At 62.9% G+C, this 57,671-nt stretch carries 42 protein-coding genes and 2 tRNA genes (2 of these 44 running past the window's edge); 21 read left to right on the top strand and 23 right to left on the bottom strand.

The window, feature by feature from the left end:
* The 5 genes from ACIQWO_RS12895 to ACIQWO_RS12875 all read left to right on the top strand — a co-directional run.
* Positions 1–266, top strand: the end of a protein-coding gene (locus ACIQWO_RS12895) for a YoaK family protein (protein ID WP_402824215.1). Its footprint begins 469 nt before the window's first position; only the last 266 of its 735 coding nucleotides appear in the window; the start codon falls outside the window, past its left edge; its stop codon occupies positions 264–266.
* Positions 267–343: 77 nt separating this feature from the next.
* Positions 344–1,105: a 3-oxoacyl-ACP reductase gene (locus ACIQWO_RS12890; protein WP_402824212.1), complete on the top strand. Its 762-nt coding sequence runs from the start codon at positions 344–346 to the stop codon at positions 1,103–1,105.
* Positions 1,106–1,505: 400 nt separating this feature from the next.
* Positions 1,506–2,021, top strand: a complete 516-nt coding sequence (locus ACIQWO_RS12885; RefSeq protein ID WP_402824209.1) for a hypothetical protein — start codon at positions 1,506–1,508, stop codon at positions 2,019–2,021.
* 209 nt (positions 2,022–2,230) lie between these two features.
* Positions 2,231–2,548: a hypothetical protein gene (locus tag ACIQWO_RS12880; RefSeq protein WP_402825340.1), complete on the top strand. Its 318-nt coding sequence runs from the start codon at positions 2,231–2,233 to the stop codon at positions 2,546–2,548.
* Between the two features lie 125 nt (positions 2,549–2,673).
* Positions 2,674–4,050, top strand: coding sequence for a HipA domain-containing protein (locus ACIQWO_RS12875; RefSeq protein WP_402824206.1), 1,377 nt, complete (start codon positions 2,674–2,676; stop codon positions 4,048–4,050).
* 65 nt (positions 4,051–4,115) lie between these two features.
* Here ACIQWO_RS12875 and ACIQWO_RS12870 read toward each other — a convergent pair whose 3' ends face one another.
* Positions 4,116–5,033 (bottom strand): DMT family transporter, encoded by a 918-nt coding sequence (locus ACIQWO_RS12870; protein WP_402825337.1) that lies wholly within the window; start codon positions 5,031–5,033, stop codon positions 4,116–4,118.
* Between the two features lie 72 nt (positions 5,034–5,105).
* Between ACIQWO_RS12870 and ACIQWO_RS12865 the strand changes: the two genes are divergently transcribed.
* On the top strand, positions 5,106–5,933 hold the full coding sequence (locus tag ACIQWO_RS12865; protein ID WP_402825334.1) for an AraC family transcriptional regulator: 828 nt from the start codon (positions 5,106–5,108) through the stop codon (positions 5,931–5,933).
* Positions 5,934–6,012: 79 nt separating this feature from the next.
* On the top strand, positions 6,013–6,309 hold the full coding sequence (locus ACIQWO_RS12860; RefSeq protein WP_402824203.1) for a YciI-like protein: 297 nt from the start codon (positions 6,013–6,015) through the stop codon (positions 6,307–6,309).
* 127 nt (positions 6,310–6,436) lie between these two features.
* Here ACIQWO_RS12860 and ACIQWO_RS12855 read toward each other — a convergent pair.
* The 6 genes from ACIQWO_RS12855 to ACIQWO_RS12830 all read right to left on the bottom strand — a co-directional run bounded on the left by ACIQWO_RS12855 (position 6,437) and on the right by ACIQWO_RS12830 (position 13,965).
* Positions 6,437–6,512 (bottom strand) — tRNA-Glu (locus ACIQWO_RS12855).
* Between the two features lie 16 nt (positions 6,513–6,528).
* Positions 6,529–6,604 (bottom strand) — tRNA-Ala (locus ACIQWO_RS12850).
* A gap of 128 nt (positions 6,605–6,732) precedes the next feature.
* A complete protein-coding gene (locus tag ACIQWO_RS12845; RefSeq protein ID WP_402825331.1) occupies positions 6,733–7,878 on the bottom strand; it encodes a DSD1 family PLP-dependent enzyme in 1,146 nt (381 codons plus the stop codon).
* A gap of 107 nt (positions 7,879–7,985) precedes the next feature.
* The gene (locus ACIQWO_RS12840; protein ID WP_402824200.1) at positions 7,986–11,078 is read right to left on the bottom strand and encodes an FAD-binding and (Fe-S)-binding domain-containing protein; all 3,093 of its coding nucleotides are present in this window, start codon (positions 11,076–11,078) and stop codon (positions 7,986–7,988) included.
* 187 nt (positions 11,079–11,265) lie between these two features.
* Positions 11,266–12,543 carry an MFS transporter gene (locus ACIQWO_RS12835; protein ID WP_402824197.1) on the bottom strand — a complete coding sequence of 426 codons (1,278 nt, stop codon included), beginning with the start codon at positions 12,541–12,543 and terminating at the stop codon, positions 11,266–11,268.
* 201 nt (positions 12,544–12,744) lie between these two features.
* Entirely contained in the window at positions 12,745–13,965 is a 1,221-nt protein-coding gene (locus ACIQWO_RS12830) for a pyridoxal-phosphate-dependent aminotransferase family protein (protein ID WP_402824194.1), read from the bottom strand.
* Between the two features lie 457 nt (positions 13,966–14,422).
* On the opposite strand from ACIQWO_RS12830, the gene ACIQWO_RS12825 reads away from it, so the two are divergent.
* Positions 14,423–15,139, top strand: coding sequence for a GntR family transcriptional regulator (locus ACIQWO_RS12825; protein ID WP_039396830.1), 717 nt, complete (start codon positions 14,423–14,425; stop codon positions 15,137–15,139).
* A gap of 172 nt (positions 15,140–15,311) precedes the next feature.
* Here the strand turns inward: ACIQWO_RS12825 and ACIQWO_RS12820 are convergent, their stop codons facing one another.
* Both ACIQWO_RS12820 and ACIQWO_RS12815 read right to left on the bottom strand, forming a co-directional pair.
* Positions 15,312–15,968, bottom strand: coding sequence for a flavodoxin family protein (locus ACIQWO_RS12820; protein WP_402824191.1), 657 nt, complete (start codon positions 15,966–15,968; stop codon positions 15,312–15,314).
* 492 nt (positions 15,969–16,460) lie between these two features.
* The gene (locus ACIQWO_RS12815) at positions 16,461–17,312 is read right to left on the bottom strand and encodes an IclR family transcriptional regulator (RefSeq protein WP_402824188.1); all 852 of its coding nucleotides are present in this window, start codon (positions 17,310–17,312) and stop codon (positions 16,461–16,463) included.
* A gap of 266 nt (positions 17,313–17,578) precedes the next feature.
* On the opposite strand from ACIQWO_RS12815, the gene ACIQWO_RS12810 reads away from it, so the two are divergent.
* The 9 genes from ACIQWO_RS12810 (at position 17,579) to ACIQWO_RS12770 (ending at position 26,992) form a co-directional block, all read left to right on the top strand.
* Positions 17,579–19,027, top strand: coding sequence for an NAD-dependent succinate-semialdehyde dehydrogenase (locus ACIQWO_RS12810; protein WP_402824185.1), 1,449 nt, complete (start codon positions 17,579–17,581; stop codon positions 19,025–19,027).
* Positions 19,028–19,171: 144 nt separating this feature from the next.
* Positions 19,172–20,464, top strand: a complete 1,293-nt coding sequence (locus ACIQWO_RS12805) for an ABC transporter substrate-binding protein (protein WP_402824182.1) — start codon at positions 19,172–19,174, stop codon at positions 20,462–20,464.
* Between the two features lie 160 nt (positions 20,465–20,624).
* The gene (locus tag ACIQWO_RS12800) at positions 20,625–21,521 is read left to right on the top strand and encodes a branched-chain amino acid ABC transporter permease (RefSeq protein ID WP_402824179.1); all 897 of its coding nucleotides are present in this window, start codon (positions 20,625–20,627) and stop codon (positions 21,519–21,521) included.
* Positions 21,518–22,525 carry a branched-chain amino acid ABC transporter permease gene (locus tag ACIQWO_RS12795; protein WP_402824176.1) on the top strand — a complete coding sequence of 336 codons (1,008 nt, stop codon included), beginning with the start codon at positions 21,518–21,520 and terminating at the stop codon, positions 22,523–22,525. The genes ACIQWO_RS12800 and ACIQWO_RS12795 overlap by 4 nt, the downstream gene beginning before the upstream one ends.
* A gap of 10 nt (positions 22,526–22,535) precedes the next feature.
* Complete coding sequence (locus ACIQWO_RS12790; protein ID WP_039396821.1) at positions 22,536–23,300, top strand: ABC transporter ATP-binding protein; 765 nt, start codon at positions 22,536–22,538, stop codon at positions 23,298–23,300.
* Positions 23,293–23,934: an ATP-binding cassette domain-containing protein gene (locus ACIQWO_RS12785; RefSeq protein ID WP_402824172.1), complete on the top strand. Its 642-nt coding sequence runs from the start codon at positions 23,293–23,295 to the stop codon at positions 23,932–23,934. The genes ACIQWO_RS12790 and ACIQWO_RS12785 overlap by 8 nt, the downstream gene beginning before the upstream one ends.
* A gap of 30 nt (positions 23,935–23,964) precedes the next feature.
* Positions 23,965–25,125, top strand: a complete 1,161-nt coding sequence (locus ACIQWO_RS12780; RefSeq protein ID WP_402824170.1) for an iron-containing alcohol dehydrogenase — start codon at positions 23,965–23,967, stop codon at positions 25,123–25,125.
* Positions 25,126–25,346: 221 nt separating this feature from the next.
* Positions 25,347–25,727 (top strand): DUF1801 domain-containing protein, encoded by a 381-nt coding sequence (locus tag ACIQWO_RS12775; RefSeq protein ID WP_402824167.1) that lies wholly within the window; start codon positions 25,347–25,349, stop codon positions 25,725–25,727.
* Positions 25,728–26,191: 464 nt separating this feature from the next.
* Positions 26,192–26,992 carry an autoinducer binding domain-containing protein gene (locus ACIQWO_RS12770; protein ID WP_402824164.1) on the top strand — a complete coding sequence of 267 codons (801 nt, stop codon included), beginning with the start codon at positions 26,192–26,194 and terminating at the stop codon, positions 26,990–26,992.
* Here the strand turns inward: ACIQWO_RS12770 and ACIQWO_RS12765 are convergent.
* The 8 genes from ACIQWO_RS12765 to ACIQWO_RS12730 all read right to left on the bottom strand — a co-directional run bounded on the left by ACIQWO_RS12765 (position 26,959) and on the right by ACIQWO_RS12730 (position 42,015).
* Complete coding sequence (locus tag ACIQWO_RS12765; RefSeq protein ID WP_402824161.1) at positions 26,959–27,756, bottom strand: acyl-homoserine-lactone synthase; 798 nt, start codon at positions 27,754–27,756, stop codon at positions 26,959–26,961. The genes ACIQWO_RS12770 and ACIQWO_RS12765 overlap by 34 nt on opposite strands.
* A 212-nt stretch (positions 27,757–27,968) precedes the next feature.
* Positions 27,969–29,348: a hypothetical protein gene (locus ACIQWO_RS12760; protein WP_402824158.1), complete on the bottom strand. Its 1,380-nt coding sequence runs from the start codon at positions 29,346–29,348 to the stop codon at positions 27,969–27,971.
* A gap of 32 nt (positions 29,349–29,380) precedes the next feature.
* Positions 29,381–30,760 (bottom strand): hypothetical protein, encoded by a 1,380-nt coding sequence (locus tag ACIQWO_RS12755; protein WP_402824155.1) that lies wholly within the window; start codon positions 30,758–30,760, stop codon positions 29,381–29,383.
* 215 nt (positions 30,761–30,975) lie between these two features.
* Positions 30,976–32,661, bottom strand: coding sequence for a hypothetical protein (locus tag ACIQWO_RS12750; RefSeq protein WP_402824152.1), 1,686 nt, complete (start codon positions 32,659–32,661; stop codon positions 30,976–30,978).
* Between the two features lie 25 nt (positions 32,662–32,686).
* On the bottom strand, positions 32,687–33,244 hold the full coding sequence (locus ACIQWO_RS12745) for a hypothetical protein (RefSeq protein ID WP_402824149.1): 558 nt from the start codon (positions 33,242–33,244) through the stop codon (positions 32,687–32,689).
* An 18-nt stretch (positions 33,245–33,262) separates the two neighbouring features.
* Complete coding sequence (locus ACIQWO_RS12740; protein ID WP_402824146.1) at positions 33,263–36,409, bottom strand: RCC1 domain-containing protein; 3,147 nt, start codon at positions 36,407–36,409, stop codon at positions 33,263–33,265.
* Positions 36,410–36,456: 47 nt separating this feature from the next.
* On the bottom strand, positions 36,457–36,957 hold the full coding sequence (locus ACIQWO_RS12735; protein WP_402824143.1) for a hypothetical protein: 501 nt from the start codon (positions 36,955–36,957) through the stop codon (positions 36,457–36,459).
* 78 nt (positions 36,958–37,035) lie between these two features.
* Positions 37,036–42,015, bottom strand: a complete 4,980-nt coding sequence (locus ACIQWO_RS12730; protein WP_402824140.1) for an RCC1 domain-containing protein — start codon at positions 42,013–42,015, stop codon at positions 37,036–37,038.
* 274 nt (positions 42,016–42,289) lie between these two features.
* Between ACIQWO_RS12730 and ACIQWO_RS12725 the strand changes: the two genes are divergently transcribed.
* From ACIQWO_RS12725 to ACIQWO_RS12715, 3 genes are all read left to right on the top strand, one after another.
* Entirely contained in the window at positions 42,290–44,371 is a 2,082-nt protein-coding gene (locus ACIQWO_RS12725) for a hypothetical protein (RefSeq protein WP_402824137.1), read from the top strand.
* 259 nt (positions 44,372–44,630) lie between these two features.
* Positions 44,631–45,650: a transcriptional regulator gene (locus ACIQWO_RS12720; RefSeq protein WP_402824134.1), complete on the top strand. Its 1,020-nt coding sequence runs from the start codon at positions 44,631–44,633 to the stop codon at positions 45,648–45,650.
* A complete protein-coding gene (locus ACIQWO_RS12715) occupies positions 45,647–46,141 on the top strand; it encodes a hypothetical protein (RefSeq protein WP_402824131.1) in 495 nt (164 codons plus the stop codon). The genes ACIQWO_RS12720 and ACIQWO_RS12715 overlap by 4 nt, the downstream gene beginning before the upstream one ends.
* A 97-nt stretch (positions 46,142–46,238) precedes the next feature.
* On the opposite strand, the gene ACIQWO_RS12710 is transcribed toward ACIQWO_RS12715, so the two are convergent.
* The 6 genes from ACIQWO_RS12710 to ACIQWO_RS12685 all read right to left on the bottom strand — a co-directional run bounded on the left by ACIQWO_RS12710 (position 46,239) and on the right by ACIQWO_RS12685 (position 56,838).
* Positions 46,239–48,482: an autotransporter outer membrane beta-barrel domain-containing protein gene (locus ACIQWO_RS12710; protein ID WP_402824128.1), complete on the bottom strand. Its 2,244-nt coding sequence runs from the start codon at positions 48,480–48,482 to the stop codon at positions 46,239–46,241.
* Positions 48,483–48,727: 245 nt separating this feature from the next.
* A complete protein-coding gene (locus ACIQWO_RS12705) occupies positions 48,728–51,103 on the bottom strand; it encodes an autotransporter outer membrane beta-barrel domain-containing protein (RefSeq protein ID WP_402824125.1) in 2,376 nt (791 codons plus the stop codon).
* Positions 51,104–51,943: 840 nt separating this feature from the next.
* Positions 51,944–53,074 (bottom strand): glycosyltransferase family 9 protein, encoded by a 1,131-nt coding sequence (locus tag ACIQWO_RS12700; RefSeq protein WP_402824122.1) that lies wholly within the window; start codon positions 53,072–53,074, stop codon positions 51,944–51,946.
* A gap of 111 nt (positions 53,075–53,185) precedes the next feature.
* Positions 53,186–54,835, bottom strand: coding sequence for a rhodanese-related sulfurtransferase (locus tag ACIQWO_RS12695; protein ID WP_402824119.1), 1,650 nt, complete (start codon positions 54,833–54,835; stop codon positions 53,186–53,188).
* A gap of 60 nt (positions 54,836–54,895) precedes the next feature.
* Positions 54,896–55,561, bottom strand: coding sequence for a cysteine dioxygenase (locus ACIQWO_RS12690; protein WP_084103487.1), 666 nt, complete (start codon positions 55,559–55,561; stop codon positions 54,896–54,898).
* Positions 55,558–56,838 carry an acyl-CoA dehydrogenase family protein gene (locus tag ACIQWO_RS12685; RefSeq protein WP_402824114.1) on the bottom strand — a complete coding sequence of 427 codons (1,281 nt, stop codon included), beginning with the start codon at positions 56,836–56,838 and terminating at the stop codon, positions 55,558–55,560. Before ACIQWO_RS12685 ends, ACIQWO_RS12690 begins: the two co-directional genes overlap by 4 nt.
* A 252-nt stretch (positions 56,839–57,090) precedes the next feature.
* Between ACIQWO_RS12685 and ACIQWO_RS12680 the strand changes: the two genes are divergently transcribed.
* Positions 57,091–57,671, top strand: partial view of an LLM class flavin-dependent oxidoreductase gene (locus ACIQWO_RS12680; RefSeq protein WP_402824111.1) — the 5' portion only. 517 nt of this gene lie beyond the right edge of the window; only the first 581 of its 1,098 coding nucleotides appear in the window; the start codon lies at positions 57,091–57,093; its stop codon lies beyond the right edge, outside the window.

Genomic DNA, 57,671 nt, shown 5'->3' with positions numbered 1-57,671 from the left:
TCGGACGGCTGTTGCTCGCCGACCTCGCCCCGACCACCATCATGACCGGCAACACCACGCAGATCGTGATCGACATGGTGGAACTCGCCAGCGGCAAATCTGGCGATGACAAGGCTGCCAGAACGCGGCTGCGCAAGATGCTGCCTGCGCTGGCCGCCTTCGCCGTCGGCGCCATCCTCGGCGGCTTCGCGTATCACGGCGCAGGCTTCTGGAGCGTGCTGTTGCCGGTCGTGCTGCTCGCCGCGCTCGCCACCGCCAACGAGTGAGCCACCACCGTCCCCGAAGAACAATCCCGCGGAACGCGCGATAATGACGGCCTTTTGCGGGATTAGGGGATATCGGAATGAAGCTGGATTCGCAGTGGGTACTCGTCACAGGTGGGGCGCGCGGGCTGGGCGCGGCCATTACGCGCGCGGTGGCGCGTGAAGGCGCAGGCGTCGTCATCAACTATCTGCGCAGCGACGTGGCCGCTCGCGAACTGGCCGAATCGCTCGGCGATCGCGCCATCGCCTTGCAGGCCGACGTCACCGACGAGAAGGCCGTCGCCCGCCTCTTCGCCGAAGCCCGCGAGCGCATCGGCAGCCCCATCGTCTCCGTCGTCAACAACGCGCTGGCTGACTTCCGCTTCGACGGCGATGCACGTCCCAAGCTGGCCGACATCTCCTGGTCGCGCTTCTCGCAGCAGCTCGAAGGGGCTGTCAAAGGCGCGCTCAACACGATGCAGGCCGCACTGCCGGGCATGCGCGAAGCCGGGTTCGGACGCATCGTGAACGTGGGCACTAACTTGTTCCAGAACCCGGTCGTGCCGTATCACGATTACACGACCGCCAAGGCCGCTCTGCTTGCGCTCACGCGCACGGCGTCCAACGATCTCGGCCCCGACGGCATCACCGTCAACATGGTCTCGGGCGGTCTTCTGCGTGTGACCGATGCCAGCGCCGCCACACCCGAAGCCGTGTTCGATCTGATCGCGAGCCTCACGCCGTTGCGCCGGGTCACGACGCCGGAAGAATTCGCCGACGCCGTGCTGTACTTCCTCTCTCCGTGGGCGCGTGCCGTGACGGGGCAGAACCTCATCGTCGACGGCGGGCTGGTGAAGGGCTGAGCCCTCTAGGGCCTGTTCACACTAATTCCGGGCTCGTGTTGCCCGGCCAAAGGGGCGAGCGCAAGGAATGAGCCGAAGCGAATATCGGGAATATTCGAGAGGATCATGACGCCGCGATCGCCCCTTTGGGTGGGCAACCCGAAGGGAACGTGCCCTACCGGCCGTCTGGCCGCGTTACCGCCAGCTTGCTTGGGGCCACCAAGCGGCGCTGTCGGTGTCTTGCCAGCCAGCCGGTAGAACACGTTCACGAGCCCGGAATTAGTGTGAACAGGCCCTAGGTCCAACCTATGTAGTACGCAAGACGGGGAACGCGTCCGTGCTGTCGCCGGACGCGGTAAAATTGCCGTCTTTGTGAGCGCGTGCTCACACCCACCTCACTTCCAAACCCCGAATTCAGACAGTGACCGCAACTTCCGCCACACCCGCAGACATCCCGACTGACGACGCCAGCAGCACCGATGCCATCCACGAAGACCGCCTGTGGCGCGACGACGGGTGGACGGCGAAGGTCGTCAAGAACGAAGAGGACGACGGCTGGGCGGTGGCGATGTTCAAGGACGGCGAGTCGGAACCCGCCCTCGTGGGGCCGTGGAAGATGGGGCGCGACAAGAAGAATCCGAAGCCGCTGGACGTCGGAGCGTTCCATACGCTGGTGAAGACGGCGACTGAGGTGTTGCGGCGTCACGAACAGCAACTGCGCGCGCAGTTGCACAAGCGCATCAGTGTGGACGGGCCGGACGGCGAAATCGACGTCACGCTCGATATCGTGCCGGACGATTACGATCCCTACGCCATGCTGAGCGCCATCGACCGCTTCGGCGAAACGATCGCGACGGTCAAAGTGCCGCCGTCGTTCAAGCTTTCACGTAACAGTGCGCGCGCCTGGGTCGAGAACGACTTTCAACGCCCCCAGTAAGCACCCGCTAACGCTGCCGCCGCCTCTCCCATAACATCCCATCACTGCGGATACCGGGATAACTGCCCGTCTGGTTAGCGTGCCTGACGACGCCTAAGATGGATTTCGCCGACATACCGCGCACACCGCGCTATCCGCCGCAACATGCGAGCGGGCGCTCACACAGTGCAGCGGCGGCGTTCCCATCGAATCCGGCGTCAGGAGACCCCATGAAACGCTTTCATATCGCGCTCGCCGTGCGCGATCTCGACGAATCCATCACCGATTATTCTGCGCGTCTCGGGCAGCCGCCCGCCGCCGTGGTGCCGGGCGCCTACGCCATGTGGCGCACCGACCTGCTGAACTTCTCGATCAATCAATCGCCGTCGCGCGCGGGAGAGCTTCGCCACGTTGGCTTCGAAGACGACGATGCCCCCGAGTATTCCAGCAACACCGATTGCAACGGCCTGCTGTGGGAAGCCTTTTCCGCAGCAGAACAAGACCGTCGCATAGTGAGTACTTACGGGGTCGCGGTGCGGAACACCTGAGCGCCCTGCCCCTCGCCCCCTTTGCTTGGGATCGAAACCCGTGGGGGCGACTTGCGATGAAAACCCGGGCAAAAGGAACCTCGAACTTGCACATATGCTATTCTTGAACTATTCATGAAGTATTCATGAATGCGTTCAAACCGGGGGTTCAGATGGCCGATCAATCGCTTCGAATTGAGGAAATGCGCCGCCTGCTAAGGCTCGGGCCGCGTACTGCACAAGAGATCATGGCTGATTTGTCAATCAGCCAGCCAACCCTTTCACGGATCATCCGGGACGCTCCCGAACTATTCACAAACTTTCGAATCTCCGGGGATCGCACCCCAAAATACGGGACGTTGCGCCCGCTGCCCGGCGGGCTGTCTCCCCGTCAAGCCGTCTATCGTGTTTCAGCTGAAGGCGCGATTGCACCGTTCGTCCGCGTCGAATTTCTGACCGGCGGAGCGACGCTCGAACTCGGTGATTCGCGGAATGCGCTGTACGAAGGCCTGCCCCCGTATATGGCGTTCGCCACACCATCGGGGTTCTTGGGGCGACAAGTCGCCCGAGCGGTCGCCTTGGAAATGAAGCTTCCGGAGAGCCTTCGGGATTGGAGCGACGAACATCGTGTCGCCTATCTTTTCAGCAGAGGGCTAAATCTTCCCGGCAACTTGATTTACGGCGACACCTCCCTGCAAAGGGAGATGGAATTCCGTCAGTTACTGCCAGTGTCGGCCACGCAAAAGCTGGACTCGTACGAGGCAATGGCCAACCAGCTCAAGGACGCCTCCTATGGCTCCAGCGCGGGCGGCGAGCAACCCAAGTTTCTCTCTCTGACCGAAGACGTCGGCCATGTGATCGTGAAGTTCGCAAAGCGTGGTAGTCGCATGGCGGATCTGCTTTCGCTTGAGCATCTTGCCCTCCAATCACTGCATATCGCGGACATCCCGTCGGCTTCGACGCACCTCCTCGCGACCGATAGCTATACCTTTCTTGAGGTGCAACGGTTCGACCGGATCGGACGCTTTGGCCGCATCGGAATGCTCTCTGCGGGGGCGATTGACGACGAATACTTCGGGAAGCGAGACAATTGGTCCGCATTCGCGACACGATGCGAGCAGGCACGACTCCTTCCGGCAAGCGAAGCCACGAAGATTCACGTGATGGCCGCGTTCAGCGAGCTTATCGGCAACGGAGACCGACATTTCGAGAACATCTCGCTTCTCTTTAATGAGGGTGGCCGGATTGATCGAGTGGCCCCCGCGTATGACATTCTTCCCATGAATTACGCGCCGTTGGGCGCAGGCGTCGATCCCGATCTTTTGCCGATCACCCCCAAGATTGGGGCCATTGGCGCGAGGCCGAACGTTTGGGGCAAGGCCTATTCCGCCGCCAGAGCATTCTGGGAGGGTGTGCAGCAAGGGACTTGTTCGTTGCCGATCCCGGATGAGTACAAGGATCTTGCGACGGCAAACCTCGCGGTAGCGAAAGACTTCGTGGCGCCGCTCGTGCCCAGCGACTGAATGTCGAAGGTCCAGTCAGATGCAATCTGACTGGACCTTACGCTGAACGAACGACCCGCAAAAAATCACGCAGGCACTTCGTCCGAATCCTCCACACCACCGAAGCCGGGCAACGGACGTTGCCAGCGCTGCGCGATGAATACGCCGACGAGCGCCACGCCACCACCGATCACGTGGAACGTGTGCAGTTGCTCACCCAGCAGCACAACAGCAATCGCTGCCGTCATGACCGGCAGCACGTTGATAAACATGCTGCAACGGTTCGGCCCAAGATGCCGGATGCCCTGAATCCACAGAATCGGCAACACAATCGATGCGCCCAATCCGGCGTACAGCACCAGCGGCACCGTCGCCGCATTCAACTGCGCCTGACCGGCCGGTACCAGCGCGAGCATCGGAATCATCGTGATCAGCGCCGCCCACGCCTGCACGTAGGTCGACTGCGCGGGCGGCACCGCCACGTGCCAGCGTCGCAGCAACACGCTGTACAACCCGTACGATGCCGAGGCGATCAGCATCAGGATGTCCCCCAGATGCATGCCGCCGTCGAGCAAGCGCGACGGATGCCCCTGCCCGATCAGATACACCAGCCCCGCGAGCGACAGCAGACCGCCCACGAGCATGCCGAGGGTCGGCGGCTCGCGCAGCAGCACCACGCTCCACAGCAGGGTCAGCAGCGGGGCCAGCGCTGTCACGATCGCCATATTGGTCGCCGTGGTGCTGTGCGCCGCGAGATACGACAGGCTCTGATAGAACGACATGCTCAGAAAGCCGAGAAAACCGAGCTTGGCGAGCTGCGGGCGCACATGATGCCAGTTGCGCAGTAGCGGACGAATGACGAAGGGCGTCATGACGGCTAGCGCCAGCACCAGACGATAGAAAGTGATGGCCGACGGCGCGATGGTCGTAGCCGAGAGCTTCGAAACGATGACATTGCCGGCCCACAACAACATGGCGCCGAGCGGATACAGGAAGTACCCCATGACGATTTCCCACAGGTTTGACAAAGGAAGCGCCATCGTCAGGGATGTCACACAGGACCGTCTCACGCTAAAATTCCTAAACCTGTCTCAAAAAGGACACTCGTGGCTACCGAAAAGGCTGTGCGTCGCGTCATCGATCCGCGCCTGACCGATCACCTGCGATTCGAGAGCACCCCCATGCCGATGGCGGCGATGGCGGTCGACTACGCGCACAACGAGTTCATCGCCTCGCATTCGCATCGGCGCGCGCAATTGCTCTTTTCGATTGAGGGCGTGATGATCATCGCGTCGTCATCGGGTCGCTGGGTAGTGCCGCCGACACGCGGCGTCTGGCTGGCGGCCGGGCTGGAACATACGGTGCGCATGAGCGGTAACGTCAAGATGCGCACCGTTTTCGTCGAACCGGGCAGCGAGCCGTTACCCGACACCAGTTGTGTCGTGGAGATCACGCCGCTGATGCGCGAGCTGATTCTCGCCGCCATTCATGTGCCGCCGGACTACGGCCCCGACTCGCGGGACGCGCGCCTCATGCGTCTGCTGCTCGACGAGCTGATTGCCCTGCCCGTCCTGCCGCTCTATCTGCCGTGGCCGCGAGACGCGCGCCTGGCACGCGTTTGCGATCGTCTGATGCAAAGCCCATGCGACGACGCCATCATCGACCATTGGGCTAGCCAAGCGGGCCTATCGCCGAAGACATTTCAGCGGCGTTTTTCCACGGAGACGGGCCTGACGTTCGGCCGCTGGCGTCAGCAAGCGCGCCTGCTTCAAGCGTTGGAAGCGCTGGCCCGTGGCGAAAAGATCGTGAATGTGGCGCTCGATCATGGCTATGCCAGCCAGAGCGCATTTGCAGCGATGTTCAAACGGCACTTCGGCGTACCGCCGTCGGCGTTTTATCGATAATGACGAGTACGGCGCGCGTAGAGGCAACTGCACAACTTCATCACGCCATAGCGCGCGCAAAAATCACGGAGATCACACCATGCATTACCTGCTCACTTACGAACTCGTCGACGATTACCTCGACCGTCGCGCCCAGTATCGCGACGCGCATCTGGCACTCGCCTGGGCAGCATCGGACCGCGGCGAACTGCTGCTTGCGGGCGCGCTGGAGTCGCCCGTCGACACGGCAGCCCTGCTCTTCGAAGGCGACTCGCCTGCGGCGGCAGAAGCCTTCGCGAAGGCCGATCCGTATGTGGTGAATGGTCTTGTGAAGATGTGGCGCGTACGGCCGTGGAAGACGGTCGTCGGCAAGATGGCAAGCACGCCGGTGCGCTGAAAGATGGCCGGGCATGAACCGGCAGTACAAAAAACAAAACGCGCTTGGCCGTTAAGCCAAGCGCGTTTGTCGACAACCGATCGTGCGTCGTGTTTCTGGAGCTTTCCGAGAATCACGCCGCTAAATCTGGCGTCCCCTAGGGGATTCGAACCCCTGTACTCACCGTGAAAGGGTGATGTCCTAGGCCTCTAGACGAAGGGGACCTAAAGTCTTCCGTTTTGGTGGAGGTAAGCGGGATCGAACCGCTGACCTCTTGCATGCCATGCAAGCGCTCTCCCAGCTGAGCTATACCCCCGTACGGCGAAGAAGTGAGACTATAGCGTGCTTTTCCGACCTTGGGAAGCCCCTGCGTCAAAATATTTTGACGGGACCGGATGTCACCACGATGACTCGGCCACCGTCAGTCAGACCCGATCCCTGACCTTACTGGCTCAGTCCACGCGCCTCGATGGGCCAGAGACCTTCGACCCGCCCGTGTCGCACCGCCACGTATCGGTCGTAGAGATTGACCGTCGGATCGCAGTGTCCCGGCACCAGCAGAATCGGCTCGCCCAACCACGGCGCGCTGTCTTCGTCCGCCGAAGCAAGCTCTAACACGCCATGCTCGTCCGAGGCGGTCCGGTAATGCGGCTTGCTCGCCTGTTGCGACGACCAAAAACGTGGCAAGCCCGAATCCGTCGCCACGCTCTTGAGCCCTGCATCGCACACGATGATCCCGTTGCGCGCCGTGCTCATGACCGTCGACGCGAGAAACAGACCGTGACGGAAGTGCCAGTCGTCGCGCCATTCGAGCGAGCCGTAATGACCGTCGAGGAACACATACGACCCCGGCTGAATTTCGGTGTACACACCGCTTTCGATGTCGAACTCGGCCGTGCCTGTGCCACCGCCCGTCACAACGGGACAAGCGATGCCGCGCGCTTCGAGAAAGCGCACGTAGGCCGATGCCCGGTCGGCGGCGAGACGTGCGGTATCGCGTCGCTTTTCCCAGCCCTCCACGTGCTGTGCGCTGCCGTGATACGCCTGCAATCCGCCGAAACGCAGTCCCTCGTAATGATCGATGGCGTCGACCAGTTGCCCCACGGCGTCTGTCGAATCCACGCCGCAACGCCCCTGCCCCACGTCCACTTCGGGCAGCACGGCGATGCGCACGCCAGCGCGTTGCGCGGCCTTACCGAGCGGCGCGACCTGCCTAACATCGTCGACACACACCGACAGCGTAACGTGCGCCGCCATCGCCACGGCGAGCGCCACACGCGCCTCACCGACGAATTCGTTACTGATATGGATGTTGCCGATGCCCGCGTTGACGAACGGGATCGCCTCCGTGACTTTCTGACAGCAGATACCGACCGCGCCCGCCGCCATTTGTGCACGCGCGATGGCGACAGACTTGTGCGCCTTGGCATGCGGACGCACCGCAACACCGCGCGCTGCCGCTGCGCTCGCCATGCGTTCGACGTTCGCATCGAACGCGTCGAGATCGAGCAGCAGCGACGGCGTGGCGACCTGCGCGAGCGTGTCGCCCACACGTGCCACCGGCGGCACAGCAATGCTGCCGGTGGTCATGTTTGCAGCGTTTGCAGCACTCGCCTGCGTCGAAACCGTATTGACTGAATCTGGCATCACAATCCTCAATCCTTTGATGGGCGTTCGCAGAAAATGGCGGCAATCGCTTACGCCACCCCGCCCGGCAACGCCCGCGCCAGTACGCGCGCGACGTGCAACGCATCCGTTTGCGCCCCATCGTGAATCTGATGGCGGCAACTGGTGCCGTCGGCCACCACGATGGCGTTTTCGCTGCGCTGACGAATCGCAGGCAACAGCGTCAATTCCGACATGGCGCGCGACGTGTCGTAATGCTCCGCCTCGTAACCGAAACTGCCCGCCATGCCGCAGCACGACGATTCGATCGATGATACCTTCAGCCCCGGCACCCAACCAAGGACCGCTGTGACGGGGGAGTAAGCGTCGAACGCCTTCTGATGGCAGTGTCCGTGTACCAGCGCCTCGCCCACGCCCTCCGGCAGCGCTTGCCAGGCCACTTCCAGTCGCCCTGCCGCCTTCTCGCGAACCAGAAATTCCTCAAACAAAAACGCGTTGTCCGCCAACTTGCGGGCCGCATCGCCGAAGCCATAGCCGAGCACTTCGTCGCGTAGCGAGAGCAGGCACGACGGTTCCAACCCCACAATCGGCACCCCACGCTCAACGAACGGCATCACCGCGTCGAGCAGGCGTCGCGCTTCCGCCTTCGCTTCGTCCACCAGACCGGCCGCGAGGAACGTCCGGCCGCAGCACAGCGGTCGTTCGCCAGCGCGCTGATTCACATGCACCGTGTAGCCAGCCGCTTCGAGCACCTGCTTCGCCGCGCGGGCATTCTCCGGCTCCATGTAGTTGTTGAACGTGTCGACAAAGAGCAGCACCTGACGCGAATTCTCTGCATCGACGGGACGGCCCAGCGGCGTCTGACGCGCCAGGAACGAGCCGGTGAGCGCTGGCACGGAGCGTTCCAGTGCGAGCCCGAGCCAGCGCTTCGCCACGTTGCTGCCGGGCAAACGCTGCGCCGCATCCAGCAGCCCACCCACCCGGCTGGCCCACGGCGCGTAGCGCGGCAGATACGCGATCAGCTTGTCGCGCAACGACACGCCGTGGCGTTTCGCACGCGCATGCCGCGCCTCGATCTTGAAGCGCGCCATATCGATGCCCGTCGGACAATCGCGCTTGCAGCCCTTGCACGACACGCACAGATCGAGCGCCGCCTTCACCTCGTCGCTCGCCAGCCCTTCGTCGCCCAGTTGCCCGGAGACGGCCAGACGCAACGTATTGGCCCGTCCGCGCGTGACATGCTGCTCGTCGCGCGTCACGCGATAGCTCGGGCACATCGTGCCCGCGTCGAACTTGCGGCAGTGGCCATTGTTGTTGCACATCTCGACGGCGGACGCGAGACCATGCGTGGCGTCCGTCCCCGTGTCCGGCGCAGTCTGCTCGCCGGACAGCGCATCGCGCTTCACGTTCCAGGCCGTCCAGTCGAGCGCGGGCGTGATCGGCTTTGCCGCGTAGCCCGGCGCGAAACGGAACAGCTCGCGCGTGTCCATCTTCGGCGGGCGCACCATCTTGTCCGGATTGAAACGATTCTCCGGATCGAACAGGTCCTTGATCTCGCCGAACGCCGCATTGATGCGCGGCCCATACTGCCAGGCCACCCATTCGCCGCGACACAGCCCGTCGCCATGCTCGCCTGAATAGGCGCCCTTGTATTCGCGCACGAGCGCCGCCGCTTCCTCGGCGATCTCACGCATCTTCACCGCGCCGTCACGGCGCATGTCCAGAATCGGACGCACATGCAGCGTGCCCACACTTGCGTGGGCGTACCACGTGCCCTCCGTCCCGTTGCGATGGAACACTTCGGTCAGACGCCGCGTGTACTCCGCCAGATGCTCCAGCGGCACCGCGCAGTCTTCGATGAACGACACGGGCTTACCGTCGCCCTTCATGCTCATCATGATGTTCAGGCCCGCCTTGCGCACTTCCCAAAGCGCCTTTTGCGGCCCGGCGTCCGGCATCTTCACCACGCAGTCCGGCAAGCCGAGGTCGCCCATCAGCGTGGCAAGATCGTCGAGCTTCGCGCGCAGTGCGGCGGAATCGTCGCCCGCGAACTCGACCAGCAGAATCGCCTGCGGATCGCCCGTGAGCGCCTTCTCGATGACGGGACGAAACGCGGCGTTATCCATCGCCAGATCGATCATCGTGCGATCGACCAGTTCCACCGCCACCGGCCCCAGCTTCACGATGTGCTGCGTGAGGTCCATCGCCTGATAGAACGTGGGGAAGTTCACCACGCCGAGCGTCTTGTGGGCGGGCAACGGCGCGAGCTTGAGCGTGATCTGACGGCTATACGCCAGCGTGCCCTCCGAGCCCACCAGCAGATGCGAGAGGTTGGCCACGCCGTCGTCGGTGTACGCGCGCGGGTTCAGGCAATCGAACAGATCGAGGTTGTAGCCCGCCACACGGCGCAGCACGCGCGGCACGCGCTCGCGCAGCTCCGCCTGTTCGCGCATCGCGATGTCGTGAACGCTCGCGAGGATCGCCTTCGTACGCGCGTCCGTGGGCGGTGTGTGCAGCGAGCCGAAGTGCAGTTGCGCGCCGTCGGCCAGCACGGCGTCGATGGACAGCACGTTGTGCACCATGTTGCCGTATTCGATGGAGCGCGAACCGCATGAGTTGTTGCCCGTCATGCCGCCGATGGTGCATTGCGCGGCGGTGGAAACGTCCACCGGAAACCACAGCCCGTGAGGCTTGAGCCACGCGTTCAGATGATCGAGCACGATGCCCGGCTCAACGGTCACGGTGCGCGCCTCGGCGTCGAAGTCGATCACACGGTTCAACCACTTGCTGTTGTCGATGACGAGCGCTTCGCCGATGGTCTGTCCGCACTGGCTCGTGCCTGCACCGCGCGCGAGCACCGGCACCTTCTGGTCGCGTGCGATGTCGAGCGCGCGGATCAGGTCGTCCTGATCGCGCGGCACCACTACACCGATGGGGAAGATCTGATAGATCGACGCATCCGTCGCATAGCGCCCACGACTGGCGCGATCGAACAGCACGTCGCCGCGCAGTTCACGCCGCAGGCGGTCCTGCAACGGCGTGAGCGCCACCCCGCCGCGCTGCATCGGCATCAGATGCACGGGCTGGCTGATGGGCGTCTGGGGAGCCGGAGAAGTCGGAGAGGTGCCGTGAGGCGTCGCGCGGGCGTTCGATTGGGAATTCATGACGTTGCTGGCGTTGAGCTGGCCGTACCGAAGAAGATGCACAAGGCATCGGGGACGGGCCTGCGGCGAACGGACACGAGGCCCGTCCGGCAGGTGTTCTGCAGGAGATATCGCTTGGCTTGCAGATCGTGCGGACGCTCACCACGCCCATCACGATCCGACAGATCAGGCAGACATCAAGTGCACGTCAGGCAGGCTGACGGGCGTTGCTTGCGTTAGCGGCATCGCCTGCAAGCGAGAACTTGCTCTCGGGTTGCATGCGGAAGGCCAGCACCACACCGACGGCCATCAGAATCATGCTGCCCACGAACGGCAGTTCCCAGTTCCCCGTGCGGTCGATGAGATAGCCCGAGAGCACCGGCGAGATGATCGCCGCGAGCGCCGAACCGGTATTCATCATGCCGCTGGCCGTGCCCGAGTATTCCGGTGCGACGTCCATCGGGATCGCCCACATCGGGCCAATCGTCATTTCGGCGAAGAAGAAGCCCGACGCCAGACACGCCATCGATACATACAGATGGTGCGTGAACATCATCGGCACGAGCGAAATCAGCGTGAGCAGCATGCACACGGAAACCATCCAGCTACGAGCGCGCTTCAGGTTACCGGTACGCTCGTAGAGCTTGTCGGTGACGATCCCGCCGAGCGTATCGCCGATCACACCGGCAAAGAACACGCTCGAAGCGAACAGCGCCGACTTTTTCAGGTCGAGGTCGTAGCTATGCAGGAAGTACTGCGGAATCCACGACAGGAACAGCCAGAGCGTCCAGCCGTAGCAGAAGTACACGACCGTGACCGGCATCATGCGCTTGAACAGCGGACCCCACGGCACCGAGCCGCTTTTGGCCTTGAGTGCAGGCAGCACGGCCAGTTCTTCGGGCGTGATGCGCGGATGGTCTTGTGGGCGCTCCTTGAACGTCAGGGCCCACAGCCCAACCCAGATCAGGCTCACGATCCCGCACAGATAGAACGACTCGCGCCAGCCGTGCGTGGCCATGATGAACACCACCACGGCCGGGGCCACAGCGTTACCGATACGCGAAGCCGCGTGCGTGATCCCTTGCGCGAAACCGCGCTTTTCCTTGGGAATCCAGCGCGACATGGCCGACGTGGCCGCCGGGAACGTCGCCCCTTCGCCCAGGCCCAGCAGCAAGCGGGCAAGCAACAGCGTGACGAGGCCACCGGCCATACCGGTCAGGATCGTCGCTACCGCCCACAATGCGCCGCACACCAGCAACGTGCGCTTCGCACCAAAGCGATCGCTCACCCAACCGCCGATGATTTGGAAAACCAGATAGGGATAGGCAAATGCCGAGAAGACAAGACCGATTTCCGTCTTGCTGAGATTGAATTCCTTGCCGAAACCGGCTGCCGCCGTGCTGACGTTGACGCGATCGAGGTAGGTGATGAAATACATGACGCATAGCATCACCAACACGACCCTTGTCGCCTTGAAAAGCTTCATTGCATGTCTCCTGAAACATCCTGTGAAGCGCGCCCGCAGCATGCTGGCAGCGCAAAGGTGTTGCTGCATCACGAGCGCTTCTGTTGTGAGGCTCTGTGACGCGTGAATGACAATTAAAGCGTTTTACATCAGGAGCGCCGACGATCCTCCAAACATATCGCCGACACTCCCCGTCTCCTGGTTAGGAATACTAACGGCAGGTTACGCGGCGACCTTGAGCGACGGTGTGTCCTTCGCCTTCGCCAGATAGTCCATTGCAGCGACGACACCCGAACCCGCCAGCTTCACGCCGGAGATTTGCAGGCCCATTTCGCAGCCTGAGAGCGTCGCCATGAGCGTCAGGTCGTTGCAGTCGCCCAGATGGCCGATGCGGAACATCGTGCCGCGGATCTTGCCGAGTGCCTGACCGAGCGACATATCGAAGCGCTCGTAAATGCGCTTGCGGACTTCGTCGGCGTCCACGCCTTGCGGCATGACCACACCGGTAAGCACCGGGCTGTACACCGCCGGGTCCTGACACTGAATCTCCAGACCCCAGGCGTTGACGGCGCGACGCGTCGCCTCGGCCAGTCGCTGGTGACGGGCAAACACGTTGTCCAGCCCTTCTTCCAGAATCATGTCGAGCGCTTCGGACAAGCCGTACAGCAGGTTCGTGTTCGGCGTGTACGGCCAGTAGCCGTTCTTGTTCGCTTCGATGATTTCCTGCCAGCCCCAGAAGGCGCGCGGCAGCTTGGCCTGCTTACCGGCTTCCAGCGCTTTGGGCGAGACGGCATTGAAGCTGATACCCGGCGGCAGCATCAGACCCTTTTGCGAGCCCGAGACGGTGACGTCGACACCCCATTCGTCATGACGGTAGTCGGCCGAGCCAAGGCCCGAGATCGTGTCGACGAGCAGCAACGCCGGGTGCTTGGCCGCATCGATGGCGCGACGCACGGCCGCGATATCGGAGGTCACGCCGGTGGACGTTTCGTTGTGCACCACGCACACGGCCTTGATGGCGTGGCCGGTGTCTTCGCGCAGACGCGCTTCGATCATGTCCGGCTGCACGCCACGACGCCAGCCTTCGGTGCCCGGCAGACCGATGAACTCCGGCTTGAGGCCGAGGTTTTCGGCCATCTTCTTCCACAGCGTGGAGAAGTGTCCGGTTTCGAACATCAGCACGTGATCGCCCTGCGAGAGCGTGTTCGTCAGCGCAGCTTCCCACGCGCCGGTGCCTGATGCCGGATAGATCACTACCGGTTGTTCGGTCTTGAAAATCTTCTTGATATCGGCGAGCACTTTGCGACCGAGTGCCCCGAATTCGGGGCCGCGATGGTCGATCGTCGGGTAGCTCATGGCGCGCAGAATGCGATCGGGCACCGGGCTCGGACCAGGGATCTGCAGGAAATGGCGACCCGAGGGATGGAAATCGAGCTTCAACATGAACGTCTATCTCCTCTTGAAAAATTCTGTTTTGAATTTTGCATTCAAAATACTTTAGCAGAGCGGATGACTTTCGCAAGGGGTGAGAAGCGCTTTTAATACAGTCGTTTACCCGAAGGGTCTGTCCCCCCCTAAATCCGGACTCGTGTTGCCTGGCCAAAGGGGCGAGCGCAAGGAATGAGCCGAAGCGAATATCGGGAATATTCGCGAGGGTCATGACGCGGCGATCGCCCCTTTGGGTAGGCAACCCGAAGGGAACGTGCCCTACCGGCCGTCTGGCGGCGTTGCCCGCAGCTTGCTTGGAGTGACCAAGCGGCGCTGCGGGCGCCTTGCCAGCCAGCCGGTAGAACACGTTCACGAGTCCGGATTTAGGGGGGGACAGACCCTAGATACGGACGCCTGATACCGTGCGTTACAATCGCGACCATGACGCCTGATGCCGATTTTATGATTTTGAATGCAAAAAATGGATAACACGTCGACGATTGCCGCCCCCGAAATCCCGCGTGTCGAGCGCCTGCGATTGCACGACACCGTCGTCGAGCACCTGCGCCGCCTCATCATCGAGGGGGTGCTCTCCCCCGGGGTCAAGCTCAACGAACGCGAGTTGTGCGAGACGCTGGGCATCTCGCGCACGCCGCTGCGCGAAGCGTTCAAGGTGCTGGCGGCCGAAGGGCTTATCGAGATCGCTCCGAATCGCGGCGCGAGCGTCGCGCGCATGACGGAGAAGGAAATCCGCGAGATGTTCGAGCTCATGAGCGCGCTCGAAGCATTCTCGGGGGAGTTGGCGGCCGAGCGTATGACAGCCGTCGAACTCGCCGAGATCAAGGCATTGCATTACGCCATGCTCGCATGCCGCGCGCAGCAAGACCTGCCGGGCTACTACGCGCGTAATCAGGCGATTCACGATCGCATCAACGAAGCGGCGCGCAACGGGGCATTGCGACAGACTTATGTGGCCATCAACCGACGACTGATGGCGCTACGCTTTCGCTCGAACTTCCATTCGGACAAGTGGGATCGCGCCATCCACGAGCATGAGCAGATGATCGACGCACTGGAGCAACGTGACGGCAAACGGCTCGGTGAGATTCTGCGTAAGCACTTGCTGGCCAAGCGCGACGCCGTCCTGCAAATTCACGCCGAACCGGCGAGCGACGCCCCGAGCAACTGACGCGCCGCATCTCGCCGACTCCACGCCAAACGACAAACGGCACGTGAGTGTATCCACTCAACGTGCCGTTTGCTTTGCGACTGACTTTGTCGCGACCTTCTCTGCGGCTACCTTTGCCGCGTCATGCTTCGCTTCGCGCCGGACTCACCGGCACATTCACATCCACACGACTTTACAGCCGACGCTCTGCCGCTTCCAGCGCACGACGCGCCAGGACTGCCGGTGACTCCAGCACTTCTCCCGCAAGACGCGCGACGAGCGAAGCCACGTTACGACCGTACTGCTTACCGGAGATGACATCGGCCGGATCGAGTGCGTAGGCCGCGTCGACTTCGACGCCCGGGGCCGTGACCGCCGGGAAATCGCCAGCGAAGCGCGTGACCATCGAACCTGCCGAGCCGCGCATCTCGAAGTCGGCGTCGTCGGCTTGCGCATCGGCCCACACCATGCCGTGCTGTGCGGCCAGCGCGGCAAAGTAATCGAGCGTGTTGCGCTTGTCTTCGCTGGAGCGGCAGCTGAACGAGAATCCGCCCGCGACCTTGTTGCGCCAGCTGCGCGCGCGCCACATGCCCGTGGTCGCGTCGGCGAAAGCCTTGAATGCGGCAGCAACGCCGCCCTGAAATGCCGGTGCACCGAAGATGATGGCGTCGGCCGCAGCCAGACGCGACAGCATGACTTCGTCGTGCCATTGATTGCCGATAAGCTGATGCGGCTCGATGCTGAACAGTTGGGCGTGTGCGCCCGCGTCATTCACACCCTGGGCGACCGAATGGGCAATCATGGCGGTTGCGCCGCCCTGCGAGTAATAGACGATTGCGATATTGGACATGGCGTAGTGCTTCCCTATTAGATGTCCGCCCCATGGCACCGCCGGGATCGCGCTTCCCTACGCTTCCTCTAGCTGTCTGGACATCAGTCAAGGCCAGATAATGCCAGTGATAACCCCTAGGGAATAGCCCGCATTCGTGGACATGACTGTTCCGCTAAAGATAACAATCGGACGAATGCAGGACGCTGTCACTTCGCGAGCGCGAAACTGACAGGAAAATGACGCGGCGCTGACGGTGCGCCGCCACAGGCGCCACCGGCCGGAAAGCCCCGCGCAGCAAGGCGCGACAGGCCGATGGGCGTAACAGCCCCGACAGGCGGAGCCGAATGTTCATGGCCCCACCGACGGCAGGGGCAATTATAGGAAGATTCGAGGCGGCCGACAGCGCAGGGTGCGTCGGCAGACGCCAAACAGTTCCCTCAAACCGCGTGAGTTCGACTCAACGACGCACGAATTTTCCGTGCGCGTTTTTTCTGCGTCGACGATGCGGATTCAGCGTCGCGACAATGCCCCGGCGGGTGCCCCGAGACGAACCGACAACTGATCGGCCAGCTCACGCATCTGGCGACCGATGCGCTGTCCGGTCTGCGCATCGATCTCATTCGTCAGGAAACTCACCGCCAACCCGGCCACCGCGCGCTCACCGCTGGCGTCGAACACCGGTGCGCCAAAGCAGATCATGCCTTCGCGCATCTGCCCATTGTCGATCGAGTAGCCATCACGACGCACCTGCGCCATCTCTTCGGCCAACGCGGGGTAGGTGCCGACGCTCGCACGCGTGAGCGGTGAGGGCCACGCCCCTGCCAGCAGATCGGCCGCCTCGCCCGGCGGCAATGTCGAGAGCATGGCTTTGCCGGTCGCCGTATAGGGCGCGGGCAAGCGCATGCCGATGCGGAACGTCACGCCCAGCGGACGGTTGCCGTTGTGGCACGCGAGATAGATCACTTCCGCGCCATCGAGCACGGAGAGCGTCACGGTTTCTTCCGAGAACGCACGCGAGGCCTCCCAGACCGCCCGGAACTCCTCGGTAATGTTGGTCTGCGACAGGAACGCATTCGCCCATCCCATCACATACGACCCCATCGTCATGCCCCCATTGGCATGACGCTTCACGAGACGCAGCTTGACCAGCGTGTCGCACAAGCCATGCAGCGTGCTCTTCGGCACGCCGGTCTCGCGCGCAAGATCGGCCAACGCCACCGGTTCGGACGACGCCGCAATCACATCGAGAACGTGCACGGCCCGCACCACGGCGGGTGCCGTGGTCTTGAGCGGCTCGTCGGATTGGGCGGCGGCATTCGCCGCAGAGGCGTTGGCAGGCAGATCGAGTTTGCGCTTTGGCATGAATCGGGGATCTCGGGAATCTCAGGAAACGGCGTCGATTTTGTAGGGATGAATCGGGTGACGGACCGGGTAACGGATGACACGCCGCCAGCATGGTACGGGCAAGTCACTCTCATTCCGGCCTAGGGAAAACCCCTTAGTTGCACCCAAAACGTTCAATACGTAGAATCGCATTCAATACATAGAATATCGTTCAATAGATAGAACGGCAAGCAACAACCCGAGACACTGCCCATAGGAAACGCCGGTCCGCCCGGCCTACTGCCATGCAACTCAAAGACACCAATCTTTTCAAGACCCTTGCGTGGGTCGACGGTCAATGGATCTCGGCCGACAGCGGCAAGACGTTCGACGTGCTCGATCCGGCGACCGGCGAAGTGCTGGCCAAAGTGCCGGAGCTCGGCGCGGAGGAAACCACGCGCGCCGTAAGTGCCGCCGAAGCCGCCCAGAAGTCGTGGGCCGCCCGTACCGGCAAGGAGCGCGCCAACGTGCTGCGCCGCTGGTTCGATCTGATGATCGCGAACACCGACGACCTCGCGTACCTGATGACGCGCGAACAAGGCAAGCCGCTGGCCGAAGCCCGCGGTGAGATCGCCTACGCGGCCAGCTTCATCGAATGGTTCGCGGAAGAGGCCAAGCGTGTGGACGGCGACGTGCTCGCCACGCCCGCCGCCGACAAGCGTCTGGTCACCATCAAGCAGCCGGTCGGTGTGTGCGCCGCCATCACGCCGTGGAACTTCCCAGCCGCGATGATCACGCGCAAGGTCGCACCGGCACTGGCGGCTGGCTGCGCCATCGTGGTCAAACCGTCCGAACTCACCCCGCTGTCCGCCTTCGCACTGGCCGAGCTGGCACATCGCGCTGGCATTCCCAGCGGCGTGTTCCAGGTCGTCACGGGCGACGCCCGCGCGGTGGGCGGCGTGCTGACGTCGCACCCGAGCGTGCGCAAGCTGTCATTCACCGGCTCGACCGGCGTAGGCCGTCTGCTGATGGCGCAGTGCGCCCCCACGGTCAAGCGTCTGTCGCTGGAGCTGGGCGGCAACGCGCCGTTCATCGTGTTCGACGATGCCGACATCGACGCTGCCGTCGAAGGCGCACTCGCCGCGAAGTATCGCAATGGCGGTCAGACGTGCGTCTGCGCGAACCGCTTCTACATTCAGGACGGTGTCTACGACGCGTTCGCCGAGAAGTTCGCCAAGCGCGTCGCGGAAATGAAGGTCGGTAACGGTCTGGAAGACGGCGTGGTCATCGGCCCGCTGATCGAAGGCAAGGCCGTCGACAAGGTCGTGACGCTGGTCGAAGACGCGAAGTCGCGTGGCGGGCGCGTGCTCGTGGGCGGCGAAGCCCATGCACTGGGCGGCACCTACTACGCACCGACGGTGATCGCGGACGCCACGTCGCAAATGCGCATGGCCCGTGAAGAAATCTTCGGCCCGGTCGCGCCGCTCTTCCGCTTCACGCGCGACGCCGACGCCATCGCACTCGCGAACGACACCGAATTCGGCCTCGCCGCCTATCTGTATACGCGCGACATCGCCCGTGCCTGGCGCACGTCCGAAGCGCTCGAATACGGCATGGTCGGCCTGAACACCGGCCTGATCTCCAACGAAGTCGCGCCGTTCGGCGGCATCAAGCAATCGGGCGTGGGCCGCGAAGGCTCGCGCTACGGCATCGAGGAATACCTCGAAATGAAGTACCTGTGCCTGCAAGTGTGAGGTAGGCGGCCTGCTGGACAAACGTCCAGCAGGCCCGGGCACCGCACCGGGGCATCAGACTCCGCACGTTCATAAATCGACATACATCGACACTCATCGACACCCGTCGACATACACGTCGCAACACCACCAAAGGAAACCAGTATGAAGCGCGTTATCCAGCGCGGCATGAAGCCGCTCGCTCTCGCACTTGCGGCCGGCGCCGCGATCGCCTCGGTTGCCACCACGGCACACGCCGATGCCAAGCCGATCAAGATCGGCATCGTGACGTTCATGTCGGGCGCTGCCGCCGGTCCCTTCGGCGTACCGGCCAAGAACGCCGCCGAAGTCACCGCTGCCGAGCTTAACGCTGGCAAGGTGCCTGCCCCGTACGCCACAAAGGGCTTCGGCGGTGCGCCGATCGAACTCGTCTACATCGACGAAGCGGGCAGCACGAGCAAGCAGGTCAGCGAGTACCGCAACCTGTTGAACCAAGGCGTCGATTACGTCGTCGGCTACACCTCGTCGGGCAACTGCCTGGCGATTGCACCGGTGGCCGAAGAAATGAAGAAGGTCACGCTGTTCTTCGATTGCGGCACGCCGCGCGTGTTCGAAGACGCAAGCTTCAAGTACGTCTTCCGCCCGGTGGCCACGGCCACGATGGACAACGTGGGCGCTGCCCGCTACGTCGCAGAACGCAAGCCGGATCTGCAAACGTATGCAGGTATCAATCAAAACTACGCCTGGGGTCAGGACGCCTGGGCCGACTTCGAAGGCACGCTCAAGTCGCTCAAGCCGAACGCCAAGTCGGTCAGCTCGCAAATGCCGCAGCTGGGCGCAGGTCAGTACAACGCTGGCATTTCGAGCCTGCTCGCCGCCCACCCGGACGTGCTGCATTCGAGCTTCTGGGGCGGCGACCTCGAAGGTCTCGTCGTGCAAGCCGGTCCGCGCGACCTGTTCAAGAAGTCGCTCACGGTCCTCACCGCCGGTGAAACGGCGACGCACGGCAAGACGCGTCTGCCGGACGGCGTGATCATCGGCGCACGCGGCATGTACGGCATGTTCGCGCTGGACAACGCACTGAACCGCTGGCTGCGCACGGCCTACAGCGCCAAGTTCAACGACACGCCGAGCTACCCGTCGTACAAGATGAACCAGAGCATCCTCGCGCTCAAGGCCGCTTACGAGAAGGCACAAGCCGCGAACGGCGGCAAGCAGCCCACGCCCGAGCAGGTCATCGCTTCGTTCGAGCACCTCGCCTTCGAAGCACCGGCCGGGAAGATCGGTCTGACGTTGGGCAAGGGCCACCAGGCTGCGCAAGGCACCGCGTTCGGCATCGTGAAGAACGTGAACGGCAAGGTCACCGTGACGGACGTGAAGCAGTACTCGATCGCCGAAGTCACGCCGCCGGAAGGTGTGAAGTCGGCCGACTGGATCAAGGGCGGCCTGAAGCACTGAGCCCCCCCCCGGCAGATCCTTTCACGTAATACCTAAGCATCAAGTTCGGGAGGACGGGCGCGTCTCGTCCTCCCGTCCCCTTGCAATAAAGCGGTACCCGCAATGCGCGCGACGTGGCCATCACGCTACTCGCTGCATTGCGTTCCAAGGAGAATGCGAGATGTCGCAGATCTACGCCGTCCTGGTGGACGGGGTGATGTACGCCGCGTGGCTGTTCCTGGTTGCCCTGGGACTGACCCTCGTCTACGGCGTGCTCAAAATCTTGAACATGGCGCACGGCAGCCTGTACGCGTTGGGCGCGTATGCTGGCGTGACGTTGATCGGCCCGTGGGTTGCCCAGGGCGGCAACCTTTACGTGAGCTATCTGTTGCTCGTGCTGGCGGCCATCGTCGCGGGCGGAGCCATCGGCTTCATCATGGAGCGCGGCGTTCTGAAGCGCTTCTACGGGCAGGACCCCGTGGTGCTGCTGCTCGTCTCTTATGCGCTCTTCCTCATCATGGAAGACGCCATCAAACTCGTCTGGGGCGTCGATCCGTACTCGGTCTCGGAGCCGTACAGCTTCCTCGGCAACTTCGACCTCGGCGATCTTTCGTACCCGAATTACAACTTCCTGATCGTGGGCGTAGCGCTCATCGCGGGCGTCGGCCTCACGGCGTTCCTGAAGTTCACTCGCAGCGGCCGTTTGCTGCGCGCGGTGATTCACGACCGTGAAGTCAGTCAGGCGATGGGCATTCGCGTGAGCCGCTATTTCGTGGTGACGTTCATGGCAGGCGCGGTCCTTGCGGCCATCGGCGGCGCGCTCACCGCACCGACCGTGTCGGTTGCGCCTGGCATGGGCGTGGAAATCGTGGTGCTCACGTTCGCCGTGGTGGTGATCGGCGGACTGGGTTCGCTGCCCGGCGCAGCGTTCGGTGCGTTGCTCGTGGGTCTGGTGCGCGCGAGTGCCGTGCATTACTGGCCGCAAGGCGAGCTGTTCTCCATCTACATCGTCATGGCGCTGGTGCTGGCTGTGCGTCCGAAAGGCATCTTCGCTCCGCTGGAGGCTCGCAAGATATGAGTTCCGCAATCTGTTCCCAACTGCGCGCGCCCGGCACGTGGCTCGCGGTGGTCGGTTTCGTCGTCATCGGCGCAGCAGGTCTCGCCCTGCCCCAATGGCAATTTCTGGTCTCCGTGGCGTTGTCGAAGGGCATCGTCGCACTGGGTCTGGCGCTGCTGCTGCGCACGGGTCTCGCGTCGTTCGGTCAGGCGTTGTTCTTCGCGGTCGGCGCGTATTGCGTCGGCCTCGGCATGAACTACTACGGCCTGACGGAGCTGTTCGCGCTGCTCGCCGTATCGATGATCGTGTCGGCCGTGCTGGCCTTCGTGCTCGGTTTTTTGCTGGCACGCTACCGCGACATCTTCTTCGCGATGCTCACGCTCGCGCTGTCGATGATCTGCTACGGCCTGCTGCTCAATAACGTCGAACTCGGCGGCAGCGACGGCTTCAACGTGAACGCCCCCACCCTCGGCAGCAGTGCCGAGCCGTGGCAGCTCACGGGCACGAACCTGTTCGCGGTGGGCTTCATCGCCGCCATCGCGTGCGTGATGGCCGTGGCCGTGTACATGCGCTCCACGCAGGGACGCCTCGGCCCCGCGATCAAGGACAACGAGATCCGCGTGGAGTATCTGGGCACGTCCGCCCGCCGCAACATTCACCTGACGTACGTGATCGCAGGCGCGCTCGCGGGTCTCGGTGGCGCGTTGCAGGCGTTCAACATCGGCCACATCGATCCAGACATGGCGTTCTGGACGACCTCGGGCGAATTCGTCTTCATCGCCGTGCTCTCGGGCACCCGCTTCGCCTTCTCGCCGTTCATCGGTGCGCTGCTGCTCGAAGTGGCTCGGGCGATGGCGTATCGCTACGCACCGAACACGTGGCAAATCGTGATGGGCGCGATCATGCTCGCGATCATCGCCTTCCTGCCGGGCGGTCTCACGAGTCTGGGTCTGGGACGTCGCAAGGCGACCGCTGCACATCCCGTCACGCAAACGTCGACCGCAAAAGCGGCCGACGCAGCATAAGGGGCACGAGATGGCATCGACACACATCATTGAGGCCACTGGCCTGCACAAGACCTTCGGGAGCGTGACGCCCGCGAAGGACATCACCGTCAACATCGACGCGCAGAGCGTGGTCGGTCTGATCGGCACGAACGGCGCAGGCAAGACGACGTTCGTCAACATGCTCACGGGCTACATCAAGCCGGATCGCGGCGAGATCATGTTCCGTGGCAAGCGCATCACGGGTCTCGCACCGCGCAAGATCACGCGTCTGGGCATTGCGCGTTCGTTCCAGATTCCGCAGTTGTTCGGCTCGCAGACTGCGCGCGAGAACATCGAGATTGCGCTGGCGATTTCGGGCTTGTCGGCGGATCTGGCGAACGAAAGTCTGGCGCGTCTGGGCGTACTGGAGTTTGCCGACATGATCTCGGGCACCTTGCCTGAAGGCGTGCGCAAGCTGCTCGACATCGCACTCGCAATGGTCTGCAAACCGGAAGTCCTGTTGCTTGACGAGCCGACGTCGGGTGTCGCAGCGGAAGAGAAGTTCGACGTGATGAATCGCGTGCTGGATGCCGCGCGTGCGCTGGGCATCACCGTGCTGTTCGTGGAGCACGATATGGAAATCGTGCGCCGCTACAGCGACCGCGTGCTGGCGTTCTGCGACGGCCGCATTCTGGCGGATGGCACACCGGACGTGGTGCTGGCCGACCCGCAGGTGCGCGAGTTGATCATTGGCGAGACGGTGGCCGCAGCGCCGACGTCGGGAAATATGGCTGGCGAGGTAGCCCATGCTTGAAGTCGGAAATCTGAATGTGCGCTTCGGCGCGACGGACATTCTTCGGGGCGTGCAGTTCTCGGTCCCGAAGGGCGCCATCGTCGGGCTGATCGGACGCAACGGCGCGGGCAAGACGACGACGCTGCGCGCCATCATGGGTCTCGTGAAAGCGAACGGCGGCACGTTGACGTTCGATGGCGTGGATCTGGTCAAAGCGCCGTCGCACGAGCGTACGTCGCTGGGCATCGGCTATGCGCCGGAAGACCGCCGTCTGATTCCGGACATGACGGTTGAAGAAAACCTGTGCGTGCCTGCTTGGGCACTCAAGGCGAAGGATGTACAGGCGCGTCTGGACAAGGTGTATCGGATCATTCCGGAAGCCCGCGAGTGGGCCCCGCGCCGCGCCTTACAATTGTCGGGTGGCCAGCAGAAACTGGTGGCCGTCGGCCGCGCGCTGATGACGAGTTCGCGTCTGCTGATGCTCGACGAACCGTTCGAAGGCGTGGCCCCGGCACTCTCGAAGCGCATTGCCGAAGTGATCGGCCAGATGCGCGGTGAAGGCCTCGCCGTCATTCTCTCGGGCGCGGATTTGCAGCACGCCGGTGCGGTGCTCGATAGCGTCTACCGGATCGATCGCGGCCAGATGGTCGCGTAAGCCTCATAAAGTCTTCATAGGAAAACGATCATGAACGCATTTCGTTTCCAGACGGTCCCCACCGTCGTTGTGGAATTCGGTGCAGCGCGCCGCCTGGGTGCGCTGCTGCGCGAGCAGTTTCCGTCGGCCAAACGCCTGTGCGTAGTCACGGACGGCTTCTTGCATAAGAGCGGTCTGCTTGCACCTGCGCTGGCCGATCTGACGAAGCACGACTGGCAAGTGTCGGTCATCGACGACGTGATCGCCGATCCGCCCGAGCACATCGTGCTCGAAGCCGCCGAGCGCGCTCGCGCGGCAGACGCCGAAATCGTGCTGGGTCTGGGCGGCGGCTCGTCGATGGACGTGGCCAAGCTGCTCGCAGTGCTGCTACCGGGCACGCAGTCGATCAAGGAAATGTACGGTGTGAAGAAGGTGACGGGCACGCGCCTGCCGCTGGTACAAATCCCGACGACAGCAGGCACCGGCTCGGAAGTCACGGCCGTGTCGATCGTGACGACCGGCGAAACGACGAAGATGGGTGTCGTCGCACCGCAACTCTTTGCCGATCTCGCGATCCTCGACGCGGAACTCACGCTCGGCCTGCCGCGCGCGGCCACTGCCGCCACCGGTATCGACGCGATGGTGCACGCGATCGAAGCCTATACGTCGGCACACCTGAAAAACCCGATCTCGGACATGCTCGCCGTGAAGGCCCTGGAATTGCTCTCGCGCAATCTCCTGCCCGCCTGCAACGATGGCGCGAACCGTGAAGCACGCGAAGCCATGCTTGTCGGCGCGATGTTCGCGGGACAGTCGTTCGCCAACTCGCCGGTGGCCGCCGTCCACGCCCTCGCCTACCCGATCGGTGGCATCTTCCACGTCGCCCACGGTCTGTCGAACGCGCTGGTGCTCTCGCACGTCATGCGCTTCAATGCACCCGCTGCCAGCAAGCTTTACGCTGAACTCGCCGACGCGATTCTTCCTGTCAAGGCGACCGGCAGCGACGAAGCGAAAACCGATGCGCTGATCCAGCACATCGAGTCGATGATCGTCGAGACCGCCATTCCGCGAACGCTGCGCGAAGTGGGTGTCAAGCAGGATGACATCGCGCGTATGGCCAGCGACGCCATGCTTCAGACCCGTCTGCTCGTCAATAACCCCCGCGAAGTCTCCGAAGCCGACGCTTTCGCGATTTACTCGGCAGCGTTCTGATTTTTGCGCTGGCGATGCGTGGACACCTGTCGCGCTAGCCAGCACCCCGACGGACCGGGGCTCCCTTCCGCCCCTCAGACATAAACCCAACTCGGTTCAGAAGGGAGCCCCGGTCCGTCTCCCCCCTTCTCTCCCCCCAAAACCTTCCGTCTTTTCTGCCTTCGTCAGAATTGGGCGCTGTATCGCACGCAACTTCCTTTTCTCTCCCGGAGACGCTCGACATGAAGAAGGCCTTTCCCTCGCCCGACGAAGCCTCAGCACTTATCGACGCCCGTATCACCGAGCTCGCAGACTGGCGCGGCGATATGCTCGCCCGCCTTCGCGCCATCGTGACCCGCGCAGCCCCCGATATCGTCGAGGAATGGAAGTGGCGCGTGCCCGTCTGGTCCTGTGACGGGATCCTATGCACCGGCGAAACCTATAAGGCCGCCGTCAAACTGACCTTCCCGAAGGGCGCTTCGCTCCCGGACCCCGCCGGTCTCTTCAACGCCAGCCTCGAAGGCAATACCCGCCGCGCCATCGATTTCCGTGAAGGCGCCGCCATCGACGAGAAAGCGCTAATCATTCTCATTCGCGAAGCTGTTAAGGCGAATCGCGGCTAATGCACAGCGTTCCAAATAAGTAACTTTTTAATTACGATTTGCACACCTCATCAGTGGCGGTTACAATTCTTGATAACGATTCTCAAAAAAACAAAAAGCCAAAAACCTCAATAAAAAAAGTGCAAAAAAATAGAATCAGTTTCAGACAAAATTCTCGATCATAGATCAAAAAAAACAACAAAAAAATATCTAGAAAATCGAGAAGTCTCGTTTTTCGATATTTTCGATGCATCGATTGAAATCCCGTTAACCCGTTGATATTCTTCAGCGCATCGGTGTACGGAACCAAGTTCATACATGTGGCTAGAGCCGCCCGACACCGGTACGTAGTGCTTTCGATTTATTGCATTTGCCACGGCGTGCGAAACGATTGCCAACGTAAGCGACACCATCTTGTTTGCAGTGTTCAATTAAAAACTCCGATGCATCAGCATGACTCAGGGGCCGACATGGCGTAATTCGCCATGGTGGCGTCGTGCGCGCTTTCGGAATCGGTGTCTATAAAACAAGCAGTTAAACGCACAAGCATCCGGTTTCCCCCTGGAGACATCATGTCTGCCTTGATACATTTGCTCGAAGCAATGGATAAGGACTGCAATGGCATTACCGATGCACAAATCTTGTTTCAGCGCATCGACGAGTTCTCCAAACGGATCGGCTTCGATTACACGTGTTACGGCTTTCGCAGCCATCGCAGCGCAACGCAGTCGGAGTTGCATATCTTCGACACGTATCCGCCTGGCTGGATGGACTATTACGCAAAGCATAATTTCATCGAAGTCGACCCGACCGTCGTCGTGGGTCGGCACAGCGAGCGTCTGTTGATCTGGCGCGATCCGTCGCTACCGCCAGCAAACGCTTTCTGGGAAGCCGCTTCGCGGTTCGGACTCAATCATGGGGTCGCGCGATCGAGCTGGGGGCCGCACGGCGAATTCGGGCTGCTGAATTTCGGACGCACGCACCCCCCACTCAATGCTGCTGAGATCGCTTCGTTGCGTGTCGGGATGGGGGCGATTGCGAACTATACGCACGAGGCAATGAGTCGCCTTCTGCGGCCGAAACGCCCCCCTTTCGACATCGATTCGCTCTCGTTGCGCGAACGTGAAGTGCTACTGTGGACAGCGGAAGGAAAGACAGCCGACGAGATCGGCGCAATCCTCGGCATTTCCGCACGGACGGTCAATTTTCACATCCGCAACTGTCTCGACAAAACGGGATGCCGCAACAAGGTTCAAAGTGCCATACGGCTTGTCATGTGGCGTTGACGCGGATCGGGTATCGATGCCGGGGCACTCACCGGCATCTCCGGCGGCAGTGTCATATCGGCGGCGGGCGTTGCCGCACATGTCAGGCCGAGCGCCGCAAGCGCGATCGCATCGACATCGATGCGGTAGGCCGCCACCCAGCGACCGTCGATGCGATGGCATTTCCCCAGCCGATGCGTCGGCACACCCAATCGCACGAACAGCCGCGCCAGACTGACATACGTCACACCGACGAGGCGTCTCGCCCCTAGTGCCAGCGCTGCGAACATCGCGGCACGCAACAGTTCGCGCGCCCCCTGAATCGCATCGTGCGTCTGCGCGGCTGGCAGCACCAGCGCGAAACGCGACAACTCCCACACTGAGGCGCACGCCGTATCGTCCGGGGGGCAATGCTCACTGACCACATCGCCGCTGTCGGTGACCCGATTTTTGCCTCGTCCGATGCGTGTGGGAAGTTCGAGCGACATGGCAGATGGCAGGTCGTCGACGAGATATTGGAAATGATCTTTCAACAGGAAGCGGCGGGTCGCGGGCAACAGGCGGGCACAGCCGACAATATCGTCGCCCGGACCGCGCAACGTGACATACACGGTTTCCTCATGGTCGTATTCGTCGGCCTCTTCGCCACGCGACGCAGCATCCGCAGCTCGCCGTTCCGGCACGCGCCAACCGAGCCGCTCCACAAACACCCGGTGCCTGAAGCGCGCCAGTTCGGCTCGCACGGCCGGCATCATCTGGGCACCTGTGATGACATCCACTCGCATCGTATCTCTCCAATAAAAAATAATAGGAGAGCTCAGCGTATCGACCGAACCGATGAGCGAAAACTGTCAAGGTTGACAGCCATTCGTTGAAAAATTTGGGAAATTGGCTTTCAAGAAACGAGCATTTCCCGGCACGTCGCCGACCCGCGTCCCCGGAGACGGGGGCGCGTCGGCGCAGGTGCCTCGTTCTCATTGCATCGCAGCCCAGCGAATCAGTTTCCGACGGCCGTCGTGCTCATCGCCCCCGTTTGTTCTGCCGGGACGTATCGGAAAATCGACCCCGGTGCCATCGGCAGGCGCATGGCAACGACCGGCATGAAGTGTCCGGTTCTCCCCATGTAGTCCTGCTGAATGGACTGCGCGTTTCCGCGCGTCGCGTCGGACTGATAGAAGAAAGCCTGCAAGGGCAGATCATTGGGAATGTCCAGCGGCCACGAGGCAAGAATGATTTCGTTGTGCACGGCGCTAGCCGATTGCCGGGAGTTAACGAAAGCCTGAAATCCTGCGACGCTCGCAGGCATAGCACCCGGACGCGAACACCGCCCCGGCGTGCCCGCAGTCCCGGCATCGTACGTGTAAGCGCATCGCCATTGCGGCGTGTATGTCGACGGATATCGCAGTTCGTGCAGAAGCATCCCCGCATCGGTGTACAGCGCCCTTGTCATGTTCATGTCCCTGCGTGCGTACGACCAGGACAGCGCACCGTCTCTAATGCCATTCGTACTCGGATTCCATGCCCGGACCCCAGGACCGTACCCTGTCACTCGGAACAGCACACCAGAGCACTGATAGCCCGGCGTGTTGCCCGGACACACCATGCGCGTGTCGGCATACCGAGCTTCCAGATCCTTCACGACGGTAAAGCCCCACATCAGTTGGTCGCGTTCATCGAAGCCGAATTCGGTGCCGTCGCCACCGGTGAGCCTCGCACGCAGAATCGGGACCCATTGCCCCGTCGCGGCGAAAAAATCGTTCTGGTACCGCAGCGCCTGCATCAACTGACCGCCCGCGCTGACGTCGTAATAAATCGCTTCCACATCGAGCGAGGCCGGTGTGTTGGCATCCCACAAACTCACGCCCACGGCGTTCGGGCTGCGCGCACACGCCGCGCACGCGGGCAATGTCTGGCCGTACGGTGGGCAGCCGCACATGAGCGAATACGGCTTCTCGTTGCCTGCGGCTCTCGGCACAGTGGCCAGCACGAAGCCCACCGAGCCGGGTGGACGCGCCGCCGGTGTGTCCTGACGCACGTACGTGATTTCGGCATACCCCGCCGCCGTCTCCGCAGGACTCTGACGCCAGAACGTATTGCCCACCCCGTCCGGTGGCGCCACGCGCAGCAGCACGCCAGAGCATTCGTAAATCGAGCGCACCTGAAAGCATCGGGTCGGCGTGTTCCTGTATCGCGCGTTAATGAGCCGGGCGGTGTCGGCACCGCTCATTTGTGCGGCTTCGGCGGCATCGATTGCGACGGTGTCGCTGAGTGTGCCGATTTCGATATCGTCGGGCGCCAGCGCATGCGCCGCCCCCACGAAAAGCCATAGCGTCAGCACGTAGCCAACGCTCGTCAGCCATCGGAATATGCGCGTCATGAGGAACCTCCCTACGAAAGTCCTGTGAAGACTCAGTTTCCGATAGCCGTCGTGCTCATCGCCCCGGTTTGTTCCGCTGGAACGAATCGGAAGATCGAGCCCGGCGCCATCGTCAGACGCGCGGAAACGACCGGCATGAAGTGCCCGGTCGTCCCCATGTAGTCCTGCTGAATGGACTGTGCGCCGCCGCGAGATGTGTCGACCGTATAGAAGATGCCCTGCAAGGGCAGATCGTCGGGAATGTTTTGCGGCCATGCGGCAAGAATGACCTCGTTGTGCGGACCGCGAACCGATTGCCGGGCGGTCACCAACGCCTGGAATCCGGCGGCGGTCGCGGGCAGAGCGCCCGGGCGCGTGCACCGCCCCGGCGTGCCCGCAGTGCCCCCGTTCACCGCGTAAGCGCATCGCCATTGCGGCGTGTATGCCGACGGATATTGCAGTTCGTGCAGCAGGAGTCCCGGCCCGGTGCCCGCCGTGGCCGTCATGTTCATGTCCCTGCGCACGTACGACCAGGACACAGCACCGTCTTTGACGGCCGCCGGACTCGGATTCCATGAACTGAATGTGGGACCTGATCCCGGCACGCGAATCAACACGCCCGAGCAGTAATAGCCCGGCGTGTTGCCCGGACACACCATGCGAGTGTCGGCATACCGAGCTTCCAGATCCTTCACGACGGTAAAGCCCCACATCAGTTGGTCGCGTTCATCGAAGCCGAATGCGGTGCCGTCTCCCCCAGTGAGCGACGCACGCAGAATCGGAACCCATTGCCCCGTCGCGGCGAAATAATCGTTCTGATACCGCAGCGCCTGCATGAGCTGGCCGCCCGCGCTAACGTCGTAGTAAATCGCCTCCACGTCGAGCGAGGCCGGTGTGTTGACATCCCACAAACTCACGCCCACGGCGTTCGGGCTGCGCGCACATGTCGCACACGCGGGCAATGTCTGGCCGTACGGCGGGCAGCCGCACATGAGCGAATACGGCTTCTCGTTGCCTGCGGCTCTCGGCACAGTGGCCAGTACGAAGCCCACCGAGCCGGGCGGACGCGCCGCCGGTGTGTCCTGACGCACATACGTGATTTCGGCATACCCCGCCGCCGTTTCCGCAGGACTCTGACGCCAGAACGTATTGCCCACCCCGTTTGGCGGTGACACCCGCAGCAGCACGCCGGAGCATTCGTAGATCGGGCGCACCTGAAAGCATCGGGTCGGTGTGTTCCTGTATCGCGCGTTGATGAGCCGGGCGGTGTCGACACCGTTCACTTGTGCGGCTTCGGCGGCATCGATTGCGGCGGGGTCGTTAAGTGTGCCGAAATTGATATCGTCGGGTGCCAGCGCGTGAGCCGCCCCCACGAAAAGCCATAGCGTCAGCACGTAACCAACGCTCGTCAGCCATCGGAATATGCGCGTCATGAGGAACCTCCATACGAAAGCCCTACGTGGGAGCGGCGCGAATTCGGTGCGAATTCTGCGCGTGAACCGGCCCACCCGGCTCGCGCGAACGCACGCCGGGGGCGTGGCCGCCCCACCGGGCGGTCCAATCCATCGGGAATATCAGGCAGGAATCGAAGCGATGTCAGGCAAGCGTCACAAGGGACGATTGCGCGTCACGCAGGCGACGCCTGACGTCACGGGGGCGTGATGCCCACCACCGGAAGCCGACTCGTCACGCTGCGGCCGCTCACATTTCTCTCCTCGGACCCGCCGCTCAGGTCGTACGTCACCGCGGTCGCCGAGTCCAACGGCGTACTCGTCCAAAAGTGGTAACTGAGCCACCCCATATGACGACCCACCGGTCCGCTGCTGGGGAAATAAGTTCGCCAGAACGCCTGCATTTCGTCCACGCTCGGCAACACCAGCCCCACCCTCGTACACGCGGTGCGTGCGCCCGATTGGGTCGCGTTGTCGCTGACGTAAGACATCTGTCGTGCGCCGCGCACCGTCAGGGTGAAGCTGCGCGACTGTCCGAGGCGGTCCGTCGCGGTCATCCTCGCCGTACCGTTGCCGGTGGCCGTCACGCGCCCGTTGGCATCGATCTGCGCCACCGAGGTGTCATCCGAGCGATACGTGTACGGTGCCGTGCCGAATCTCGCCTCGCGCGTGAGCATGGCGAAATCGGGGGGCGCCAGCGGAGGCCTCTCGCCGATGATGTACCCGTGTACCGCCAGATCGATCGTGGCGGGCGCATCGAAGGGCGCGCCCACATACAACAGATAGGCAGCCGAGCGCACGGGCATGGCCGTGCCGCGCACCACGGCGTAGGCAATCGACGCCGAACGATCGACGTTCTGGTCGACGTGAATGCGCGGGACTTCGAAGACAATGCCATCCTGGGGTGTCGCCCCCACCGTACTGCGGGCCACGAACGGGGCCGGTACGCCGCTGGCGTTGGTCCAGGCAAGCTCCACTACGTCACCTGTTGCAATGCCCGGATAAGGTCTGACCCGCACCTGCACCGTAGGGGTATTGAGCGTGACGGGATCGATTGTCTGGGACTGGGCTTGCGGCACCTCGACGGCGGGCAGCGCGCCGACAGGCTCCAGCACCCGCAGCCGCGAATCGTTCGAGTGGATGAGCGTTCCGTTCGCCAGCATGACCTGCGTTTTCACCACCACTTCGCGGCCGGAGACGCTGGCCAACACCTCGCGAGGAATGGTGAAACGCACCGGCTGGTTGACGTCGGTGGGCAGTTCGATGCGTTTCGCGTCTTCCCATCTGGCGTTATCGATGTTGATGAAAACGACATCGAAGCGCGCCATGCCCGCATAGGGCCTGATCGTCGCCGATGCGCCTTGCGCGGGCACGCTCTCCAGATTCAACACCCCGCCTACAACGCCGTCGATGACCGGCGGATCGACGAGTCCCGGCTCCGGCGCAGGCTCACCGATCTGGAGGGTCAGCGCGCGGGACGTGTCGGTCACCCCGTTGCGGTGTGTCACGGTATAGGTCACGCTGACCGTCCCGCCCTCACCGGCAAGGACGACAGTGCCCGGCACGGAGAAACGCTGCACTCGCGTCACAGCAGACGCGCTCACCCGCAGCGTGTCCGAGAAGGTTGCGGCCGCCGTGCGTCCTCGCCAATTCACCGTGACGAGGTCGTCCAACGCCTTGCCCGTATACACGGGAACTTCCACTGTTGCCGGGTCCGTCGCAGGGTCGAGATTGTTACCTGTCGCTTCGGTAACTCTCGGCGCTTCAAGGACTGCCGCAGCGGTTGCCAATACCGATACGTCGTCGCGATCCATGATCGTGCTCCACTCAAGATTGATGGCCGGAAAACTGCCTCGCGTCGCGCCCGGTCGCCGTGCTGCCATGCACGTCGCCCGGGGGCCGCAACGGCTAGCTCGTCCAGCGCGTGCGGTCGGCCCTCGCCTCGCGGCGTGCCCGACGTCGTGCCGCGTCGCTATTGCCATCGTCGGAATTTCCCACCCCGGCAGCCCATCGTGAACGACGCTCGCCGAGACCCTCCGCCCCCAGCGCCTCGACATGCACGCCGAGCGTGTCCGACACGCGTTGCGCGCCACCTGCGGCCGGACGCACGACGTAGTCCACCGTGATATCGCGCCCCGCCAGTGTCTTGAGCTTCGGCCACGGCACCCATAGCGTGATGTCCTCGCCGATCCAGTTCTCGGTCACGTCGAAATCGGTCGAGACGACGCCTGCGTCCCCGCCGCTCACGCGCAGGGACACGCTGTCGCCCTCGCTCATACCGGTATAGGGCGCAATCGTGAACGCTGCGCCACGCATGCCGACTGTGCGCAAGACCAGCTTGCCGTCCTCCACATCGACGGCTGTAGGCGCGAGTAGTGTTTCGGTAGCGGACGCAATGCCCGAGACCTCGGAGACCGACGCCGTATCGGCCGCATCGGTGTTGCTGTTGGTATTGCTCTCATCCATGATGGTTCTCCTTGTCGGTCAGGACGCAACGACGATCCGGCCACGCGACGCTGCCGTGGCGAGATACGTGAGGTTCGTGCCGAGGAACTGTTGAACAGAGGCGCTGTTGCCGCCGGATGCGGGCAGGCCCCAGGTCACGATGCCTCCCTGTTCCAGCACGGCCACGAAACACTCTGTTCCGGCGTACACCGCGACAACGTTCCTCAACTGCCCCGCGACGGGTGCTGTATTGCCGCCGTTGTTTTGATCTCCCCATGCCACGACCGTACCGTCCCGGCACAGGGCAGCGAACGCGAAATTTGTCGACGCCACCTGCACGATGTCATTGCGTCGTGCAATGTCGGCAGGTACGACCGCCCCCTGTGCTGTGTTCCCCCAGGCCACTACCGAACCATTGCTACGACGCGCGCAAAACGCGCCTGCCGTCGCCGTCGTTTCCTCGATATCGGTGAAGCTCGCAATATCGGCAGGCACCGTGCCGCCGTTCTTAGTATCTCCCCACGCCACGACCTGCTTGTCCGCCGTGATGGCGCTGAAAGCGCGCGATGACGCCGCCCCAGGCACGACGATATCGAAACGCGCCGCGATATTAGGCGGCACGGTGCCACCCGCCGCAGGGTCGCCCCACGACACGACGGTGCCGTTACGGCGATATGCCGTGAAAGCGTTCCAAGTGCTGCGCACGCCGAGAATGTCGGTAAAAGCGAGAATATCCTGCCCCGGATTGCCGCCGTACGAGGCATGCCCCCAACAGGTCACATTGCCGCCTGCCCGCACACAGGCGAACGCTCCGGAATATGTGGAATAGACCATGCGCCCATCGGTGACCGCCTTGGCCGCTGCATTCAGTTGGCCGCCGTAGCTCGAATGCCCCCATGCCGCCAATTGACCGTTGTTGTGCACGAGACCAAAGGCGGAGAACGTGCCCACGATCCGTCTGGCATCGGTCACCGAGAAATCCTGCGGCAGCGTACCGCCGTAGGACGCATTGCCCCATACCGCGATGCGACCGTTCAGCCGACGCAGCGCAAAGGCGTTGTAGGTCGAAGCGATATCGATCACGTCGTCCAGCGTGTATAGCGTCGACGGCATGACGCCCGCGGCGTTGGCCGAATTTGCCCCCCACGTCACCACACTCCCGCGATTGGTGAGTGCCATCATTTGGCCGATGCCGGGACTCGTCATCCCGAGACCGAAAATGTTGACCGGGTTCAGCGTCACCACATCGTCTTGTGTGCTCACCTGAAGCGTCATCCACGGACGCCGGTCCCGGAATGTCGTGGCGAGCGTCACCTCACTCTCATCGTCGTATTTCCACAGCGCCTTGACCGGCTGCCGCGTAGCACGCACGAAGCTGTGGATGAATTGCGACGTTCGAGACGCAATAGGATCGCCGAACAAATTGCGCGCCCCCATCACCAGCAATTGGCCTTTACCCGGCACCGCCACAACATCGAAACGCGCAGGCGGTGCGACCTCCTGCGTTGCGCCATTCGCCCGCTTGAGCGAGTACTCCAGCGAGATGGTTCGCCCGACGTTCGCCCGCGCTACGCTCTGAGGCAACACCACGATCAACTCGCCCCCGGCTTGCGTCTGCGTCACCTTCGCCGTCTGCGTCATCGTGCCGCCGCCCGGTGCGCCTCGCAGCGTCACCGTTACCTCGTCGTTCAAGCGCAACTTCGCCGTGGCTGGGATGCGCACATGCACGCCGTTCGGGCAGTCGTCCGGGTTCAGACGGTCGTTCACCGCCTGGACAATTTCCGCCGCCGGGGTCACCGCGTTACGAACCACCAGCTCCGTCACTTCCCCCGTGAAGACCACCGCCGCACCGCGCGTGACGTCGTAGCTCACATCCGCCATCTTTTCGCCACCGGCGCGGACCCGCGAGTAAGGCACCGTGAAGCGGATGTCTTGCCCCACGTCTGTCGCTTTGACGATATACGGATTGCTCGTGTAATCGCCTTCGTCGACCTCGCTGTCCCAGTACAGCGTAATCACGTCGCCCTGACGTATGCCCACGTTGGCGGGCACTGTTACGGTTACGCCTGTGGTCGGGTCCACGTCGCGAATATCCAGTTGCCCGTTCGCCGACGACGGCACCACCGGCGCTGCCACCGCAGCCGATTCGCGTTTGACGTCGAGCACGAGCGCTTTTGACGGCTGCCACGACCCATCGGGCATTTCCTTCGAGTACGTCAGCGTGACCTTTTGCCCGATGAACGGTGTGATCTTGTTCACCGGAATGCGCAGCGGATACGGCGCGTTGAGGTATTTTTCCGAGATATCCAGATACCACTCCGCGCCCGTTGGCGGACCACCGGCCCACACCACATGCACGTAGTCGCCGTCGGTAATGCCCGCGTAGGGGCCGATGAGCGCCGTCACCCCCGTGGGTGCCAGATCCGGGTTCAGAATGCTGCCGGTCGCTTCGCTGATCACTGGCACGGCGAGCAGATTCGGATCTTCCACCTCGCCGATCTTCAGACCCAGCACCTCCGAGGGAATCGGTGCGACGACCCCCGTACGCACGACCTCGTAGGCCACCGGAAGCTTCCGGTTCTTGAACGGCGCGATGACCTCCGGCGGTACCGAGAACGTCACCGCTCGCACCGCGCGCACTTTGATCTTGTCCGTGTAGAACGTCGATTCGCCCTGCGTGCCGATCAGCAGACGGATCTCGTCGTTGATCGCCATGCCCGCGTAGATCGGAATCCGCACTGAGATACCGTAGTCGAGATACTCGACGTCCAACTGGTCCCCCGTCGCTTCCACCACCACCGGCGCGATAAGCTTGGTCACCGCCCGAACACCGATGAACAGCGGCAATGACGCAGACGTGAGGTCGTCCCCTTCGAACGGCGACACCACATAGTCCACGCCAATCGTCTTGTTCAGTGCCGCGGTCATGGTCGCCTTGGGCACTGTAATCACGAGGTCCGTGCCGACCTTGGTGTCCGAGACGTCGTACTCGCCGACCTGCGTTCGGACACCATCGACCGTAAAGAACAACTGGACGTAGTCGCCATCGGCCATCCCCGGATAACTCTTGATCGTGAAAGTCGCCCCACGTGCCGACAAATCCGGCGGGTTGACCGCCCCGTTCTTTGCTTCGTTGCTGATCGGCGCCGCAAGGGTGGCCGCAGCGACCAGAGTGCCTTCTGCCATGATTGCCTCCTACTACTTTCGAATGTGAGCGAATGACGCAATCGGGCTTAGCTCTGCCACCGCGTGCGATTTCGGAAGTCCTTCTTTTCGCCGCGCACGCGCGGTTCGTCGTCGTCTTCATCGGCACTCCGGCGTCGGCGCCCGGCCCCACCAACCGGGAACGCGTCGACGTTCAACGAGACCGCCGAAGAAGCTTCGCCGACGCCGCTGCCGACTCGCTGCAACACGTAGTCCACCGTCACGTTACGGGCGGCCAATGTCTTGAGTCTGGCCCACGGCACCCACATCTCGAGGTCCTTTCCGACCCAATTCGATGTCACATCGAAGTCGATGGCGCCCGCCCCCGATGCGCCACCGTCGAAACGCAGCGACACGTAATCGCCCTCGCGCATGCCGGGGTACGCGGCGACTGAAAAGCAGGCGCCACGCATGCCCAGCTCGCCCAGCGCAAGCGTGCCGTTCACTGCGTCGTTGCACATCGGAGGGGGCAGCGGCGCGCCGCCTGCGCCAGCGCCTGCTGCGTCAACACTGCTCTTGCCATCGTCCATGGTCGATCTCCCGAAGCGTTTCCTGTTGGCGCCAGCGGGTCCACACGATCCGCATGGACCGCGCTGGCGCAGCGTAGGTCATACCGTTGCCGCCATCGCAGCCTTTCCTTGCGGGGTCGCCAATGACAATCCCCCCGCAGTCGCCTGATAGAAGAAGTTCGTATTGAGATTCGCACGGATCGCATCCGGAATGGTTGCACCGCCGTTCCCGACACCCCAGGTCACGACACCGCCTGTCGCTTTGACCGCACAAAAAGCTTCTGTAGTGGAATAGAGCGCCACGATGTCCGTCAACTGACCGGCGACGGGCGCGGAGTTACCGCCTTGCGTCCCGTTCCCCCAGGTGACCACCGTGCCGCTACGCGTAAGCGCAGCGAAGGCACCCGCCGTCCCGACCACGTGCACGATGTCGCGGCGGCGCGCGATCGCATCCGGCAAATTCGCGCCACGGTTGATGTCGCCCCAGACCACAACAGCACCGGTGCTAAGCCGGGCAGCGAACGCGCCCCATGTCGCCGTCACCTCTTCGACATTGGTCAGACTGGTAATAGTGTTGTCAGGCGTGCCGCCGTACGCGGTCGGGCCGAACGCGAGTACTCCGCCCGCTCGGGTGCGCACCGCGAAGGCGCGCGCCGTGGCACTGGCCAGTTCCACAATGTCGAACCGGCCAGCGATCTGCCTGCCATCGTCGACATTCGCGCCCCACGCCACGACCGAGCCGTTCGCGCGCAAGGCGCAGAACGCCGTGAAGTTTCCGCGTATGTCGATGATGTCGTTCAGCGCGGTGATCGCCTGACTGGGGTTGCCGCCGTTGGCTTGCTCGCCCCAGGCGACGACCGTGCGACGGCTGGTGAGGGCACAGAACGCGTTGCCTGCGACAGCCACCGATCTGACGTCGTTCAGATTGCGTGCGGCCGTCGAGAGCGTTGCCCCCGCTGCGCCGAAGCCCCAGGCGTCCAAATACCCCTGCCCGCGCACCACGACGAATGCCCGGCTGTTGCCGTGAATACGCACCGCATCGTTGACACTCGTGAAGAGGGTGCTCGCCCCGCCTTCGGCGCTATTGCCCCAAGCGGCGATCTGTCCACCCGCGCGACGAATGGCGAACGCACTGCGTGTTGCCGATATCTCCACGATGTCATCCAGCGTGAGATAGGTCGTCGGCCGAACCACACCACCGTGCGCGTCAGCCCCCCAGGCGTCGATATTCCTGCGAGCGAAGATCGCGCTCATCGCCGCCACACCGGTCGCGGTCACGCTGTCGGAGCCGTTGCCGAAGAGATTCACCGGATTGATCGTGACCTGATTGGTGCTTGAGCGCACACGCAGCGGCATCCACGGGCGGGTGTCCTTGAACGAAACGGCAGAGGTCCAGGCTTGCTCGTCCGAATACCGCCATTCGGCCAACATGTCGTTGCGCGTCGTGCGATCCAGGGCACGCAGATACTGCGGCATTGCCGACGCCCGGTAGGACGTACCGTTGTTACGCGCGCCGATCACGCGCAGATCGCCGACGCCCAGTTCACGCCTCACGTCGTACACGTTCGGTCCGGAATTCTCGACGAGGGTGCCACGCGTCACCGAATAGCTCAGTGTCATGGGCGCGCCACCATTGTTCGCGTCGATCACGCTCTTCGGCACGACAATGTCGATATGCGAACCTTCCTGTGACGCCAGCACCACGTGCGTGAACGTCCCGGAACCCGCTCCGGCCGCCCCGACCACGCGCAATTCGATCCGATCGTTGGCCCGGAATAACCCTGTCGCCGCGAGCCGCACGGTCGCACCCGTGGCGGGCACGGCGGTAGGATCCAGAACTTGCCCGATGGCCTGCAAGATGACGGGCAAAGGCAGCGCCGAACGGCGGACGACGAAGTCCAGACGCGAGCTCGTCGCGATGACCGCATTCAGACGCACCACTTCGTACCAGACGGAGACATTGCCCCCCGTGCCCGCCTGAACCTTGTCGGCACCGATGGTGAATGAAATAGGATTCTGCGTGCTGCCGACCGTCGCAGTCCGCTCGTCGCTACCCGCCGCAATCGAGTTTTCCCAATGCAGGCGGATGGTGTCGCCCTGGCGCATGACGTTGCTGAAGTCGACCAGCACCTGCGCGCCCTGAAGCACCTCGCGCGGGTCCAGCACGCCGTTCTGTACGGACGGCACGCGCGGTGCGCCGATCTGAAGCGACTGACGACGCACCGTCAGCGTCAGAGGATCGGACACACGGCGCGGCGGGCGAAGGCCGTCGACGCTGTATTGCAGCGTGACCTCGCGTCCCTCGAACGGTGTGATGTTCGCCATCGGGATCGGCCGCGTGATGGGCCGCCCAACCATGGCAGCCGACACGTCGATCTCCCACTCCAACCCGCCGCTGCCCGGCCCGCCGCCCCACGTCATGACGATGAAGTCGCCGCTGGCCATGCCGGGGTAAGCCGGAATCGTCGCGGTCGCACCGGTGGTGAGCTTCGAGGGATCGAGCACGGTGCCGTCGGCTTCCGGCACCGACGGTACGGGCAGTGTCGGCTGCTCGTTCATGCCGATGCGCAACTGGAGCACCTCGGAACGGAATCGCACCACCCCGCCGCGCATCACTTCGTACCAAACCGGTACGGTGCGATTGATCCACGGCGCGACCGTGGCGGCACTGAGCAGGAAGTGATAATCGCGTACGGTGCTCACCGTAATGCTGTCGGTGTAGAACCCGACGTCACCCGGATTGCCCCAATGCATGATGAGGCGATCGCTGCGCATCATGTCGGCGTACCGCAGCACGATGGTTTCCGCGCCAAGGGCGGCCAGTGCAGGATCGAGAAAGTCGCCAACGGCATCCACAACGCGCGGTGCAGGCCACCGGCGCTCGGTGCGCACGATAACGGTGAAGTCCTCCGAATCCTGGCGGGTACCGTCAAGGCGATTGACGGTGTAGTTCACGACGACCGAGCTGTCCTGGAAGAAGTCCACCCGGCTCCTGTCCACGCGCATCGTGATATCCATGTTCTCGATGTTCGTCGTGATATCGATCGTGCGAATCTGCTCGCCGCCGCCGGTGCCCTCCCCCCATCGCACGGTCACACGGTCGCCGTTGCGCATGCCGGGATACGGTTTGACGCGTACCGTGACGAAGCTACCCGTCAGCGCTTCAGGGTCCAGTACGCCCATCGGCGCTTCGTCGACCAGCGGCGCGGGCAACCCCGGCTGCGGTACAGCCAGTACGGCAAATCGATTGATGCTCGACTCCTGCGGCGTGGCCTGACCGGCGCGCGTCACGCGGTAGTGAGCGTCGACCGAAGCGAGCCCGGCAGAATTCGCATTGATGACCGCACGGGGAACCGTCACCGTGACGGCCCGGCTGGGGTCGGTGACGACGACGCGCCCGCGCGTGGAACCCGCGGTGGTCGGACCGTCCCAGAACCACTCGATCACGTCGCCCGCACTCATCAACGTGTAGGGCAACACGGTCAGCTCGACGCCTTGCGTCGGATTCGTCGGCGGCGTCAGTTGTCCGTTGGTCACGCCCGCCACTTCGGGGCGTCGCAGCAAATTCGCGCCGACCACGTTGAGCGTGAGGACATCCGACACGCGCGTGAGTCTGTCGCCCGATGCCGGCGTCACCGTGTAGAACACGTCCACCGTGCCGCCCAACAGGGTATCGACGTAGAGCGGCGGCACCAGGAAGTCCACCCGATTCTGAATATCGGCCGCTGTCAGCGTCCTGCACGACGTGTACACCATCGGCGTGCCGTTCGCTCGCGTGCCTTCCCAACGCAACGACACGAGATCCCCTTCGCTCATTCCCATGTAGGGGTCGATCTCCACGTTGGCACCGTTGGGCGTGTTGATGGGATCGAGTTGGTTATTGGCGGTTGCCTCGCGAACGCGCGGCGCGGCCAGCCCGCCGCGCTCACCGAGTACGCGCAAGTACAGCCGCCGCGAACGCCCCTTCTCCGTCGTTCCGCTGCGCACGAAGTAATAGACCGACGCGGTGCCCGGCGTGATGGTGCGCACAACGGCATTGGGCAGCTTGGTCGTGATGAGCGCACCGGCGACGGTGACGCGCGCCGTCATTTCGTGGCGAACCGTCACGCCGTCGCCGGAGAGTCCTTCGAAGACCACGAGCACGGTGTCGCCGATGGCCATCGGCGGACTCAGATACATCACGACGACATCCGCGTCGCGGCCGCTGAGCGCGGCATAGTCGAGGTCGCCGCTAGGCGCCTGGAGGATGTACGGCACGGCAAGCGTCGCGCCGCTCGCTTCGACGTTGACGAACGCTGGCGGCGAGTTAAACGACCATTCGCTCACCACGTCGTCGATGTCGTACGTGACCATCAGATTCTCGCTATCGCCGCCAGCAAGGATCGTGTTCTTGTCGATGACGACCGTGACCGGTCTGCCAACTTCCGCTTGCGTGAGCGGGGGGTGGCGCACTGACTCGATGCCCCAGCGAATGCGCAGCCGATCGCCGACGGCCATGTTCAGCCAGGGGGGCACCGTGACAGGCACACCGGCTTCCGCTTCCGGCACGCCGATGATGCCCGGCGGAATGGTCGGCGCAGCGAGGTTCTCGTTGGTGTAAGGCGTATCGACCGGGTTCGGATCGCGACCGCCCGGCAGCGTCATCTTCACGCGCACCAGCGCATCCGGGGAGCGCTGCACATCGCCAGTGAAGGCAGACGTCACGGTGAACCAGACCGGAATCAGGCCGTCGCCGATACGTTGAATCAACGTCACGTCGATCTCGAGCGTGATCGGCAGGTTCCTGTCTTCCTCCGCCATCGTGTGCACGGCCGCTGCGAACTGATCCGTACCCCAAAACACCCTGAAGACGTCGCCGATCTCGAAAAGCACATTCGGCGCAATGGTCACGAGGAGCTTTGCGTCGGGTTGCTGAACATCGCGAAAGCCGACGCCGCCGTATGCCAGGACCACCGGCACGATAATCGATTGAAGGTCGGTATTAATCGAAATGAGATCGCGCTGCACAGGCGCAAAGACAAGGGCGTCGCTTGCCGATGTCTCGGGTAGCAGCGCGGAAAGAACGTCGGTCGTCGGCATGGTTCGTCTCCGCAGGAATTCGATGAGCCGTCGAATGCCCGGGAGCGAATACATCGCACCCGGCACTCCGGAGCTCCATCAAGCCACGCTTGATTTGTGTGCGCCAACTGTCAAGGTTGACAGTTACCCGGCGGCAAACTGCGGATTAACAATGGTCTCCCGCCAACGGTGTGCGCTCGGCGGATCTGCCCGCGAGCCGCGAGCATGGAGGCATGGCCCCGACAGCCAGCACGCAACGCGCACGCGCCGACTTCCACTGGTAAGGAGTTCTGTTATGAGAACCGATGAAAATACGCCACTGATCGTGCCGGTAGGCGATCAGGTCGCGGCCCCTCGAATCAAGGTGCAAAGCGATTCCGGGATCGACATCTACACGCCGACACTTCCCGTGGATCTTCTGGCGCCGTTGCCCCCCGGATTTCCTGCGAATGGACTGCTGCTGGCGTCGGCGAACGACAAGCCGCTTACGCTCAGGGCGACGCTTGATCGCGACGCCTTCGAGCCGTACGGTGAGGGCGACCTGATCGAAGTGTCGATCAACGGCGAGATTCAGCCGCTGCGTGAGATTACCCGGGCTGAAGACGCTGCCGCAGAAATCACCATCGTCATTCCCGCGCCGCGCGCCCACGGCAATTATCAGGTGCGATATCAACTCATCTCCGGTATCGTCGGTAACGAATCGGGTTTCAGCGACCCTGTGTTCTTCATCGTCGACACGAGACCTCCGGCTGTGCCCAAGCCGGGCAGTCTGGGGCTTCCGCCATCGGTCGTGTCCGACGGCATTACCGACGCCGTGCTCACGGCGCTCGGCGATGTTGTGATTGCCACCATCTATAGCTACTCCGACCAGTCTGCGGGCGATGTCATCACCGTCGTCGCGACCGGTGCCGACGGGTCCACCGCGACGAGCACCTATCGCATTCCCCTGGGCGGCCAGGACGATTTGATCGAGGTGCCGTTCACCCGCGACCAGTTTCTTTCTCTGGGGGACGGCCCCGTATCGTTCACCTACACGATCACGGATCTGGCGGGCAACACGTCGATCACTTCACCTGGCGTGCCATCTGTCATTCGCCTTCAGGACGGCATCACCGATCTCGCACCACCGGTCGTTCCCTTGTTCGACGACGACGGTCTCATCGGCGAGGCCGACGCCCGCACGCCGGTCGGCGTGGACATTCCGCTGAACGCGAAGATTCAGAACGGCGACCGGATTGTCGTCATCTGGGGCAACACACGCAGTGCGCCGGTCGCCGTGACCAATGCGGGTGGAGCGGTCGAGCCGCTCATGAGCATCTCGATCCCGTATGCGACGATTCAGGCCGAAGGTAACGGCAACATTGCCGTGACCTACGAGGTCCTTCGCAACGGCGAATTGCTCGGTACGCCGGCGATGGCGACCACCGTGGTCGTCGATCTGTCGCAGCCGGGCGGAGACGATGCCGATCCGAACACGCCGACCAACGACAACCTCGGTCTGCCGATCGTGCGCAAGGGAGGCTGGGTCGCCCCCGATCCCATCAACAACATCCCGGTGGAAGACTCGCTCAGGGACGCGACTTTCGTCATCCCGTGGCAAGGCGTATCGGGTACCCCGTCGTTCGAGGCAGGCGACGTCATCTCGCTCTTCTACGGCGTTGATCCCCTGGTCAACCCGGCCGCCACGCCGTTTGCGACGTATACCGTCACCCCGGCCGATGTGACGAGCGGCGTCGACCTCACGCAGGTGCTGCCCTTCGCAAAGATCACCGAGTTCGGCAGTGGATCGATTCCCGCCGCTTACACCGCCACACGCGTGGTGCGTGCGGCCGATCCTGCTAACGGCATCACGGAGGTCGCCAATACGTCGTACTCCCGCGTGCAGGACGTCACGGTGCAAAGTGCTGCCGAACTGCCCGGCGGGGGCGGCGGGTTACCGGTGCCGGTGTTCATGCCGCTCGTCGGCGCGCCCAACAACAACCTCGATTACACGCGCTCGTTCGCGGCCGGGGGCTCGATCGTTCGCGTCCTGCCGTACCTCAATATGCAGGTCGGCGACCGTGTGCGCATTCACGTGTTCGGCTTCTTCGGCAGAAACGGCGATCTGGGACCGGTTGCACTCGCCGAATTCGGTCACGCCGGCGACACGTTGCTTCCCGGGACACCGTACGAGGTCACGGTGACCACCCCCGGACAACCGATCGAGTTCCGGTACCCATGGTCGCGTCAGCAATATTTCTACTCGATCTGCCAGGTGACGGCCCGGGTGACGGTCACGAACCTCCGCGGTTCGGTCACGTCGCCGCAGGCGCCGATGATCTTCGCCGATACGCGGGCGAACAGGACCCCGCCACTCGACCCGAGTCGCCCGACCTGATCGGACGCTTAAACGGCTTCGCCGGTACTTTGCGGCACGCCGGACCGTTTCCCCGATCATCGGGAAACGGTCCGTTTTTTCAACGCGCATCGCCAAAGGGAGGGCCAACTCCGAAGCTACGTTTTCGGCGTACTATGGTTCAAAACCAGTGCGTCCGGCTGTTGCCACAAGCTCGAGATGCACGTATTGAAGTCCCCACGACAGCACCGCGACGCAGCGCCAGTGGCAGACGCGCAACGCCGCTTTTTTACACTCACAGATGGCCAAGTTCCTGATCGGCGACGCCGTACGTTTCGACAGCGATACGTTTGCGCTCGCTACCAAAGGGAATCCCGACGTGTCGCTCCCACTCGGCGCGGCAGCAGGCCGCTGCTTGCTGGTGCTGCTCGAAGCGAACGGCGAAATCGTCACCAAGCGTGCAATGCTTGGCAAGGCATGGGAGCAATACGGCGCCGTCGTGACGAGCAACAATTTGAGTCAGGCGATCATGCAAATCCGGCGCGCCTTCGAGCAAGCCGGTGCCGACCCCTCGGTGTTGGTGACCGTGCCGCGCATCGGCTATCGCCTGAACAACGTTGTGAAGGTCAGTCCGTTCGTCGACGCCAGTGCAGTCGAAAGCGTACTTCCGGCGTCTCCGGTGCTTCCGATGCCTCACTTTTTCGATGAAAAGTCCCAAAGTGACTCGGAACCAGAAAATTCTTTTCCCATTACGGAAGCGATCGTTCGCGAAATCGAATCCGATCTCGCACCGATGTCGCCAGACGCATCCGCAACCGCAACCGCATCGGACGCAGTGGTGACAGCGACGTCACCTGTGGCAATCCCTTCGTCCCACGATGCCCCTCCCGTTGTCCGGCACCGCATGCTTGTGCGACCGGTACGCACCACGCATCTCTTCTTGGCGATGGGCCTCTGGACGATCATCGCGCTGGCCAGTGCCATTTACGCGTTCCGAACGCTTCCACCGTTGCTCGGAAATCTGTATCAACATGCGCGCTCGGGCCAATGGGTCCCCGTGCCGAGCGACGTTACCCATCGTTACTTCGTGACGCCGGAACGCGCGGGCGACGCCCAGTTCGTCGCGAATCGCGTGAGCATGATCGAAAAGGAGCCGCCCAAATCGATCGTCGACTTTCCTGAGCGTCTCGTCTACATCAACGGCACCGCGTACAACGATTTGTACAGTTACTTCCTATGCCGACAACCCATTGATCGTCCCGATGCGAATTGTGTTTCGTATCTGGTCATGCAGGAGACGGGCAACCGGCCATTTCCATGAGACTCCGAATTCGCCTGCGCCACGTTGTGCTCGGAACGGCACTCGCCGTCATCGTGCCGTGGGTGGTCGTGTGGCTGACCACAACGCCTCAGCGCAAGCCCTGGCAATGCCATTCCGACATTGAAATCGTGACGCATTCAGACACGCCCCAACCCGGCATGGTGCGGGTCTGGGGAGAACTCGACACGGCGTTTGGCCGGGACGGCACGGGGTTTTCCCGCTTCGCCGGCTACATCGCCGACGGCCGCTCGTCGACACGGATACATCGCGCGATGGAGTTCGACTACCAGACGCTCGCAGACACCGTGCGCATGACCACCACGCGCAGCGCCCGACTGCTGAGCGACAACTCGGACGAGGAGAAAGTCTTGCGACATCTGCTGCCGCGCTTTCGTCCCGGCAACACCGATTACTTCCAGATCGTGCGCGTGAAGAACAACGCGGCGATGGCGTTCGTCGACCAGCCCCGCCTCTTTTGCGAGCGGCAATAAAAAAACCCTGTGCGATATTGCATCGCACAGGGTTAAGGATCCGGGCCGGGTGTTCGCGCATGTCGACACCCGACCGTACGATCGCCTCTCGTTATTTTCAGAACGTGTAGCGCACGCCCACATTGACGCCCCAGGGCTTGTCGAGACGCTTGCCCACGGCGTACGACGTATCGACATAGGCCTGAAGGTTCTTCTGCATCTGGGCTGCGAGACCGACGGAGAACTCAGCGCGCGTACCCGACAGGTCGTTATTGAACGATTCGCCGTTAATTACAACCGCGTTGTTCTTCGCGAACTCCTGCACCACCGCGGCGCGAACGTAAGGTTCGAACGTCCCCATTTTCGTGTCGATCGTCTTACCCACGCCGACACCCAGCGCGCCCTGCACCGAACGGCCACGCCCCGCATCGACTTGCATACCGTTATCCAGCGTGTAGTCGGAGGCACGCGACATCATGGCGGCGACTTGCGCATAAGGCTCGACGAACCAGCCGTTGTTGAACGACAGCTTGCGGCCGAACTCGGTCGAAAGGCCGAGGCCATTCGCGTGATAGTCGCCCTTGCTGCGGCGGCCATCGCGCATCATCACATCCAGTTCGGATGCGTAATGGTTGTACTTGAGCACGCCGTCGAAGTAGTAACCGTTCTTGCCCAGCCACGTCGCGTACATGCCGACCGTGTAGCTCTCGACGCTGCCGTTGGAGCCGACACCGAACTTCATCCGGCTGGTCGACGTACCCGCCATCGCACCGACGAGCCACTGGCCCGCGTCGTTGCTGGCAACGACGCCATCGGCGCCAGCGAGCACGCCCCACTGATCCTGCGAATAGCCGTGGCCGCCCGCCGGTTTGGCGTTGTATCGGTTGCCGAATGTACGCGCCCACACGCCACCGCCCTTGCCTTCGTTCAGGCGGACTTCGCCCAGACGCGCACGCAGCGTCGTGATCTCGCCGAGCCACACTGATGGCAGGGCGCTGGCCGCGCCGAGAACCGTCTCGGTGCTATTGGATTGCTCTTGTGTGCGCACCAACTCCCAATAGCGCTTGCCATCGGCCTCGCGCGCCACCAGTTCATAGGCGCGAGTGCCGAGATCGACCTTACCGCCGACGACGGAGAAGGTTGCGGCACCGCCATCGTCCTGCACCAGTTGCTGCACCGGGATTGCGGCGAACGCGCCCGTATTGAGCACGTCGAGTTTGAACTGGCCCGTCGAATCGTTGTCGCTCAGGTGCAGTTGGTCGGCCCCACCGTGCTCGAGATCCGTTTGCATGCGGAAGGTGCCCTCACCCGCAAGCGTGGCAATCTCCAGCGTACGGAACTGACCGGGAGCCTCTCCATGGCGCAGATCGATCACGCCGCCGCCCAGGACCACCTCGCCCGCGAGCACCTGGTTGTCGACGAGACGCCATTCGGCATCGTTGTTGACGTGCAGATGGCCCAGGCCGTCGATTCTGCCCGTCAGAATCGCGTTGTTGTCCAGGCGCAGACGCGTGTCGATAGACTCGTTCGTCACGTGTTCGGGACGGAACACCATGTCGCCGTCGAGCACGCTGTTGTCCACGTTCACGTTGACGTGATACGGCGTCATCGCGTTCGGCACCGTCGTGACACTGAGAAGCGTGCCACTGTCAGCCTTGATAGTCGTGCCGTTCCTGATATCGACGTCGATCATGAAATCGCCCGGCGCACTCAGCACGCCGCGCTCGATTCGAATGCCCGCACCTTCGGCAAGCAGACGCGCGTTGTCCAGCACAACCGTCGAACCGGCGTGCTGCGGGCGCGATTCGGTGGTGATCTTCACGGCGGCGTCCGAGCCTGAAATCGTCGTATCGACGGCGGTGAACTGGGAATCGGTCACCTGCACCGCGTAATTCATGCGCGCGCCGTCGTGACGGGTTGCCGTGATGTGCGAATTCCGAACGTCGACCGTGCTGTCGCCGGCCACCACGAGCGCGCGGCCGCTACCTTCCAGGATCACGTTATCCATGTACACCGTCGAACCCGGCACGTTCATGTCCGTATTGCCGCGTGCCGCCCAAAAGGCGACATCGCCGGAGTTCCTGATGGTCGAATCGATGAGCGTGACGGTCGATCCAAACATCGCGGTCGCCAGCGCAGAACTCGGTGCTACGTTGGCGTAGCCCGTAATGTTGATTTCACTGATGAAACTCGTGCCGCCATTCGTCGTACGCACGTACGACATCGGGGTCCGGCCGTCGATCGAGATCCTGCCCCCGCCGCCGATATTCGCAATCCCTGCGCCCGTCACGGTCACGCCCATGTTGTCGGTCGCCGTGACAACGTGGGCCATGCCGCCGGGGCCGGGCGTGTCGATCGTCATTCTCGGGCTGGTTTGCGCGTGCGCCAGAGGCGTGAAAACGAGAGCGGACGCGGCGGCCGCTAAGAGGCGGACACGAAAAGGTGTCTGAGCTTGGGAAGGCATATCGGTAATCCTTGTCGGGGTAAAAAGCAAGGCGAACGATATGCGCAAGAACCGCGAATCTACGTCAACTTAGGACGAATATCAGTGAATTTAATAAAATTTCACCGATTTTGAAGCATCATCACAGATTTTTCAGAAATGAATCAGAAGGTGTAGCGCACGCCGATCTGCGCTCCCCAGGGCTGGTTGAGACGTTTGCCCACCGCAGTTTCCGCTTCCACATAGATCTGCGCGTTGCGGCGCACTTGCCCGACCACCCCGGCGCCAAACTCCGCACGCGTGCCCGACAAGTCGTTGTTGAACACGATGCCGTTGATGGTGGTCTGGTTGCTTTTGATGAATTCCTGGACCAGCGCCATCTTCAGGTACGGCTGAATCGCGCCGCCGCCGGGCAGCGTCAGCGTCTTGCCGAACGCAGCGCCAACGCGCGCCTGGACAGACCCGCTGTGCGCCGAGTTGGACACCATCCCGTTGGTCAGTCCGTAATCGGCCCCGCTCACCCCCAGCGCCGAGAACTGGACATAAGGCTCCACAAACCAGCGGTCGCCGAACTCGAGATGTCGGCCGAATTCCAGTTGCAGCCCCACGCCATTGTTGTTGAAGCTACCGTGCGCGGCGACGCCATCGCTCATCACAGCGTCGGCAGAGTTCTGGAAACGGTTGTACTTGAACACACCATCGAAATACCAACCCGTCGGGCCAAGCCAGGTCGCGTAGAGCCCGGCCGAATAGCTATTCACGCCCCCCGTCGAGGCATTCTCGAAGGTGAGTTTGCTGTGGCTGGTACCGAGCATCGCGCCGACCAGCCACGAGCCACCCCATGTCTGCCCAACCACACCGTCCACGCCCGCCACCACGCCATATTGCGTCTGGCGATAGCTGGTTCCCGCATTGGGCTTGCCATTGAATTGCTTGCCGAAGGTGCGCACCCAGACACCGCTATTGCGCTGATCGTCCATTCGCAATTCGCCCATACGGCTGCGAAGGACTGTTGCCTCCCCATACCAGACGGAGGGCGCGGCGGACGACAGCCCCAGCACGGTCTGCGTGCTCGGCGACAGATCGCCGGTCGCCGGATCGCCCGGATCGCCCGTCACGACATCGACCGTCTCCTCGCCGTTGCGCGGGTCGACGGGGGTACCGGTGTCGGTCACGAGCGCCCAGTTGTTGCCTTGCTGTTGCAACTTGTAGGTGTACACGCCGATATCGACCTTGCCGTTGACCAGCCCGAAGCCTGCACCGCCGCCGCCAGTCTGCACGATGGTCAGCGGCAGGAAGTTGGTCGGCTGCGCACCTGTGTTGCGCACCAGAACCTGGTAATCGCCGGTGGCGGTGCCGGTCACGTTGAGCAGATCACCCGAATGCGTGCCCAGATTCGTACTCATCTGGAACGTGCCGCTGCCCGCCAGCGTGCCGATGTTCAAGGCTCGCAGCGTCGATGTACCGAGCGCAGTACCGGAGACGTCGATCGTGCCGCCGTTCATCGTTACGTTGGAGACGGTGTTATCGCCCGCCTGACGCCACACCGCATTCGAGTTAATCGCCAGCGAATTCAGATTGGTCAGATTGCCGGTGAGCGAGGCGGCGTTCTGAAGCGTGAGATTGAGCGTGGCGGTGCCGTCGCTGCCGACATTCCCGCCGATCACCGTGTTCGCGCCGTCGATGGTCACGTTGCCTGTCACGCCACCGCTCGCCTGCACCGCAAACCCATTGCTGCCCTGTAGCGTCGTGCCGTTTTGCACCATGACATTGGCGGTGTGTCCGGTATACGTGGCACGCCCCGGTGCAATGAGAATCGCGGGGCCGCTGGCCGCACTTACCGCGACGCCGTTGAGCGTCGTGTTCGAGACGGTCGTGAGCCCGGTATTGAGCGAGATAGCGCCGACACCGGCCAGATTGCCGCTGATGGAACCACCATTGACGGTCACGTTCGAGTCGAAATTGATGAGCCCGCCATTGATCCCGCTATTGGTCCCGGTGCCGGCGCTCAGGGTCGAATTGGTGATCGTCACGGTCGCCCCGGCGCTCGCCGCCACGCCGTACTGAAATCCGGAAACCGTACTATTGGTGATCGTCCCCGTCGAGGGCTGGAGCCCGCCTGTGAGCTGCGAGACGAATTCGATACCGATGTTGTTCGGGCTGGAGATTGTGGAATTGGAGATGGTGACGGAGGCGTTAACTACGCTGATCGCCGGTGGCGGTGTCGAGCCGGGCGGGGAAGTGGGGAGCGGCGGCAGTGTCGAGATGACGGTTGCGCCGTCCATGATCAGTTGAGGCCGCCCCGTCGAGGGGGGACCGCCCTTCAACGCGATCCAGTTGGTCGATGCGCCACTTTGCACGACCAACGTGGAGTTGTTGGTCACCGTCCAGGTGGTATTGGCGTCGCCCGGTGTGGCCACCGTGGTGGTACCCGATGTCACCGTACCGGCCTGCGCCGGGATAGCCAGCGACGCAACGGCCAGCCCGACAGCCGACGCCAGCACGCGCTGCCGAGGTTTCACGCAGATAGAGTTACGCATGATCGTTGGCTCCCAAAGACCGGGCTAGCCTGCGCCACCCCAGCTCACAACTTCAAGAAAGCGAGTTCCTTGGCGTTGCCCTTCGCCATGCCGTTTCAGCCTGCGTTGCGCGCAATCGAATTGTTATTCGAAGTCTTTTGTCATGCGCTAAATTCGCATCTGAGCGGCTAAAATCCGATTCGTCATGCAGAAAAACTACCCGTGACATGCGTTTACCAAGTCATTTCGACTTACCTTAGGCGACACATGGCAATGCGTCACCTGTCAACGTTGACAGGTGACCGGCAACGAAAAAATCCCCGCACAGCCGAAACTGTGCGGGGAACAAGGGTCCCGGAAGCCAGGTTAGGGGAACCAGCTCCCAGGCCACGTCAAGCCAGTGGTAGGGCAGTACACGCACCCCTACGCGCACCTCCCAAGGCATGTCGGGACACTCGTCGCCGCACTACAAGCACCCCGACACGCCCGCAGATATTCTCTTTCTGCATCGATAAGGCGCAACCTCATCGACTTCCACCTGCGTGCCTGACATATCGTTATTGAATTCGCTTTGCTCGACGACGAGCGAAGCAAACGATAAACGTCAACGCCGCCGCAAGGCGATCGCACACGATGGTTTTCACAGCAATTCATTCGAATTAATCAGGCGTCACGTTGTTGCTGCGACGACACAGGAAAGGGCAACGTTGGCCGGAGACGGGCCTGGGGTGAATGTGCGCGGAGCAGGTGAGACAGCGCCGTCCCCGACGTCTATTGACGGGGGACGGCGCTGTGATGTGGTGTGGGGATACTGCGAGGGTCTGCGATGTGCAAACCACTCACGGACGTGCGATGAACGCCTTACCGAAGGCGTTGGGGATGACTGGCGAGGGCCGCGACGATGGTTTCGGCAAGCTCGTCGGGATCGAGTGCGCTCACATCCGACTCGGTTTGCAATGGGGTCGACTGACAGCGCGGAGTGAGCCGCAAGTAAGGCGGTTCGCCCTTCGCGAAGAGCGTGACGCTCGGCGTCGCCGTGGTGTGGGCCACATGCATCAGACCACCGTCGGCCCCAACGAAAAGAGACGCATTTGCAATAATTCGCTTCGCATCGCGCAGCGTCAGCTCGCCGACGAACGACACCACACGCAGATTCACAAACGTTGCGCCGAGCAACGCTTTTGCGGCATCGGCACCGTTGCCGGAACCCAACAAGACGATCCCGTTCGGCATACCGGGCTGGTAAGCCACGTCGTAAGCCTGCAGGCACTCGCGCCAATGTGCATAGGTGCGGCGCGGTTCGACCCCACCCATTGCGAGCGCAAGAAATGCCCCCGAGGGTAGTTGCTGCGCAATCGTCGGCGGCAAATCCGACTCTTCACGCAGGTACGGTTTGGCGCGTGCGAACAATTCGTCCGATGCCAGCCCAAGGGAGAAAACGTCGTTGACGGCAGCGAGGCTGAACTGGGTCTGATTGCGATCCGGCCCGTGAAAATAGCGGAACAGGCAAGCGAACGGCAGCGCCGCGAAAAACTTTCGTTTCAGACGCAGCGTCGGATAGTTGAATTCCTGAAGCACGACGACGTCGTAATCCGCCGGATTCACCTCAGCGGGATCGCCATAGACGCGGCGGAAAATGTCGTCTCCCTCGAAGACCGCTTTCAGTCCCGGCGTGATCAACAGATCGATGGGGCCTTCGCGTCCGCGCAGCAGTGCACGACCCGACATATCCATCACAGCGTCGCCCACCGAGTGCTTTCCACCGTAAATCCACAACACGCGCGCTTGCGGTGCGACATGTCGCACCTCGTGGCGAAGTTGTCCGCTCATCGCGAGTCGCAGACGGCGGTGGAGATATTTCTTGGCGACGGTGAACGCCGACTTACGTTGCATGAAGACGTCGGGCTCGTGATACACCCACGCGTACGGAATGCGGGTGCTCGGCTCTGTGAGCGCGTCCAGTCGGCGGGTGATGAAACGCGGAAGTGGCATGGTCGGATCGAAAGCGGGGCAGCGCCGGAAGTTCGGGAGTATGCCACGGGCGCACCGCCGGGACGGATCACGTCCCGGTAGATTCGGACAAATGCCTTCCGTCCTGACGGGCTACACCACCTGAAAGTGATGCGTGCCGTCGCGATGCAACTGGCTGACGAGACCGAACTCCCAGTCGAGATACGCCTGCATGGCTTCGGCGGCGTTATCGGTGCCTTCGTACGGACGGCGATAGCGGTCGTCGCGCGCACTGGCCAAATGCGTTTCGCCCAACGCTAGCGGCAACCCGGCGTTGATCCATGCCTGCGTGCCGCCGTCGAGCACCACGATCTCGGCGTCGGTCAGACGCTGCAAGTCGGCCGCCGCGAAGCGCGCCAGCAGGCTGGATCCGCATGTCAGGACATATCGTTGCACCGGCCCGATGGTGCGAAGCGCTTCGGCCAGACGCGCACGAATCACGAACCATGCGCCCGGGATATGCCGTTTGACGTAATTGACGCCTGACGTGAAGTCCAGCACCGCGATCTGCCCCGGTGCTGCTTCGTCGAGCCAGCGCGCGAGCAATGCGGGCGTGACGGTGGCGACTTCCGGTGCGCTCGGCGTGTGCAGCGGCCAGCCGCCTTGCGCGCTACGCGCATGGGCGCTGTGCGGCTCCACGACGTACACCGTCCAGCCCATTTGTGCGAGCCACGAGCCGGTCATGTCCGCGCGTACGCCGTCGTCGTCCGCCAGCACGATCCATGCGCCGCGCACCGGTGCCTGATGGTCCGTCTCCTGCACCAGCTGACCGCCCTGTGCGTTGGCGAAATCCGGCAGATGCCCCGCCGCATACTCCTCCGGCGTGCGCACGTCGAAGCGGTAGACGGTGCGTCCCGGCGCATTCAGCGACGGCACGTCCTCAAGTGCCACGCGACGCACACCCGCACGATCCGCCACGGCGCGCGCCCCTTCACGGGCAACGGCCAGCGTGGCTTCGCGCACGGTTGCCGGGTGACGGCGGTCCGCGCCGCGCTCGAGCGACTGACCGGCGAGCGTCCAGCCGATGGTGCCGTTGCGAAGTGCGGCGACCGGATTCGGCAGACCTGCATTCACGAGCGATTGCGTGCCGATGATGCTGCGCGTGCGTCCGGCGCAGTTGACGATCACACGCGTGGCCGGGTCCGGCGCGAGCTCGCGAACCCGCAGCACCAGTTCGGCACCGGGCACGCTCGTCGAGCCGGGAATGTTCATCGTCTGATATTCGTCGAAGCGGCGGGCGTCGACAACCACGACGTCGGCATCCGCGTCGAGCAGCGCCTGCACTTCCTGCGCCGAGAGCGACGGCGTGTGACGCAGCCCTTCGACCCACTCGCCGAACGCCTTGCTCGGCACGTTCACGTCGCGGAACACTTCGCCGCCAGCGGCAATCCAGCCGTCCAGACCGCCCGCCAGCAGATTGACATCGGTGTACCCGAGCTTACGCAGCACGGCGGCCGCACGCGGTGCGAGGTCTTCGCCGTCGTGCACGCCATAGACGACGATGCGCGTGTCGCGACGCGGGATACGCGCCCATGCGTCGATCTCCACGCGCGAGAGCGGCAGGTTCGCGGCCCACAACGGGTGCGTCTGCGCGAACGGGTCTTCTTCACGCACGTCGAGCAGTGCGATTTCCTCACGCGCGAGCAGCGCGGCGCGCACGTCGGCGTAGGTCAGTTCGGGGAAGTCTGCAGCCTGCGACGGCGCATCGGAGGTTGATTGGTTCGGATGCTCGGACACGGTCATTCCTTGAATTCGTCAGATGTCGAAACGTTGAGGCTTGTCGATTATTCGTCGTAGGTTCGTCTATTGTTTGTCGGCAGGTGGCGCAGCCTTGCCCCACGGATTGGGCAACTGCGCGTTGGCGTAGCCGGACACGAAGCCCTTGCGCTCGCCTGTCTCGGTAAAGACACTGCGATGCACGGCGCCGATGTTCGCGCCATACACGTGGATGCTCACCGACACGCGATCCGCATACGCGTTACTCACGCGATGAATGTCGCCAAGACGCGGCGACAACACCTCCACGTCTCCCGGCAGGAGCCGCACGGCCTCGCCCGCCACGACGGGAATGCCCTTCGCGTCGAGCACATACGGTTGAGAATCTTCCGAACCGCGCAGCATGCCGATCAGCCCCCAGACGGTGTGATCGTGAATCGGCGTGCGCTGCCCCGGGCCCCAGACGAAGCTCACGATGGAGAAGCGTTGCGCCGAATCGCAATGCAGCAGGAACTGCTGGTAATGGTCGGGGTGCGGCGTGGCGAACGCATCGGGCAGCCAGTCGTCGCGCGCCACCAGTTGCGCGAGCAGGCCCGCGCCCTCTTCTAGCAGCGTGGTTTCATGGGGACGTCGATCCAACAGTCGCGAGAACCCGGCGACGAAGGTGCGTAACGGATCGAGCGCGTCGTAATCGTGCGCTGGCAGGTCGCGCGACAAGGCGATGCCATCCAGCACTTCGGTCGTACCAGTCATGCGAATTCCCGGAAAGCAGCGAGCGCCTGCCGACCGGCAGCGCCCAGAATGGTGTCGTTTTGCGGCGTGTGGATACGGCTGCACAGCACGTCGCGATGATAGCGCTCAAGCGGGTTGTTGCGCGAAAGCCCGTGATTGCCCGAAAGCTGCAAGGCCAGTTCGAGAACCCGGATCGCATTGCCCGTCACCGTGAACTTTAGCGCACCGCTGGCGATATCGTCATCGGGTTCTCCCGCATCGGCCGCTTGCGCCGCCGCGTCCAGCAGACGCTGATTGACGTGTAGCAGGGCGGCGATCTCCCCCACCGTCTCCTGAATACGCGGCACTGTGGCCAGCGACGCGCCGAGATTGCCCGGCACACGGGTATTCAGGAACGTCACGAGCCAGTCGGCGCCAGCACGCGCCACCGCATCGTAGAGCGTGCCCAGCAGCACGCTCATCCATGCCTGTTGTTCGATGTGTGCATCGTTGTCGCGCTGGCCGATACCGGCTGGTGCCCATTCGTTCGGTGGACGAATATCGACCGCGTTGCCGAACGGCAGATCGATGTCCTCCAGCACGACCTCATGGCTGGCGGACGCGCGCAACCCGAGGTGATCCCAGTTCTGTACGACGCGAATGCCCGGGCGGTCTGGCGAATCCGTCGGACCTGCCGGACGCGGCACCAGAAACACCCCGACGCGCGGCTCCGCTTCGTCCGTGCGTGCCCACACACTGAGCCAGTGCAACGCGGGAATGCCCGTGCAATAGAGCTTGCGGCCGGACAAACGCCAGCCCGTCTCCGTGCGCCGCGCAATCGTCGAGGGCAGCCCACCCCGGGCAGGCGTGCCCAGCTCCGGCTCCACGCGCAGCGCGTTGATCAACGCGCCGTCCCGCACCGCACTCTCGAACACCGCGCGACGCTGCGCCTCGGGCCAGCGCGTGCTTTCCCGCACGAGCGAGCGGTGCTGGAGATACGTCATCGTCAGCACCAGCGCGGTAGCCGATTCCCCTTTGGCGACGGCACCGACGATGCGACGTGCCGTCACGAGACCGCCGCCGCGCCCGCCCGCCGCACGCGGCACCACTTCTGCAATCAGCCCGTGACGATGCAGCAGAGCGAAGTTGTCGAACGGGAAACGTGCATCGCGATCGAGCGCCGTCGCGCCCTCGGCCAGCGCGCGGGTGATCGGAGGCAAGAGCGCATCGAGTTGCGTGTGACGTGCGGGGCCGTCTCCACGTGGCTGGGGCGGCAGCGGCAGTACCGCCCCGGAAGATGCGAGACCTGAAGAAGCCATGATTTTGGAATAAGCAAATACGCGTTCGACGCACAGTGCGCCGCGCTACGCAGTGCCGCTAGCGTAAGGCTCGGCAGTGCCGCGCCCAACCATCCATATCGAATAATCTTTGCGTAAATGATTATTTAACGCTCGATGATTGTTTGCGTAGGCTCACTCCCATTCACCGTCTGTTCCGATCGATGGGCGTGTAGCGCAAACCGACCCACGTCGCCGTGCACGCGTCCCTTACCCCACAAGGAGAACGTCGTCATGAGCGTAGAAATTATCGGCATGATTCAGAGCAGTAAGCAGTCCGAAATTCATCCCAAGCAAGGCGCAGCTGTCGACCGCGACTACGTGCGCAACTTTGCGCGCGCTCACGAGCAATCCGGCTTCGACCGCATTCTCGTGCCCCATCACTCCACCAGCCCGTCGGCCACGCTCACGATTGCCTATGCGGCGACCGTCACCGAGAACATCCACTTCATGCTCGCGCATCGTCCGGGCTTCGTTGCGCCGACGCTGGCCGCACGTCAGATCGCCACGCTCGACCAGTTCAGCGGCGGCCGCCTCGGCGTTCACTTCATCTCCGGCGGATCGGACGAAGAACAGCAGCGCGACGGCGACTTCCTGCTCCATGACGAGCGCTATGCGCGCACCGACGAATACCTGAGCATCCTGCGTCGCATCTGGACGGACGACACGCCGTTCGATCACGACGGCAAGTACTACCGCTTCAAACAGGGCTTCTCCGAGGTCAAGCCCGTGCAGCAGCCGCATGTGCCGATCTTCTTCGGCGGGGCCTCCGACGCCGCACTGGAAGTCGCGGCCAAACACGCCGACATCTACGC

The sequence above is a fragment of the Pandoraea sp. NPDC090278 genome, from assembly GCF_044772185.1.
In the GTDB taxonomy this organism is placed as follows: Bacteria; Pseudomonadota; Gammaproteobacteria; order Burkholderiales; family Burkholderiaceae; genus Pandoraea.
This window is presented reverse-complemented; position numbering and strand designations above follow the sequence as displayed.

Coding starts and splice junctions, on each gene's coding strand:
- ACIQWO_RS12860 (WP_402824203.1), top strand. CDS start 6,013: ATGCATTACCTGCTCACTTACGAACTCGTCGACGATTACCTCGACCGT.
- ACIQWO_RS12690 (WP_084103487.1), bottom strand. CDS start 55,561: ATGACTGGTACGACCGAAGTGCTGGATGGCATCGCCTTGTCGCGCGAC.
- ACIQWO_RS12845 (WP_402825331.1), bottom strand. CDS start 7,878: ATGACCACCGGCAGCATTGCTGTGCCGCCGGTGGCACGTGTGGGCGAC.
- ACIQWO_RS12750 (WP_402824152.1), bottom strand. CDS start 32,661: ATGGCAGCACGGCGACCGGGCGCGACGCGAGGCAGTTTTCCGGCCATC.
- ACIQWO_RS12760 (WP_402824158.1), bottom strand. CDS start 29,348: ATGACGCGCATATTCCGATGGCTGACGAGCGTTGGCTACGTGCTGACG.
- ACIQWO_RS12820 (WP_402824191.1), bottom strand. CDS start 15,968: ATGTCCAATATCGCAATCGTCTATTACTCGCAGGGCGGCGCAACCGCC.
- ACIQWO_RS12765 (WP_402824161.1), bottom strand. CDS start 27,756: ATGCGAGTGGATGTCATCACAGGTGCCCAGATGATGCCGGCCGTGCGA.
- ACIQWO_RS12755 (WP_402824155.1), bottom strand. CDS start 30,760: ATGACGCGCATATTCCGATGGCTGACGAGCGTTGGTTACGTGCTGACG.
- ACIQWO_RS12890 (WP_402824212.1), top strand. CDS start 344: ATGAAGCTGGATTCGCAGTGGGTACTCGTCACAGGTGGGGCGCGCGGG.
- ACIQWO_RS12835 (WP_402824197.1), bottom strand. CDS start 12,543: ATGAAGCTTTTCAAGGCGACAAGGGTCGTGTTGGTGATGCTATGCGTC.
- ACIQWO_RS12805 (WP_402824182.1), top strand. CDS start 19,172: ATGAAGCGCGTTATCCAGCGCGGCATGAAGCCGCTCGCTCTCGCACTT.
- ACIQWO_RS12775 (WP_402824167.1), top strand. CDS start 25,347: ATGAAGAAGGCCTTTCCCTCGCCCGACGAAGCCTCAGCACTTATCGAC.
- ACIQWO_RS12790 (WP_039396821.1), top strand. CDS start 22,536: ATGGCATCGACACACATCATTGAGGCCACTGGCCTGCACAAGACCTTC.
- ACIQWO_RS12880 (WP_402825340.1), top strand. CDS start 2,231: ATGAAACGCTTTCATATCGCGCTCGCCGTGCGCGATCTCGACGAATCC.
- ACIQWO_RS12735 (WP_402824143.1), bottom strand. CDS start 36,957: ATGGACGATGGCAAGAGCAGTGTTGACGCAGCAGGCGCTGGCGCAGGC.
- ACIQWO_RS12795 (WP_402824176.1), top strand. CDS start 21,518: ATGAGTTCCGCAATCTGTTCCCAACTGCGCGCGCCCGGCACGTGGCTC.
- ACIQWO_RS12705 (WP_402824125.1), bottom strand. CDS start 51,103: ATGCGTAACTCTATCTGCGTGAAACCTCGGCAGCGCGTGCTGGCGTCG.
- ACIQWO_RS12700 (WP_402824122.1), bottom strand. CDS start 53,074: ATGCCACTTCCGCGTTTCATCACCCGCCGACTGGACGCGCTCACAGAG.
- ACIQWO_RS12810 (WP_402824185.1), top strand. CDS start 17,579: ATGCAACTCAAAGACACCAATCTTTTCAAGACCCTTGCGTGGGTCGAC.
- ACIQWO_RS12695 (WP_402824119.1), bottom strand. CDS start 54,835: ATGACCGTGTCCGAGCATCCGAACCAATCAACCTCCGATGCGCCGTCG.
- ACIQWO_RS12770 (WP_402824164.1), top strand. CDS start 26,192: ATGGTGGCGTCGTGCGCGCTTTCGGAATCGGTGTCTATAAAACAAGCA.
- ACIQWO_RS12800 (WP_402824179.1), top strand. CDS start 20,625: ATGTCGCAGATCTACGCCGTCCTGGTGGACGGGGTGATGTACGCCGCG.
- ACIQWO_RS12725 (WP_402824137.1), top strand. CDS start 42,290: ATGAGAACCGATGAAAATACGCCACTGATCGTGCCGGTAGGCGATCAG.
- ACIQWO_RS12730 (WP_402824140.1), bottom strand. CDS start 42,015: ATGCCGACGACCGACGTTCTTTCCGCGCTGCTACCCGAGACATCGGCA.
- ACIQWO_RS12830 (WP_402824194.1), bottom strand. CDS start 13,965: ATGTTGAAGCTCGATTTCCATCCCTCGGGTCGCCATTTCCTGCAGATC.
- ACIQWO_RS12875 (WP_402824206.1), top strand. CDS start 2,674: ATGAATGCGTTCAAACCGGGGGTTCAGATGGCCGATCAATCGCTTCGA.
- ACIQWO_RS12715 (WP_402824131.1), top strand. CDS start 45,647: ATGAGACTCCGAATTCGCCTGCGCCACGTTGTGCTCGGAACGGCACTC.
- ACIQWO_RS12785 (WP_402824172.1), top strand. CDS start 23,293: ATGCTTGAAGTCGGAAATCTGAATGTGCGCTTCGGCGCGACGGACATT.
- ACIQWO_RS12825 (WP_039396830.1), top strand. CDS start 14,423: ATGCAAAAAATGGATAACACGTCGACGATTGCCGCCCCCGAAATCCCG.
- ACIQWO_RS12720 (WP_402824134.1), top strand. CDS start 44,631: ATGGCCAAGTTCCTGATCGGCGACGCCGTACGTTTCGACAGCGATACG.
- ACIQWO_RS12685 (WP_402824114.1), bottom strand. CDS start 56,838: ATGGCTTCTTCAGGTCTCGCATCTTCCGGGGCGGTACTGCCGCTGCCG.
- ACIQWO_RS12780 (WP_402824170.1), top strand. CDS start 23,965: ATGAACGCATTTCGTTTCCAGACGGTCCCCACCGTCGTTGTGGAATTC.
- ACIQWO_RS12840 (WP_402824200.1), bottom strand. CDS start 11,078: ATGAATTCCCAATCGAACGCCCGCGCGACGCCTCACGGCACCTCTCCG.
- ACIQWO_RS12745 (WP_402824149.1), bottom strand. CDS start 33,244: ATGGATGAGAGCAATACCAACAGCAACACCGATGCGGCCGATACGGCG.
- ACIQWO_RS12815 (WP_402824188.1), bottom strand. CDS start 17,312: ATGCCAAAGCGCAAACTCGATCTGCCTGCCAACGCCTCTGCGGCGAAT.
- ACIQWO_RS12710 (WP_402824128.1), bottom strand. CDS start 48,482: ATGACGATCGACACGCCCGGCCCCGGCGGCATGGCCCACGTTGTCACG.
- ACIQWO_RS12870 (WP_402825337.1), bottom strand. CDS start 5,033: ATGGGGTACTTCCTGTATCCGCTCGGCGCCATGTTGTTGTGGGCCGGC.
- ACIQWO_RS12740 (WP_402824146.1), bottom strand. CDS start 36,409: ATGGCAGAAGGCACTCTGGTCGCTGCGGCCACCCTTGCGGCGCCGATC.